This is a genomic window from Enterococcus sp. AMC1157, from assembly GCF_058216555.1.
The window spans coordinates 2,752,215-2,809,885 of the sequence record NZ_CM177099.1; the positions used below are offsets into that span (position 1 = coordinate 2,752,215).

General features: G+C 35.6%; 51 protein-coding genes, 1 pseudogene and 1 other annotated feature (2 of these 53 cut by a window edge). Of the genes and pseudogenes, 45 read left to right on the plus strand and 7 right to left on the minus strand.

Going from position 1 to position 57,671, the window contains the following annotated elements; translation table 11 throughout:
* From AC4BBX_RS13430 to AC4BBX_RS13465, 8 genes are all read left to right on the plus strand, one after another.
* A protein-coding gene (locus AC4BBX_RS13430; protein ID WP_490454315.1) for a transglutaminase-like domain-containing protein crosses the window boundary here: on the plus strand, nucleotides 1-1,252 show its 3' portion. Its footprint begins 167 nt before the window's first position; only the last 1,252 of its 1,419 coding nucleotides appear in the window; its start codon lies off the left edge, out of view; the stop codon is at nucleotides 1,250-1,252.
* A 581-nt stretch (nucleotides 1,253-1,833) separates the two neighbouring features.
* A complete protein-coding gene (locus AC4BBX_RS13435; protein WP_490454316.1) occupies nucleotides 1,834-3,063 on the plus strand; it encodes an MFS transporter in 1,230 nt (409 codons plus the stop codon).
* A 209-nt stretch (nucleotides 3,064-3,272) separates the two neighbouring features.
* A complete protein-coding gene (gene tuf, locus AC4BBX_RS13440) occupies nucleotides 3,273-4,460 on the plus strand; it encodes an elongation factor Tu (RefSeq protein ID WP_490454317.1) in 1,188 nt (395 codons plus the stop codon).
* A 206-nt stretch (nucleotides 4,461-4,666) separates the two neighbouring features.
* On the plus strand, nucleotides 4,667-5,083 hold the full coding sequence (locus tag AC4BBX_RS13445) for a YbaK/EbsC family protein (protein WP_490455820.1): 417 nt from the start codon (nucleotides 4,667-4,669) through the stop codon (nucleotides 5,081-5,083).
* Between the two features lie 452 nt (nucleotides 5,084-5,535).
* Nucleotides 5,536-6,597: an ABC transporter substrate-binding protein gene (locus AC4BBX_RS13450; RefSeq protein WP_490454318.1), complete on the plus strand. Its 1,062-nt coding sequence runs from the start codon at nucleotides 5,536-5,538 to the stop codon at nucleotides 6,595-6,597.
* A 47-nt stretch (nucleotides 6,598-6,644) separates the two neighbouring features.
* Complete coding sequence (locus tag AC4BBX_RS13455; RefSeq protein ID WP_490454319.1) at nucleotides 6,645-8,270, plus strand: ABC transporter permease; 1,626 nt, start codon at nucleotides 6,645-6,647, stop codon at nucleotides 8,268-8,270.
* The gene (locus tag AC4BBX_RS13460; protein ID WP_490454320.1) at nucleotides 8,267-9,322 is read left to right on the plus strand and encodes an ABC transporter ATP-binding protein; all 1,056 of its coding nucleotides are present in this window, start codon (nucleotides 8,267-8,269) and stop codon (nucleotides 9,320-9,322) included. The genes AC4BBX_RS13455 and AC4BBX_RS13460 overlap by 4 nt, the downstream gene beginning before the upstream one ends.
* Nucleotides 9,319-10,197: a metallophosphoesterase family protein gene (locus AC4BBX_RS13465; RefSeq protein ID WP_490454321.1), complete on the plus strand. Its 879-nt coding sequence runs from the start codon at nucleotides 9,319-9,321 to the stop codon at nucleotides 10,195-10,197. Before AC4BBX_RS13460 ends, AC4BBX_RS13465 begins: the two co-directional genes overlap by 4 nt.
* A gap of 68 nt (nucleotides 10,198-10,265) precedes the next feature.
* On the opposite strand, the gene AC4BBX_RS13470 is transcribed toward AC4BBX_RS13465, so the two are convergent.
* On the minus strand, nucleotides 10,266-10,655 hold the full coding sequence (locus AC4BBX_RS13470) for a DUF1622 domain-containing protein (protein ID WP_490454322.1): 390 nt from the start codon (nucleotides 10,653-10,655) through the stop codon (nucleotides 10,266-10,268).
* 260 nt (nucleotides 10,656-10,915) lie between these two features.
* On the opposite strand from AC4BBX_RS13470, the gene AC4BBX_RS13475 reads away from it, so the two are divergent.
* Nucleotides 10,916-11,671: a MerR family transcriptional regulator gene (locus tag AC4BBX_RS13475; RefSeq protein ID WP_490455821.1), complete on the plus strand. Its 756-nt coding sequence runs from the start codon at nucleotides 10,916-10,918 to the stop codon at nucleotides 11,669-11,671.
* 95 nt (nucleotides 11,672-11,766) lie between these two features.
* Here AC4BBX_RS13475 and ald read toward each other — a convergent pair whose 3' ends face one another.
* The 3 genes from ald to AC4BBX_RS13490 form a co-directional block, all read right to left on the minus strand.
* A complete protein-coding gene (ald, locus tag AC4BBX_RS13480) occupies nucleotides 11,767-12,879 on the minus strand; it encodes an alanine dehydrogenase (RefSeq protein WP_490454323.1) in 1,113 nt (370 codons plus the stop codon).
* Between the two features lie 92 nt (nucleotides 12,880-12,971).
* Nucleotides 12,972-13,688, minus strand: a complete 717-nt coding sequence (locus AC4BBX_RS13485) for a C39 family peptidase (protein ID WP_490454324.1) — start codon at nucleotides 13,686-13,688, stop codon at nucleotides 12,972-12,974.
* Nucleotides 13,689-13,801: 113 nt separating this feature from the next.
* Nucleotides 13,802-15,733, minus strand: coding sequence for an ABC-F family ATP-binding cassette domain-containing protein (locus tag AC4BBX_RS13490; RefSeq protein WP_490454325.1), 1,932 nt, complete (start codon nucleotides 15,731-15,733; stop codon nucleotides 13,802-13,804).
* 374 nt (nucleotides 15,734-16,107) lie between these two features.
* On the opposite strand from AC4BBX_RS13490, the gene AC4BBX_RS13495 reads away from it, so the two are divergent.
* The 5 genes from AC4BBX_RS13495 (at nucleotide 16,108) to AC4BBX_RS13515 (ending at nucleotide 19,041) form a co-directional block, all read left to right on the plus strand.
* Nucleotides 16,108-16,758 (plus strand): redox-sensing transcriptional repressor Rex, encoded by a 651-nt coding sequence (locus AC4BBX_RS13495; RefSeq protein WP_490454326.1) that lies wholly within the window; start codon nucleotides 16,108-16,110, stop codon nucleotides 16,756-16,758.
* A 399-nt stretch (nucleotides 16,759-17,157) separates the two neighbouring features.
* A complete protein-coding gene (locus tag AC4BBX_RS13500; RefSeq protein ID WP_490454327.1) occupies nucleotides 17,158-17,424 on the plus strand; it encodes an IreB family regulatory phosphoprotein in 267 nt (88 codons plus the stop codon).
* Nucleotides 17,424-17,855: a Holliday junction resolvase RuvX gene (gene ruvX, locus AC4BBX_RS13505; protein ID WP_490454328.1), complete on the plus strand. Its 432-nt coding sequence runs from the start codon at nucleotides 17,424-17,426 to the stop codon at nucleotides 17,853-17,855. Before AC4BBX_RS13500 ends, ruvX begins: the two co-directional genes overlap by 1 nt.
* Nucleotides 17,856-17,878: 23 nt before the next feature.
* Entirely contained in the window at nucleotides 17,879-18,193 is a 315-nt protein-coding gene (locus AC4BBX_RS13510) for a DUF1292 domain-containing protein (protein WP_490454329.1), read from the plus strand.
* A 188-nt stretch (nucleotides 18,194-18,381) separates the two neighbouring features.
* Nucleotides 18,382-19,041, plus strand: coding sequence for a hypothetical protein (locus AC4BBX_RS13515; RefSeq protein ID WP_490454330.1), 660 nt, complete (start codon nucleotides 18,382-18,384; stop codon nucleotides 19,039-19,041).
* Between the two features lie 129 nt (nucleotides 19,042-19,170).
* Here the strand turns inward: AC4BBX_RS13515 and AC4BBX_RS13520 are convergent, their stop codons facing one another.
* Complete coding sequence (locus AC4BBX_RS13520; RefSeq protein WP_490454331.1) at nucleotides 19,171-19,671, minus strand: hypothetical protein; 501 nt, start codon at nucleotides 19,669-19,671, stop codon at nucleotides 19,171-19,173.
* 1,259 nt (nucleotides 19,672-20,930) lie between these two features.
* On the opposite strand from AC4BBX_RS13520, the gene AC4BBX_RS13525 reads away from it, so the two are divergent.
* The 21 genes from AC4BBX_RS13525 (at nucleotide 20,931) to AC4BBX_RS13625 (ending at nucleotide 45,643) form a co-directional block, all read left to right on the plus strand.
* Nucleotides 20,931-21,374, plus strand: coding sequence for a GGDEF domain-containing protein (locus tag AC4BBX_RS13525; RefSeq protein ID WP_490454332.1), 444 nt, complete (start codon nucleotides 20,931-20,933; stop codon nucleotides 21,372-21,374).
* Between the two features lie 209 nt (nucleotides 21,375-21,583).
* Nucleotides 21,584-21,811: a binding site (T-box leader), on the plus strand.
* A gap of 108 nt (nucleotides 21,812-21,919) precedes the next feature.
* Nucleotides 21,920-22,789 (plus strand): MetQ/NlpA family ABC transporter substrate-binding protein, encoded by an 870-nt coding sequence (locus AC4BBX_RS13530; protein WP_490454333.1) that lies wholly within the window; start codon nucleotides 21,920-21,922, stop codon nucleotides 22,787-22,789.
* 276 nt (nucleotides 22,790-23,065) lie between these two features.
* Nucleotides 23,066-23,458: a DUF6157 family protein gene (locus AC4BBX_RS13535; RefSeq protein ID WP_490454334.1), complete on the plus strand. Its 393-nt coding sequence runs from the start codon at nucleotides 23,066-23,068 to the stop codon at nucleotides 23,456-23,458.
* Nucleotides 23,459-23,574: 116 nt separating this feature from the next.
* Nucleotides 23,575-24,231: a response regulator transcription factor gene (locus AC4BBX_RS13540; RefSeq protein ID WP_490454335.1), complete on the plus strand. Its 657-nt coding sequence runs from the start codon at nucleotides 23,575-23,577 to the stop codon at nucleotides 24,229-24,231.
* A 15-nt stretch (nucleotides 24,232-24,246) separates the two neighbouring features.
* Nucleotides 24,247-25,833, plus strand: coding sequence for a sensor histidine kinase (locus tag AC4BBX_RS13545; RefSeq protein ID WP_490454336.1), 1,587 nt, complete (start codon nucleotides 24,247-24,249; stop codon nucleotides 25,831-25,833).
* On the plus strand, nucleotides 25,820-26,668 hold the full coding sequence (locus AC4BBX_RS13550) for an ATP-binding cassette domain-containing protein (RefSeq protein ID WP_490454337.1): 849 nt from the start codon (nucleotides 25,820-25,822) through the stop codon (nucleotides 26,666-26,668). The genes AC4BBX_RS13545 and AC4BBX_RS13550 overlap by 14 nt, the downstream gene beginning before the upstream one ends.
* Nucleotide 26,669: 1 nt before the next feature.
* On the plus strand, nucleotides 26,670-27,422 hold the full coding sequence (locus AC4BBX_RS13555) for an ABC transporter permease (protein WP_490454338.1): 753 nt from the start codon (nucleotides 26,670-26,672) through the stop codon (nucleotides 27,420-27,422).
* Nucleotides 27,423-27,626: 204 nt separating this feature from the next.
* Nucleotides 27,627-29,117 carry a glycoside hydrolase family 32 protein gene (locus tag AC4BBX_RS13560; RefSeq protein ID WP_490454339.1) on the plus strand — a complete coding sequence of 497 codons (1,491 nt, stop codon included), beginning with the start codon at nucleotides 27,627-27,629 and terminating at the stop codon, nucleotides 29,115-29,117.
* Between the two features lie 512 nt (nucleotides 29,118-29,629).
* On the plus strand, nucleotides 29,630-30,598 hold the full coding sequence (locus AC4BBX_RS13565) for an ABC transporter permease (RefSeq protein ID WP_490454340.1): 969 nt from the start codon (nucleotides 29,630-29,632) through the stop codon (nucleotides 30,596-30,598).
* Between the two features lie 11 nt (nucleotides 30,599-30,609).
* Nucleotides 30,610-31,497 (plus strand): carbohydrate ABC transporter permease, encoded by an 888-nt coding sequence (locus AC4BBX_RS13570; protein WP_490454341.1) that lies wholly within the window; start codon nucleotides 30,610-30,612, stop codon nucleotides 31,495-31,497.
* 83 nt (nucleotides 31,498-31,580) lie between these two features.
* Nucleotides 31,581-33,191 (plus strand): ABC transporter substrate-binding protein, encoded by a 1,611-nt coding sequence (locus tag AC4BBX_RS13575; RefSeq protein WP_490455822.1) that lies wholly within the window; start codon nucleotides 31,581-31,583, stop codon nucleotides 33,189-33,191.
* Nucleotides 33,192-33,241: 50 nt separating this feature from the next.
* Nucleotides 33,242-34,675 (plus strand): glycoside hydrolase family 32 protein, encoded by a 1,434-nt coding sequence (locus AC4BBX_RS13580; RefSeq protein ID WP_490455823.1) that lies wholly within the window; start codon nucleotides 33,242-33,244, stop codon nucleotides 34,673-34,675.
* Between the two features lie 267 nt (nucleotides 34,676-34,942).
* On the plus strand, nucleotides 34,943-35,911 hold the full coding sequence (locus tag AC4BBX_RS13585; protein WP_490454342.1) for a LacI family DNA-binding transcriptional regulator: 969 nt from the start codon (nucleotides 34,943-34,945) through the stop codon (nucleotides 35,909-35,911).
* Nucleotides 35,912-36,029: 118 nt separating this feature from the next.
* Complete coding sequence (locus tag AC4BBX_RS13590; protein WP_490454343.1) at nucleotides 36,030-37,316, plus strand: family 43 glycosylhydrolase; 1,287 nt, start codon at nucleotides 36,030-36,032, stop codon at nucleotides 37,314-37,316.
* Between the two features lie 22 nt (nucleotides 37,317-37,338).
* Nucleotides 37,339-38,211 (plus strand): fructokinase ScrK, encoded by an 873-nt coding sequence (scrK, locus tag AC4BBX_RS13595; protein ID WP_490454344.1) that lies wholly within the window; start codon nucleotides 37,339-37,341, stop codon nucleotides 38,209-38,211.
* Nucleotides 38,212-38,665: 454 nt separating this feature from the next.
* On the plus strand, nucleotides 38,666-39,739 hold the full coding sequence (locus AC4BBX_RS13600) for an ABC transporter ATP-binding protein (protein WP_490454345.1): 1,074 nt from the start codon (nucleotides 38,666-38,668) through the stop codon (nucleotides 39,737-39,739).
* Complete coding sequence (locus AC4BBX_RS13605; RefSeq protein WP_490454346.1) at nucleotides 39,739-40,620, plus strand: carbohydrate ABC transporter permease; 882 nt, start codon at nucleotides 39,739-39,741, stop codon at nucleotides 40,618-40,620. The genes AC4BBX_RS13600 and AC4BBX_RS13605 overlap by 1 nt, the downstream gene beginning before the upstream one ends.
* 1 nt (nucleotide 40,621) lies before the next feature.
* Nucleotides 40,622-41,440: a carbohydrate ABC transporter permease gene (locus AC4BBX_RS13610; RefSeq protein ID WP_490454347.1), complete on the plus strand. Its 819-nt coding sequence runs from the start codon at nucleotides 40,622-40,624 to the stop codon at nucleotides 41,438-41,440.
* A complete protein-coding gene (locus AC4BBX_RS13615; RefSeq protein ID WP_490454348.1) occupies nucleotides 41,424-42,707 on the plus strand; it encodes an MBL fold metallo-hydrolase in 1,284 nt (427 codons plus the stop codon). The genes AC4BBX_RS13610 and AC4BBX_RS13615 overlap by 17 nt, the downstream gene beginning before the upstream one ends.
* Nucleotides 42,708-42,729: 22 nt before the next feature.
* Entirely contained in the window at nucleotides 42,730-44,010 is a 1,281-nt protein-coding gene (locus AC4BBX_RS13620) for an extracellular solute-binding protein (protein WP_490454349.1), read from the plus strand.
* 82 nt (nucleotides 44,011-44,092) lie between these two features.
* Nucleotides 44,093-45,643, plus strand: a complete 1,551-nt coding sequence (locus tag AC4BBX_RS13625) for a bifunctional metallophosphatase/5'-nucleotidase (RefSeq protein WP_490454350.1) — start codon at nucleotides 44,093-44,095, stop codon at nucleotides 45,641-45,643.
* 508 nt (nucleotides 45,644-46,151) lie between these two features.
* Here the strand turns inward: AC4BBX_RS13625 and AC4BBX_RS13630 are convergent.
* Nucleotides 46,152-47,252 (minus strand): NAD(P)/FAD-dependent oxidoreductase, encoded by a 1,101-nt coding sequence (locus AC4BBX_RS13630; protein WP_490454351.1) that lies wholly within the window; start codon nucleotides 47,250-47,252, stop codon nucleotides 46,152-46,154.
* A gap of 80 nt (nucleotides 47,253-47,332) precedes the next feature.
* Here AC4BBX_RS13630 and AC4BBX_RS13635 point away from each other — a divergent pair, with 80 nt between their 5' ends.
* The 9 genes and pseudogenes from AC4BBX_RS13635 (at nucleotide 47,333) to AC4BBX_RS13675 (ending at nucleotide 56,321) form a co-directional block, all read left to right on the plus strand.
* On the plus strand, nucleotides 47,333-48,691 hold the full coding sequence (locus AC4BBX_RS13635; protein WP_490454352.1) for a hypothetical protein: 1,359 nt from the start codon (nucleotides 47,333-47,335) through the stop codon (nucleotides 48,689-48,691).
* A 32-nt stretch (nucleotides 48,692-48,723) separates the two neighbouring features.
* Nucleotides 48,724-49,368 (plus strand): GntR family transcriptional regulator, encoded by a 645-nt coding sequence (locus AC4BBX_RS13640; protein ID WP_490454353.1) that lies wholly within the window; start codon nucleotides 48,724-48,726, stop codon nucleotides 49,366-49,368.
* A 147-nt stretch (nucleotides 49,369-49,515) separates the two neighbouring features.
* Entirely contained in the window at nucleotides 49,516-50,733 is a 1,218-nt protein-coding gene (locus AC4BBX_RS13645; protein WP_490454354.1) for a quaternary amine ABC transporter ATP-binding protein, read from the plus strand.
* Nucleotides 50,726-52,512 (plus strand): annotated as a pseudogene (locus tag AC4BBX_RS13650) (ABC transporter permease/substrate binding protein). The gene AC4BBX_RS13645 and the pseudogene AC4BBX_RS13650 overlap by 8 nt, the downstream one beginning before the upstream one ends.
* An 84-nt stretch (nucleotides 52,513-52,596) precedes the next feature.
* Complete coding sequence (locus AC4BBX_RS13655; protein ID WP_490454355.1) at nucleotides 52,597-53,484, plus strand: glycine betaine ABC transporter substrate-binding protein; 888 nt, start codon at nucleotides 52,597-52,599, stop codon at nucleotides 53,482-53,484.
* A 105-nt stretch (nucleotides 53,485-53,589) separates the two neighbouring features.
* Nucleotides 53,590-53,715: a hypothetical protein gene (locus AC4BBX_RS13660; protein ID WP_490454356.1), complete on the plus strand. Its 126-nt coding sequence runs from the start codon at nucleotides 53,590-53,592 to the stop codon at nucleotides 53,713-53,715.
* Between the two features lie 12 nt (nucleotides 53,716-53,727).
* A complete protein-coding gene (locus AC4BBX_RS13665) occupies nucleotides 53,728-54,471 on the plus strand; it encodes a glycine betaine ABC transporter substrate-binding protein (RefSeq protein ID WP_490455824.1) in 744 nt (247 codons plus the stop codon).
* 28 nt (nucleotides 54,472-54,499) lie between these two features.
* Entirely contained in the window at nucleotides 54,500-55,384 is an 885-nt protein-coding gene (locus AC4BBX_RS13670) for a glycine betaine ABC transporter substrate-binding protein (protein ID WP_455320689.1), read from the plus strand.
* A gap of 46 nt (nucleotides 55,385-55,430) precedes the next feature.
* Entirely contained in the window at nucleotides 55,431-56,321 is an 891-nt protein-coding gene (locus AC4BBX_RS13675; RefSeq protein WP_490454357.1) for a glycine betaine ABC transporter substrate-binding protein, read from the plus strand.
* A 27-nt stretch (nucleotides 56,322-56,348) separates the two neighbouring features.
* Here the strand turns inward: AC4BBX_RS13675 and rnhC are convergent, their stop codons facing one another.
* On the minus strand, nucleotides 56,349-57,272 hold the full coding sequence (gene rnhC, locus AC4BBX_RS13680; protein WP_490454358.1) for a ribonuclease HIII: 924 nt from the start codon (nucleotides 57,270-57,272) through the stop codon (nucleotides 56,349-56,351).
* Between the two features lie 175 nt (nucleotides 57,273-57,447).
* Between rnhC and AC4BBX_RS13685 the strand changes: the two genes are divergently transcribed.
* Nucleotides 57,448-57,671, plus strand: partial view of a cell division protein ZapA gene (locus tag AC4BBX_RS13685; protein WP_490454359.1) — the 5' portion only. 217 nt of this gene lie beyond the right edge of the window; the window shows 224 of its 441 coding nt (coding positions 1-224); it begins with the start codon at nucleotides 57,448-57,450; the stop codon falls past the right edge of the window.

Consider the following 57,671-nt stretch of genomic DNA (forward strand, 5'->3'; position numbering starts at 1 on the left):
AAAAATGATTCTTGAAGTGCTTGAAAATGCGCAACAGTATCCGTTTAATGAGGCAGAGGCGGCACAATTGATGAAAGAAGCTTTTGCTGATTTTGATCCACAGGAACTATTGGATATTGTTTCTTCAGCAGATGTTGAATGGATTTATCAACAGGGAGAAAGATGTTATCATCGTCGTTTTATCGAAAATCTTGTTAAAACTCGTCATGATTATTATGAACGTTATCTTTTTGAAGAAGGCAATACGATTGATAATGAACGCCAGACGGAGCTAGATGATAATATTATTGAAATGAAACAAGCGACAAAACGCAAAGCTCGTATTCGCTTAAAGCAATCAATTGCTCCTAAGGAGTCACTAACTAGTGAGGAGGGACCATTTTTAGTCCATTTACCTTTGCCACGAGATAATGGCTTTATCCAAAACTCACAGGTTCTTGATACGAAAGGAAATGTAGCGAAAATCGATGCAGAAGAAGTCATTCAACGAACAATTGCTTTTCAAACGGATGATGCAGAAGATTTATTTTTTGAAGTAACTCACGAATATGAAATTGAAGCGGTCTATCACGACTTATTTGCCTTAATGGAAGATAAAAACTTTCCAAAAGCTTTAAGCAAGGAAGAAAAAATGAAATGGCAAGCTGAACTACAAGAAAAAAGTCCCCATATCCTGTTTACGCCTTTTCTTGAAAGCCTGTTGTCTGAAATCATTTCTAGCGAGATGACTTTAGTAGAAAAAGCTTTTCACATTTATCAGTTTGTGACAACACAGATCAATTATTCATTTATGCGAGAGTATTGCACAATTCCAAACATCAGTGAATATTGTGCTGTGAATCAAAAAGGGGACTGTGGTGTTCAAGCTATCCTGTTTATTACGCTTTGCCGAATGTCTGGAATCCCTGCTAAATGGGAGTCAGGATTGTACATTTCGGAATATACCCAAGGGAATCATGATTGGGCAAAATTTAATCTACCACAAGTTGGCTGGCTATATGCAGATGTATCCTTTGGCGGCAGTGCTTACCGTGGCGGTAATGAAATACGCTGGAAATATTACTTTGGCAACTTAGACATTTTTAGAATGCCTGCTAATGATAATATTCAAATTCCTTTTACGATTGAAAAGAAACAGCTAAGAAATGATCCAATTGATAATCAACGAGGAGAATTTGAAACTGCTGAGCGTGGTTTTCGTGCCAATGAACTATTACTTAACATGACATTACTTGATTTTGAGATTTTGTAAACAGATAGCGATGAAAAAAAGTGATTAATCAGAACAAACGAAGAAAGTTTCTTGTCGTGTATCAGCCGCTGCAGAGATTCTTGAGAGAGAGTCAGAGTAGGCTGATACAACAAGGGGAATCATTCATAGTTATCTTTCTAATCCATTCGATACACTGTACAACGAAATCTGCTTTTGTCGACCGTGTGAAGCTTCCAAGCTCCAAGACTACAGGATTTGAGCGGTTCCGGGCTGACCTTAGCAAGCCTTTCTCGCAGTGAAGCGTCAAATCTGCCGTAAATATTAACCAACAAGGATTTTTTATTTTCATAGTCAATAAGTTATTGACAAACAACCAAAACTTCTCTAAACTAATAACAGTTTAAAATTCTTTAACCGTGTACTGTGATGCATGGAAGAATGTTATAGGTGTAAGAGTACCACACGGAAATCGGTGTGGGGATTTTTAGAGAAGTCTTACAATACATTCTTTTTTGCAATCAGCAGACATCGTACTTGCTGATTTTTTTTGTAGTCAAAATACGTAAGAGTTTTTACAAATTAATAAAGTGTGACGAGAGCACACATTAAGGAGAAAATAAATGAATAACTTAAGTACAAACGACAAGAAAGCACTATTTGCTTCAATTTTTGCCTCTGGATTGGATGACTTGAATGTCATGTTTCTATCATTTACACTAGGTTCGATTATTTCACACTTGGGCTTAACTGGTGTAGCAGGCGGTTGGATTTCAACAATCACCAACTTAGGAATGCTAGCAGGGGGCCTTGTATTTGGGGTATTAGCCGATCGTTACAATAAATTTAAAGTCTTTAAATTAACGATTCTTGTTTTCTCTATTGCAACTGGAATGATTTTCTTTACCGAAAGTATTGGTTATCTTTATTTAATGCGTTTCATTGCTGGAATTGGTGTTGGTGGACAATATGGAGTAGCCATTTCAATTATGGGTGGGATTGTACCAGCTAACAAATTAGGTCGCGTGAGTTCTTTAAATGGGATTATGGGACAAGTCGGTTCGATTGGTTCAGCCATGTTGGCTAGCTTAATTGCTCCGTATTTTGGTTGGAAAGGTTTGTTCTTGTTTGGACTATTACCAATCTTGTTTGTCATTTGGATGCATTTTGCAATTGATGAAGACAATATCACTGATCGTGGTGCTCATCAAACAACCAATGATAAAAAAGAAAGAGCAAGTATTTCAGAATTATTCGCAAATAAAAAATTAGCTCATCAAACAATCGCTTTAATGGTTATGACTACGGTTCAAATTGCTGGTTATTTTGGTTTGATGAACTGGTTACCAACAATGATGCAACGTTCACTAGATATCGAAGCAAGTTCAAATATCTGGATGGTTTCTACTATCTTAGGTATGTGCGTGGGGATGCTTGTATTTGGAAATATTCTTGATTATTTTGGTCCACGTTTGGCGTATGGTATTTTCTTAATTTGCTCAATGTTATCTGTTTACTTCTTTACTTATGTAAACTCTATGACAAGCTTATTAATTGGTGGAGCTATCATGGGATTCTTTGTAAATGGGATGTTTTCAGGGTATGGAGCTATTTGTACACGTTTGTATCCACATCATATTCGTACGATTGCGAATAATACTATTTTAAATGTTGGTCGTGCCGTGGGTGGTTTTTCATCAGTTGTTATTGGTTTCATTTTGGATAATTCTGGTGTATCACAAGTGATGATGTTTATTGCTAGTTTATATATCATTAGTTTCCTAGCAATGATTAGCATTCCAGCTTTACGTAAAAAAGACTATGCAGCAACAGGTTTACTGTCAGCTAAATAATTCAAAGAAAGATCAGATGCTTAAAGCAAACTGGTCTTTTTTTTATACTAATTTTGCATTACCAATTAATAGTGAGCATTCTTTTTGACTTTGACCAATTTTGACGTATAATTCTAATTAGTTGATACTTATTTTAAGTAAGTGTTGATGATTTCTTGAAAGAAGAAATCGAAATTTATTTCCACTATATGAAATAGGAGGTTTGTAAAATGGCAAAACAACATTATGAAAGAAGTAAACCACATGTTAACATTGGTACAATTGGACACGTAGATCATGGTAAAACCACATTAACAGCTGCAATCACAACGGTATTAGGAAAAAAAGGCCTAGCAAACCCGCAAGATTACGCTAACATTGATGCAGCGCCAGAAGAACGTGAACGTGGAATTACTATCAATACTGCCCATGTGGAGTACGAAACAGAAAAACGACATTATGCTCATATTGATGCTCCAGGACATGCGGATTACGTTAAAAATATGATTACAGGAGCGGCACAAATGGATGGGGCAATCCTAGTTGTTTCAGCAACAGATGGTCCAATGCCTCAAACACGGGAACATATTTTGTTATCTCGCCAAGTAGGTGTAAAACATTTGATTGTTTTCTTAAATAAAATTGACTTAGTTGATGATGAAGAATTAATTGATTTGGTTGAAATGGAAGTCAGAGAGCTATTGAGTGAATATGATTTTCCTGGTGAAGATATTCCAGTGATTAAAGGCTCAGCATTAAAAGCACTTAATGGAGATTCAGAAGCTGAACAAGCGATTGAATTATTGATGGATACTGTAGATGAAGCCATTCCAACTCCTGAAAGAGATACAGAAAAACCATTCTTATTACCAATTGAAGATGTCTTTTCTATTACAGGACGTGGAACAGTGGCTTCTGGTAGAATTGATCGTGGAGCGGTTCGTGTAGGTGAGGAAGTAGAAATCATCGGTATTAAAAACGAAACGAAAAAAGCGATTGTTACAGGAATTGAAATGTTCCGTAAAACTTTGGATTATGGAGAAGCAGGGGATAATGTAGGCTTGTTGTTACGAGGGATCACTCGGGACGAAATTGAACGTGGACAAGTTTTGGCAAAACCAGGTTCTATTACTCCTCATACTAAATTTAAAGCAGAAATTTATGTTTTAACTAAAGAAGAAGGCGGTCGTCACACCCCATTTTTCAACAATTACCGCCCTCAATTTTATTTCCGGACGACTGATATGACTGGAGAAATTCAACTATCAGAAGGCACTGAAATGGTCATGCCGGGTGATAATGTAACGATTGATGTTGAATTAATTCATCCAATTGCGGTGGAACAAGGAACAACTTTTTCAATCCGTGAAGGTGGAAGAACAGTTGGTTCTGGTATTGTAACAGCAATCGAAAAATAAAAATATGAAACGATTGAAAGTCAGATGAATGTTATCGACTGTCAATCGTTTTTTTTTAATTTAAAAAAGCGATTTGACATTTTTAGCAAGTCGTAGTTAAGTAGTAAATAAATATTTATTAGAAATTAAGTGTTCAAAAATGGAGGGATTAGATGTCATTAGCATCAGTAAAAAGTTATTTTTCCAAATTAGGATTAGAAAACTGAATTAAAATTTTGCATGAATCAAGTGCCACTGTTGAAGAAGCGGCGTCAGCCTTAAATTGTCTACCTGAAAACATTGCAAAAACCATGTCATTTTCTTTGGAAAATAAAAATATTTTGATTGTCATGGCAGGAGATACAAAAGTCGACAATAAAAAGTACAAAGCAATTTTCGGAAAGCGAGCGAAAATGATTCCTAGAGAGCTTGTGGAAGAATCTGTAGGGCATTTACCAGGAGGAGTCTGTCCTTTTGCGATTAAGGATGAGGTGGATGTCTATTTAGATGAATCCCTAAAAAGATTTAGCTTAGTTTACCCTGCGGCAGGGGACGATCATAGCGCAGTAGAATTGACACCGAATGAACTAGAGAAATACTCTTATGTAAAAGAATGGGTAGATGTGGGCAAAGGCTGGGAGTAGTAAGAATTCTGATTTTGATTTGAATGTGGAAGTCCATCAAAAACTCAGACCTAATTCCATTTAAAAATGGCAAAAATAGGTGAACTATTCGAAATTCATTTAGACAATATACATTTGAGTAATGAAGTATTTAAATTAACCCCAGAGTTTTTATCTTAAAAAATAAGTGATTGATTTATTAAAAAAGTTCTTCACGGTTAGCATTAGTAACTTATCTGCCTATTCTCAATTTTGAGGATAGGTTTTTTACGTTAAAAAGTACAATTTTTTCAAGGATGAATAGCTTTATATTGTAGTTTCTTTTTACCTCATCTCACTTGTCTTACTCAGTTTACACATTTATTACATAGATTAACCAAAATCTTACAGAAAGTTAACGGTCTATTGACGATGGCAGTATAGAATAAACACAGTTCCAAAAAATATTAAAATGTTCTAGGAGGACGTTTAAAGTGAAAAAAATTCATCGTTTTTTTGCATTTAGTTTATTACTAGGAGCATTAACTGCATGTGGTTCTAATCCAACGACATCAAATAATAGCTCTGTCAATGAGGATACATCCGAAGCACAAGAAACTGTCGTAGAAACAGATTCTGGCGCTTTCACCCTATATACTTCGCAACCAGAAGAAGATGTAGCTAAATTAGTAGCATCATTTAATGAAGAATATCCAGAGATTCAAGTAGATGTTTTTCGTTCAGGTACGGAAGAAGTTATCTCAAAAGTGTTAGCAGAAAAGCAATCTGGTAATATTCAAGCAGACGCTTTATTGGTTTCTGACAGTTTTACTTTTGAAGGTTTAGCTTCTGAAGATATTCTTCAAGCCTATGAGTCACCAGAGCTAGCTGAAATTCCTGATGACTATATTGATGATGAGAATCTTTATACAGGAACAAAATTAATTGTTACTGGGATTGCGGTTAATACTGATTTAGTAGATCCTTCATTAATTGCTAGCTTTGCAGATTTAACTAAAGAAGAGCTAAAAGATCAAGTGATTATTCCAAGTCCACTTTATTCTGGTGCAGCTTCTTTAAATCTTTCTATTCAACTACAACAAGACAATATTGGTTGGGAATTTTATGAAGGCTTAAAAGCCAACAATGTTTTCGTTGGACAAGGAAATGGAACTGTTAGAGATGGTTTATTAAATGGTGCTCAAGGCGCAGGTGTTTTAGTTGATTATATGGCAAATCGTGCAAAAAATGATGGTGCGCCACTTGAATTTATTTATCCTGAAGAAGGAGCTTTGTATGTAACTGAACCAATCGGAATTGTTAAAGATGCAAGCAATGCTTCACTTGCTGAAAAATTTGTTGACTTTGTTTTATCAGATAAAGGGCAACAAGTAGCTTCAGATATGGGTTACACGCCAGTTCGTCAAGGTATAACAGCACCAGAAGGTTTACGAGGCGTCGATGAAATTTCTCCAATTCCATTTGATGAAGCAAAAGTTCTAGAAACACGTGATGCAGATAAAGAAGCATTTGCTGAGTTATTTGGTCAAAACTAACAAGAAAGGTTTATGATGTCATGTCAAAAGGAATAAAGAGAATCCAAATGCTCCTCTTTCTTTTGATTGGTTTATTTGTCTTCATTTTGCCTTTACTAACTTTGTTCAAAATGGCGTTTGAAACTGAGGGCGGTTATAGCCTTCAGAATTTCAGCGCTGTTTTGCATTCTAACCGGGCAATTGCAGCCATTAAGAATACGTTAATTATTGCTATTTCTTCTACCTTAGTATCAGCAGTTGTCGGTGGAGTTTTAGCAGTTCTTGTCGCTTATACCAATATCAAAATGAAACGAGCGATTGAAACATTAGTCATTTTACCTTATGTAATTCCAGGTTATGTTGTTACTTTATCTTGGACTTCCTTGTTTTCCGGAAACGGACCAGTTAATCAATTTCTTATGGGATTATCCTTGCCAAGAATCAATATGTATTCCATGGGAGGAATTATTTTTGTCATGGGAATTAGTAATGCTGCATTAGTTTATTTAAACTTAGTAGATATTTTACGGAAAATTCCTCGTGAACAAGAATGGGCATCCTTAATTTCTGGTTATAGTCTAGGTGTTACTTTGAAAAATATTAACTTAAAAAGTTTGCTGTCACCGATTATTAGTGGGATCGTATTAGCTTTTTTAAGTTCGATTGATAATTTTGCGATTCCGATTACTTTAGGATCTTCTTCCGGGATTCATGTATTAAGTACGTTTATTTACGAAAAAGCAATCGGTTTTGGTCCAACGAGCTTTAATGAAGCGGCAGTATTAGCTCTTGTTTTAGCAGGTTTATCTATTTCAACCTTACTGATTCAAGCTTGGGTCTTACGTAGAGTAAAATCCCTAGATTCTGTGCCGGCGAATTTTGAGTCTCGTATTGAATGGTCCAGTGGGATAAGAAAAGTTGTTCAAACCATGGTAGTTGTTTTACTAGTTGCCGTGAATATTATTCCACTTATTTTTATGTTATTGTCGTCTTTACATTCGGGTTTTGTGCGTTCTATATTTGATATTTCCCATATGAGTTTAGATAATTATCAATTTATTTTAAATACACCGAGCATGTACAAAGGTTTCATTACTAGTTTTACAATCACTTTTTTAGCGATTTTTATTTGTATCTTGTTAGGTGTCTGGGTAATGTATTACAAAAATCGGATTAACAAACGAGGAACCGTATTGATTGAGTTAGGTGCTTCATTAACTTACTCAGTACCAGGGATTGTGCTAGCTTTAAGTATGATTTTTTACTGGAATCAAGTGCCAAATGTTTATGGTACCTTACGAATTCTATTAATTGCTTATGTTACTAGATACGCTACTTTGTTGATGCGTGGTAGTAATACAGCATTTCTAGCAGTAGATCAGGATTTAGAAGAAGCAGCTATGATTGCAGGATCAAGTGGTTTTGAAAAATGGCGTAAAATTTTGATTCCAATGATTAGACAACAGTTATTCGCGAGCTCCTTTTTAATGTTTGTCGGAGCCTTTACAGAATTGACGCTGTCTTCATTATTAGCTGCAGCAGGCTCCAAGACAATCGGACTAACAATTTTTAATTTGCAAACAAGCGGAGACAATAGCATTGCCCAAGCATATTCGGTGCTCGTTACTTTGTTTATTTTAGTTATTTTAAGCATTCGAGCAGTCATTGAAAAAAGAGGTGTTCAACAAAAATGAGTCAATTAAAAATAGATCAGCTTACCAAACAATATCAAACTACTACTGCTTTAGACAAGATTGACTTAGAGGTAAATCAAAATGAATTTATTGCGATATTAGGTCCCTCTGGTTGTGGAAAAACGACCCTTTTAAGAAGTGTCGCAGGATTTGTCGAACCTACTTCAGGAAAGATTGAGTTTGACCAACAAACTTTTTATCAAGAAAATCGCCAAATACCAGTCAATGAAAGGGAATTAGGTATGGTTTTTCAACAATTTGCCTTGTGGCCACATATGACGGTCTATGAGCATTTAATTTATCCTTTAAATAGTAGCAAACATAAAAAATTGCTTTCTAAAGAAGAAAAACAAGAACGAGTAACCGAAGCTTTAGAATTAGTCGAGTTGACTACTTTTAAAAATCGTTATCCTCATGAACTTTCTGGTGGACAAAAACAACGAGTAGCATTAGCCAGAGCGATGGTTGCTAGACCAAAACTATTACTAATGGATGAACCTTTAAGTGCTTTAGATGCGCATTTAAAAGAAACGATGATTAGAGAAATCAAGAAAATTCATCAAGCGACTGGTGCGACCATTTTATATGTCACTCATGATCAGAAAGAAGCTATGGCGTTAGCCGACCGAATTATTGTGATGAATCAAGGGAAGATTGAACAGTTTGATACGCCTTACAATTTATATCATTATCCAGCTAGTGAGTTTGTCGCAGAATTTGTTGGTAAAGCGCAATTGATTAATGGTACATGGGAAAAAGGTGAATTTTATCCCCTTCAAAGTAAAGGTAAGTTTTATTGGTCTGGGGATAAAATTCATTCAAACTTTGTCAAAGCGACTAGTTACCCAGTTCATCCTGAGGACTTTGTTTTGGTTTCAGAGAATGGTTTATTAGCAACAATTGTTGATCGTCAATTCTTAGGTCGAGAAATACAATACACAGTTACACTAACTAATGGTCAAGAAATTGTGGTCATTTCACAAAATTCTCAAGTAATGGATGTGGGAGGAGAAGTCCTGATTAATAAAAAAGGGCATCAAAAAGTAGGATGAAACTAACATTTAATCAAGAAGAACCCTTTCGTATTTTACAATTTACTGATTTACATTTACGAGAACTTCCTTTTGATGAGAAGGACTTACAAACCTTACAAATGATTGAATCACTGATCCACAAAGAACAGCCTGACTTAGTCATTTTTACAGGCGATATGGTGTGGGGCACGATTATTGAAAATCCTTTGGCAACTTTCGAAGAGTTTTTAAATTTTTGTAATTTGTTAGAGGTACCGATTGCACTTACCTATGGCAATCATGATACCAATCACGCCAGTGTTAATCGTGCGCTTTTTCGAATGAATGAACAAAAATTAGTCAATCAAGTCAACAAATCTCATCGAATTATTTTTAATCATCGCGAAAATTATGTCATCGAACTGTATGATAAAAAGGGTATGGAAATTCAACAAGTGTTATTTGTATTGGATTCGGGAGAATATCTAAACAATCAAATCAGTCGCTATGAATGGATGCTACCAGAACAAGTTGAATGGTTAAGAAAGACCATGCTATTCTATCGACAAGAATATCGGGTAAAACAATCTTTGGTTTTCCAACATATTCCTGTCCATGAGTATATGGATGCCTATCAATTCAATCATCCTGAAAATGGTGTGATAGAAGGGTTTCGTGTAGATAGTCCAGGATTGAATACCGGCTTATTTGCTACGTTATTATTAGATGAGTCAATCAAAGGATTGATTGTTGGACATAACCACAACAATAATTTTCAGACCAATTATTTAGGTTTGGAATTAATCTTTGGTCAAGTATCTGGTTATGGTGCTGATGCTAACATTCAGCGGGGAGCTAGACTGATTGAACTCAGTAAAAATACTTTTCAAAGCAAAATTATTTATGATGAATGATAAGACAAAATCCGAATGAACAAGAGCTGTGAGTATTACTCACATACTATTGTTCATTCGGATTTTTTTTATAAATCTTTTTTCTTTCTCAAAGCGCCGCCTTCGAGATACACTTTAATTTCTTCATGTAGGAAGTGAGAAATAACGGTTCGAATCACGACCAAGGAGGCTAATTTGACAATATCTTGGAAGGTGGGATTGATAATCGATTCAATAATATCTGCAGCAATCAGTACTTCTAGACTCAATAAGATGTAACTGCCTAAAAAACTTTTGATAATGTTGATTCTACTTGCAGTTTTGAGTCGGCTTCGATGTTTTGTTTCAGAACGCACGAAATCAATTGCCGATAACAAAACGCCCCAAATCAAGATTAAGATTGATAAGACATTTAACAAAACAACAACAATTTCAAAAATAGGTGCCAAATACAACATCAATTGCTGGGATAAGTGCATCGTTTTTCTCCTTTATCAATTCGTTATCCTAAGCATACAGAATTTTTAATCGATTGAAAAGCTCGAAATGATTATTCTGATAAGTTTTTTACGGCAACGATTAAATTTTAGTACGTAGCTACTTTATAAAAAATCATAGTTTATTAAATTATTTTCTTGACCTTTACGTTACGTCAAGGTTTATGATAAGTTTGTTGGTAAGTTAGTTTTTAAAAAAATTTACAAGAAATTTAGGATAATTGTAAGAACGAGAGGGAGTCATTATGGAATATACAGTCAAAAAATTTGCTCATTTATCGGGAGTTAGTGCACGAACTTTAAGATATTATGATGAAATTAATTTGTTAACACCTGCTCGTGTGAATTCTTCGGGTTATCGAATTTACGGTCAAAAAGAGGTAGATCGCTTACAACAGATTTTACTTTATCGTAAGTTAGATATGAAATTGGAAGAGATAAAAGAAATTCTAGATAATCCTGATTTTAACGTTGAAGGGGCATTAGCTGAGCATCAAGAGAAACTTTTATTAAGAAGAAAAGAAATTGATAACTTACTGACCACTGTTCAACAGACTCTGAAACATTATAAAGGAGAGATTCAAATGTCAGATAAAGAAAAATTTGAAGCATTAAAAATGGAAAAAATAGCTAAAAATGAAGCGCAGTATGGAGAAGAAATTCGGGAAAAATACGGAGAAAAAACGATTGAACAATCGAATCAAAAATTTCTCAATCTAACGGAAGAAAAATTGCAAGATATGGCAACTACCGAGTCAGTCTTGTTTGAAAAAATTGAAGAGTACCTAAAAGATGCCAACGTTGATTCTGATTTAGGTAAAGAAATTTTCGAGCTTCATAAAAAGTGGTTAAGCTTTACTTGGGGATTTTATTCAAGAGAAGCACACAAAGGTTTGGGTTTAATGTATGTAGGAGACGAGCGTTTTAAAGCTTATTATGACGAAAAATACCAAGGTACTGCCGAAGCATTAAATGACGTGATTCAATATTATGCGTAGTAATATAAGTGATTGTCTATAAAATACCTTAACAAAAGAGAGTTGTCCCTAGAATTAGGAATCGCTCTCTTTTATTTGGATATAGTTGTTATAGTTTAAAATAATTCTTTTAATTCTGTATGAGGCAGATCTAAATCAGTTGCTACAGCTGAATGAACCATATGTCCTTGATAAGTATTTACACCTCTGTATAAATCAGCTTCTATTTGTAAAACTTCTGCAAGTGGTGCAGAGGCTAGTTTTTTAGCAAAGGCCAAAGTTGCATTACTTAAAGCATGGGTAGCCGTTTGAGCAACGGCCCCAGGCATATTTGCCACAGCATAGTGAGTGACTCCTTCTTCTACATAGACAGGATCATCATGGGTTGTAGTTTTTGAACCGGTTTCAAAAATACCGCCTTGATCAATCGCAATATCGACAATCACTGAGTAATCAGGCATATTTTTAACCATCTCTCTAGTAACTAACGTAGGCGCTTTTCGTCCAGGAAGTAAAACTGCACCAATCACTAAGTCAGCTGTTTCTAATTGTTGGGCAATGTTAAATGAGTTAGACAACAGTGTTTGAATGTTGCCATTAAATTGAGCATCCAATTCTTTTAAACGATTAATATTTACATCTAGAATGGTTACATTTGCTCCAAGTCCATATGCGATATGTGCAGCATTGGTTCCAGCTACGCCACCACCTATAACGACGACATTTCCTTTACGAACACCAGGAACACCGGCTAACAAGATGCCTTTTCCGCCTTTAGGACTTTCTAAAAATTCTGCACCAATTTGTGAAGCCATTCTACCAGCAATTTCACTCATTGGAGCAAGTAGAGGTAACGTACCATTTGTAAGTTGCACATTTTCATAGGCAACGGTGTTAACTTTGTTTTTTAACAAAGCTTCTGCTACGGGTTTGTTTGCCGCTAAATGTAAGTAAGTAAATAGCAACAAGTTTTCTCGGAAATATTGATACTCTTCTTCTAAAGGTTCTTTGACTTTCATAACCATGTCAGCTGCCCAAACTTCTGCTGCTGAATCAACAACTGTTGCACCGACTGCAACATAATCTTCATCTGCAATCGCTGACCCAAAGCCAGCATTCGTTTCAACCATAACCTGATGACCATCTTGAACTAACTCGTATACTCCAGCGGGTGGTAGTGCGACACGATTTTCGTTGTTCTTGATTTCTTTTGGTATGCCGATTTTCATAAAAATCCCTCCATTTTTGGTATACATTAAGTATAAAGTAAAAATATCTTGATTACAAATTCACATGGAGTAGTACAAAAAAACTGCCAGCTTTAATAAGCGGCAGCCCAGTAATTTTGAATTTGATCTGTCAAATATGTTTTATCATAATATATTTTGTAATGGGATTTTTCTGGTGTATCTAAAGGATCTAACAGACGAAGATGACCGTCATTATCTAATGCGAGAACTGCAAAATGTTCTTTCTCAGAAAATGTCCCTGGTTTAAATGAAACAATAACGGGTTCACGACTTTCCAATGATTGTTTGGCTTTGTCAAAGTTATTACCAAAACTTGTTAAAGGATAACCAAATTCCTCTGTCATTTGTTTTAAATATTTCCATTGAAAATCGAAATTTCTGTTAAATAGTTCTCTATAAGAATAGGTATAAGGCTCAAGGTAATCATAATCGTAGTCATACCAGTCTTCCCAGAAACGACGATACATTTCAACAGCAGCAACTCCGCTGCCATATTCTTCCATAGTTAATCCATATGTATCATTTACAAAATCGTCCTTCCAACGTTCATCCGATTGGAGAAGTAAAGGTATGTTTATGCCGTCTGCTTCTAATTGTTCTGTTCCTCGATAAGCCAATTCTGTTTGCGGTCCTTCTTCGTAATTATGTTCTTCCTCAAAATAGTAGACATCTTCAAGATAAGTTGCATTAGATTGCTGATAATTATGAGTACTGATACCTATAAAACCAAGTATGATCAAAATAATTCCTAAAAAAATTGCTAATCCATTTCTTTGAGTGTAGCGCATGAAATTTCCCTCCTTATATCATAGTCATTTTTATCCTTACTTTAATTAAAACAAAAAAGTTAAAAAATACATCGGACTTTAGAATGAGATATTCGTTAAGCCCGATGTATCAATTAATTTAAATTTTCTAATTCTAAACTTAGCTGTTCCCATTGGTCCATCAAAGTTAGCTGTTCTGCTTGCGCAACTTCACTTTCTTGATTTAGCTCGTTTAGTTTCAAATGATCATTCAGCACTTCTGGTTGTGTCATTTCCAATTCCAGTGCTTCAATTTTTTGGTCTAACTCCGCTAATTGTTCTTCAATGGCTTCCACTTGACGTTGTAGGTTTCTAAGAACTCGTTGTTGTTCTTTGCTTTGCTGGAAGTTTTGTTTTCCTGTTGAAACAGTCACAACTTCTTCTTTTTCTTCTAACAAAGCGGCTAGTTCTTCTTCTTCCTGTTTTTTTTCAAGATAATAATCGTAATCACCTAAATATAGCTTGCTACCATCTTCTGAGAGTTCGATGACTTTATTTGCAATTCGATTGATGAAATAGCGGTCATGGGAAACAAAGAAAAGGGTCCCTTCATAATCGATGAGAGCATTTTCCAGCACTTCTTTGTTGTCAATATCCAAATGGTTGGTTGGTTCATCAAGAATTAGAAAGTTTTCTTGATTCATCGCTAATTTTGCTAAAGCAACACGGGCTTTTTCGCCACCACTTAATAAGGTAATGGTTTTTTCAACATCTTCACCAGAAAAAAGGAAGCCACCTAGAGTATTCCGGATTTCTACTTCTGGTGTAGTTGGATGTTCACTCCACAATTCTTGAAGGATTGTCTTATTCTGATGCAAGTTTGTTTGACCTTGATCGTAATAACCAACCGAAACATTTGTACCTAAACGAAGGTCCCCCTTGATAAAAGGAAGCTCTCCAATAATAGATTTCAGTAAAGTTGATTTTCCAATTCCGTTCGGTCCAACTAAGGCAATTGCGTCTTTTCTACGAATGTCTAAATCAATTGGTTGAGACAAAACTTCTTCTGTAGAATAACCAATGGCAGCTTCTTCAACTTGTAGAACAATATTTCCAGAAGGTTTAGCAATATCAAAGAGGAAGTGGGCCGATTTTTCATCGCCTTGGGGACGATCTAAGCGATCCATTTTCTCTAATTGTTTGCGACGACTTTGCGCACGTTTGGTAGTTGAAGCTCTTACCAGATTACGGGAGACAAAATCTTCTAGTTTGTTAATCTCTGTTTGTTGTTTTTCATATGCTTTCCAATCACTAGCTAATTGTTCTGCTTTTAAATCTAGATAACGACTGTAATTTCCTTTGTAATGTCGCATTTTTTGACGGCTGATTTCATAAATTTCAGTGACAACCTTATCTAAGAAATAACGGTCATGGGAAACAATTAATAAGGCCCCTGAGTAACTTTGTAAATACCCCTCTAACCAAGCCAAAGTTTCAATATCCAAGTGGTTTGTTGGTTCATCCAAAATTAAAATGTCTGGACTTTGCAATAGCATTTTCGCCAAAGCTAAACGTGTTTTTTGACCACCAGAAAGTGTGGCAATCGGTTGAGTATAAAAGGATTCATCGAATTTAAATCCATGTAAAACAGATCTGATTTCATTTTCATAACTGTAACCATTTTGTTCAGAAAAATCATGTTGTAGTCGATCGTATTCTTTTAAAATACTTTGATATTCTTTTGTTTGAGGATCACTTTCGCTTATTTGAACTTCTAATTGATGCATACGTTGCTCCATTTTTCGTACAATGGAAAAAGCATCAAGCATTTCTTCCCAAACAGTTGCATCAGAAACTAAGCCGGTATCTTGCGCAAGATAACCAAGCGTTGCGGTTTTGTTTTTTGCTATTTGACCGGCATCTGGAGTTTCAACACCAGCAATTATTTTTAGTAAAGTTGATTTGCCAGCACCGTTACGACCAACTAGTCCAATTCTAGCTCGAGTGCTGATATCTAAATGGATATTTTCAAAAAGAACCTCTGCACCAAAAAGACGGGCGATTTGGTTCGCTTGTAATAAAATCATATTTTCCTCACTTCTCATTTCATTAAAGACAAATTCATCATTAGTCTATCATATTTTAGGAGACTTAGCGAGATAACAAAAGCAAAGATTGTTAGAACATTGACAAGAAAATTTGTTTCATTTTAACTCTCAAAAAGTGTTGATTTTTCTCATTTAAATAAATAAGATTATCAAAAAAATATTTAGACAGGTTGTCCGTTGGTAGAAGGTTTCTGAATGGTAGTTTGAAGCTTTTTGAATAGTTTATTTCAGAGTTACTCAAGGGGAGTAATAAAAAATGAATTTTGTGAGCAATCAAATTGCTTTTTTCTGTTTATTTTTGATATGATACTCAATGTAATAGTGAAAATTTCACAAACGGAGGGTTAACAATAGTGAAAGAAAATCAAATTCCAAAGGCAACAGCAAAACGTTTGCCATTATATTATCGCTATTTGCGAATTTTAAATAACGCAGGAAAGAAAAAAGTTTCTTCAACAGAACTGAGTGAAGCAGTTCAAGTAGATAGCGCAACAATCCGCCGTGATTTCTCTTATTTTGGAGAATTAGGAAAACGTGGCTATGGCTATGATGTAGAAGATTTAATGCAATTTTTTGCAAAAACATTAAATGATGATCAAATGACCAATGTGGCTTTAGTCGGTGTTGGTAATTTGGGAAGTGCTTTATTGAAGTATAAATTCCATCAAAGCAACAGCATTCGTGTGAGTGCCGCATTTGATGTCAATCCAGATATTGTTGGTCGAATTGTTGATGGGATTCCTGTATATCCTATGACGGATATGAAAGAACAAATTGCTATTCAACAAATTGATATTGCTATTTTAACTGTACCTGCACAACGCTCACAAGATGTCGTAAATGATTTAGTAGCAGCAGGAATTAAAGGTATTTTGAATTTTACACCAGCTAGAATTACGGCACCAACTGACGTGTTAGTTCAAAATGTTGATTTGACGAATGAGTTACAAACGTTAATTTATTTCTTACATTCAGGATCAGAACCAGTAGAAACAGAAGAATAAAATTAGTTAACAATTAAAAATATCTGAACAATAGAGGTCAATTGATCTCTATTGTTCAGATATTTTATTTTGAGTTAACAATCGGCTAAAAATAGCCGATAGATTGATTATCAAAAAAATATTTCTAATGTTAAGAGTAAAAAACTTTCGAAAAAAAATAATTTTTGCGTAGTTAAGAATGGATATTAAAAACCAATCCTATTCATCTAGTTGAAAAGTCATTTTTTGAGTAAGAAATCAAATTTAAAGGAAAAAGGAATGAATTTTTCACAGAAAGCTCATAAAATTAGGATAAAGTAGTTATAATAAATAAAGTATTTGTTTGTAGTTTTGATGTATGTTTAGTACAATGTATAAGGAGAACATGCAAACTTATATGAAGAAAGAGGTGTCGTATTAATGGGTTTTACAGATGAAACAGTACGTTTTGACTTTGATGATAGTCGAAAGAAAGAAGTAAGCGAAACGTTAGCGATTGTCTATAGCGCATTAGAAGAAAAAGGGTACAATCCTATTAATCAAATTGTCGGTTATTTACTTTCTGGGGACCCTGCCTACATTCCTCGTTATCAAGACGCTCGTAATTTGATTCGTCGTCATGAACGCGATGAGATTTTAGAAGTATTAATCCGATTTTACTTGGAAAACCACGGAGTCGACTTGTAATGAGAATTATGGGATTGGACGTTGGTTCACGAACAGTAGGTATAGCTGTCAGTGACCCCATGGGTTGGACTGCTCAAGGTGTGGAAATTATCCGCATTAATGAGGATAAAGAAGAATTTGGATTTGATCGTTTAAAAGAACTCGTTGATCAATACGAAGTAGAAAAATTTGTTGTGGGCTTACCAAAAAATATGAATAATTCAATTGGTCCAAGAGCAGAGGCTTCGATGTCTTATGGTAAAAAAATAGAAGAATTGTATGATATCCCTGTGGTGTATCAAGATGAACGATTAACAACTGTACAAGCAGAGCGTATGCTTGTTGAACAAGCGAATACTTCTCGTGCAAAACGTAAAAAAGTTATCGATAAAGTAGCTGCAGTTATGATCCTACAAAATTATTTGGATGCATCAGGAAACAGTTTATTTTAATTAATCAGAAAAGAGGAAACAAAATGTCAGAACATACACATGACCACAACCACGATCATGATCACGAAGGACATGAACATATTACCCTAGTGGATGATCAAGGAAATGAAACACTTTATGAAATCTTATTAACAATCGACGGACAAGAAGAATTTGGCCGTAACTACGTATTGTTATATCCAACTGGAATTCCAGAAGATGAAGAAGTTGATCTACAAGCTTATGCATATGTAGAAAACGAAGATGGAACTGAAGGTAATTTAGAGCAAATCGAAACAGACAAAGAATGGGATATGATTGAAGAAGTTTTCAATACATTCATGTCTGAAGAAGAATAATCTTTGAAATATAACCGAGAAGCCTTAATTCATTAAGGTTTCTTTTTTTACTTTTGAATATCTTAATCAATAGAGACGATAAGTCTGCCTTCTTTTCATTTTTTTACTCTCTATGTTACGATTAATATGTAAGGGGATTCTTTTTGACCCTGCAAATATCAATGAGAGAATAGAAAGAAGGAGAGTTTATGAAAAAACTAGGTATTTTGATCGTGTCACTTATTGCATTAACGGCTTGTTCTCAAAACGAAAATCAATCAGAAGAATCGACATCAGATAGCAGCTTTTCCCACTCTTCGACAGTAACTTCTGAGACCAGTTCAGATTTGTCTACAACTGAAAGTGAAACTGCTTCAGAAGAATTTCCATTTGTTGTAGATTTGAATGATTTAGGTTTTTCTCTTGATTCTGATGGGCCACAACAGGATAGAACTGTTCAATTTATCAGTGAAGGAATGAATGTGCCACCAGCTATCGAATTACTTCAAACCGCTAACTCACCAGATTTAGTCTTGCATATTATGGGATATGAAGATGGAATGGAGGGTCCACTAGTGGAGGAAGCAAGTTTTACGGTTCAGGTGACTGAAATTCCAACAAAAGAAATCGCTATTTTTAGTGCAAATTCAATTAGTGACGAACCTAAACGAACAGTAGAAGTAAATACACAGTTAGATATTTTGCTAACTGAACAGACAGATTCGTCACGAGAACAAATATCACCAGATCAAATGTATCTTTTTTATAACGATCAGGGAACAATTTCTTTAATTACCAGAAACTTTGCTGGTAATGTTGGACCAGAAGATGCAGAGACAATGATGGAATATGTTCAAGGTGAACATTAAATATAGTTTGTGAAAAAAATCCTCTATGAAATCCGTTTTAAACATGGATTTCATAGGTGATTCTTATATTTTTTAAATAGCCAATCACTAAAAGTCTATCTTAAAGATAAAAGGGAAGTGATTCAAAAATTAGAGTTCATGAACATTGCCTAAACTTCCATCAATATCAATGTAATATTTTTTAATATCATAAGGATCACGATAAACATTGACTTGGTCATTTAAGTAAGGCGTCGGATCGTATCTTAGAATAGGACTTTTAAGAATATACGTTTCACCATTATTGTCAACATAAGAACAAGTTAGATATAACTTATGTTCATAATTAATTCGAATATTGGAATAGGCTACATTCAAATTATCACAAATAATCAAGTTACCTGTGTCCATTAAATATTGAGCACTTCTCTTTCTTCTAGAGTGATGGAGAAGAATGCCTAGACCAACAGAAATCAAGATTAGTCCTGGCAGTCCAAAAGAAAGAAGAAACACAAATTGAAATCCGCCGTCTTGTTCAATAATTGATCCAAAGGGAATAGCAAAAACCGAAAGCAATCCGAAAATACTTCCCATGCCCATTAACAGATAACCAACCCATGTAAAATTATAATAAATCGTCTTTTTCCTCATTCATACTCCTCCTAAACAATGATAGAATTCAAAAGAAAATAGTTAAAACGGGAATTTTCATATGATTTTCTAAGATACTTAATTATAACATGATAAAAATTAAGAAACACTGATGAACCCTTTTCTCAAAATATAGAGAATACTTTTTAAAAGTATTCAATTTTCAACTAATATAGATATATTAAGTGAAAATATCCTGAAAATAATGTTTTATCAGTTCATAATAAAATTAAATTAAAATTAGATTTTGGTAATTTGTTTTGTTGAACAAATTTAGTTGAATTTTAAAGAACCAATCGTTTACATAAATAACGTAAAAATAGCTATTGTTTTTTTTATTGTATAGTCAAATTTTGATACTAACGCAAGTCCGTTGAACATCCGAAAAAAAAAAATCCGAATGATTGGGTAACAATGACGCATTAGTGAATTTTAGTTTCATAATAAATGAAAATGACTAACTATCTATAGTAGTGGATGATTTTTTGAAGGCTGGACCTATTCAACAAAATAGGTTGCTGTAGACAGTATCAAGATGGATGATTATATACGTCAAAATGTTGAGCCCTACCACGGAGCAACTTCAAGGGTAATGGAGATAAAAAATGAATATTCAAAAATTGATGAAAATTGGTTGTCTAAACATTTTCGAGTGGCTATGTATTTGTCAATTTTTGCTTTTTTAGTCGAATCACTTTTAAGTTTTAATATTTTTAGAACCAATTTAATTACCACTTCAAACACACTCTTCTTTTTGAAATATTTAATTATCCCTTCAATTTTTAATTTTGTTCTATTGTTAGTGGGAATTTATAGAATGAGATATTCGAAAATAAGCCAGACGCAAAGGATCTATACGGTTTCCTTTATGTTAACGATATTTGTTTTGTTTTAACCACGGTTCATAATATCTGTACACCAATCTATGCCATTTATTTAATTCCTATTTTACTGACAACCGTTTATGCGTCCCCGAAATTGACAAAATCACTAGGGATAACAAGTGTAGTTTTATTCTTAATCTCAGAGTTTGTGATACATTGGGACCCAAATGCTCAAAATATCTTTACCAGTCCATTGAGACTCATTGGAATTATTTTGCTGTTTTCGTTATTACTGAGTTTTTCAATATTAAGTGTCATAGCAACTAACTATCTACAACAAAAATATAAAGCAAGTATTGATTTAGAAGTGGAAAGACACCATTTGGAGCAGCAATTGCGTTTTGATGAGCTGACAGAAATTTATAATCGACTGCATTGAACGTAGCTCTGAAAGCGGTGGAAGAGTCGGATAATCGGCATTACATTTTAGGGATAGTAGACATTGATAATTTCAAAAAAATCAATGATCGATTCGAACACTCTGTAGGAAATCGTATTTTAAAAAAATTTGCGATGACACTGAAAGAAAACGAAGACTCTTATATTACCTTTAGTTTTGGTGGGGATGAATTTTGTTTACTTTTCGAAAATGTCTCCATGCAAGTTGCTAGTGAAACTTGTAAAAAAATCCAAATTATTTTGAATCAGGTTAGTTTGGAAGAGGACAATGAAGTAAGATTACTGCTAGTTTTGGACTCTCTGAATACACAGCAACTGTTGGTGTTGCTGAATTATTTATTCGGACGGATTACGCACTATATAATGCCAAAAAAGCTCGAAATAAAGTTACGGCATTTGAAGAAATTGCCTAAGAAGTAACGAATCATTAGTAAACTTTACACAGGGAATAAATGTTGACTAGGGAATTAAATTTTCTAGGCAAATCTTATGTCTCAAGAGGTTCCTCTTTATAAGCATGTCTGTCTTTACTTTGTAAATGGCAAGGACTAGGAAATTGTTCCAGCAGAATATTTTATTTTCTTGTTGACAATTATTTGAAACTAAGGTAAATTATGAAACAACAACATATACATCCGTTGAAGAGAAGAGTAATTTTCGAAGACTTTCAAGAGAGGTTCTGTTTGGTGAAAAGAACTAAGGGATAGAAAATGAAGATGGTCTCAGAGGATAAATCATCGATAGGTAGATGATTTCGAAAGGTCCAATCGTTATCTTGGACACCATTTCTAATTGAGATGGCTTGAGGGAAGTTTTACTTCCGAAAAAAGGTGGTACCGCGATTATTCGTCCTTTTGTCAGCAAAGCTGATGAAAGGACTTTTTTTATGCTCAAAATTGGGAACACCCCGTTAGAACGGGATAAAAATAAATATAAAATAAGGGATATAAAAGGAGAGAAATTCAATGAAAAAAATCAGAAAAGTATTAGGTTTAGGATTCTTAGGCGCAGCATTATTAGGTTTAGTAGCTTGTTCTTCTGGAACTGACAATGGAACAGTTGCTTCTTCAGCTGCAGGTTCTTCTGCTAGTGAAGAAATAGAAAGAACGGTTTTAACAGTTGGTGCAAGTCCAACACCCCATTCAGAAATTTTAGAATATGTTAAAGATGATTTAGCTGCAGAAGGAATTGACTTAGATATCAAAATTTTTGATGACTATGTTTTACCAAATACGGCTTTAAACGATGGTGATTTGGATGCAAACTTCTTCCAACATCTACCTTATTTAGAAAACTTTAATGAAGAACATGGTTACGATTTAGTTTCTGTAGCAGGCATCCATTTTGAACCACTAGGTATTTATCCAGGGAAAGTGGACTCATTAGATGCAATTTCTGAAGGTGGAGAAATCTCTATCCCTAATGATGCAACGAATGGTGCTCGTGCATTATTATTACTAGAAGCAGCTGGAGTTATCACTTTAAAAGAAGGTGCTGACATTACTTCCACACCAAGCGATATTGTGGAAAATCCTAAAAATGTAAAAATTGTTGAATTAGATGCTTCACAAATTGCTCGTGCTGTTCAAGACGTAGATGTTGCGGTTATTAATGCCAACTATGCATTAGAAGCGGACTTTAACGTTGAAGAAGATGCGTTACAAAGTGAAGATAAAAACTCAGAAGCTGCCCAAACCTATGCAAACATTATTGCTGTAAATACTGGTCATGAAAATGATCCAGCCATTCAAGCATTAATTGATGCTTTGCAATCAGAAAAAGTAGCTACATTTATTAATGATACGTATCATGGAGCGGTAGTTCCTGTATTTTAATCCATCCAAAATAGGACTGTGACATAAGTAAAAACAAGCCGAAAATATCCGAACAAAATAGAATGAATTTCGTCCATTTGTGACGAAACTGCAATGAGGGCCTACTAGCCCGCAAGAGCAATTTTCTATCGTTCGGATATTTTACTGTTAAATTACTTATGTCGCAGTTTTTTTGCTGTAAAATAGGACTGAATTGTGTATATTATCAATTGGGATGAAATAATTTGATATACTAGTCTCATAGAAACAGGTCAGTAAAAATAGGGAGTGGTTTTGATGAAACAATATACAACCAATTATTTCGACACCTTTATTGAAGTTCCAGAAGATTGCCCCGTTTTAATTGGGGAAATTCCACCGGAAAGAAAAACGCCATCTGTTGCTAGAAAACAGTTTGATTTATTAAAACAACATCCATATCACTATGACTCAGACGAACTCATTCACCAATCTACAGCAGCTCATAAAGGACTGAGTCGAGAAGAATTTTTTGCGAAGCCACAAGCTTGCATGCGAGCGGCAAGTTTAGTTAAACATTATGGATGGGGCATTCATGCAAATAGTGAAGGAAAAATTGCCATGTATTCTTTGGATTCTAAAATGTATCATCAATTGAAAGATGATTCAAAGTTAACACATATAAAATCCATGCGTCGTAAAAAAGGATAATTTTTAACCATGTCTGTTTTGGTATGGTTTTTTTAATACTAAATCAGATTCATCTCATCTTCATATGAGCTTCATACAGATGTTGTTTAATAAAGAGGAACAAGGGAGGAAGACAAATGGTTCAACTATTATATCTTGAAGACGAAGCAGTAATTCGTGATGTGGTTTGTGAGTATCTACGATTAAAAGAATATCAAGTAGACGTAGCAGTGAATGGAAAAGAAGCAATGGAATTGATTGCAACTAAACAATATAACGTAGCTATTTTAGATATCATGGTTCCTTTTATTTCAGGTTTAGATGTTCTAAAAAAATTAACAGAAACACAACTTACTTGTGGGACCATCATGTTAACAGCGCTGGGGGATGAAAGTAACCAAGTAGAGGCATTTAATCGCATGGCAGATGATTATATTATCAAACCATTTTCACCCATTCTTCTTTTAAAAAGGATTGAAGCTGTATTACGAAGAATCCGTGCAGAAACGATTAAAGAAACCGGTTTGGATGTAAAAAAAGAGAACTTTCAGGTTTATTTTAATCAAGAATCTTTGTGTCTTACAGTGACCGAATTTTTGATTTTTGAAGCGCTATACGATCAACCTCAAAGAGTTTATACAAGAGAGCACTTATTAAAAATTATTGCTCCTGATGATTTTTTAGTTAGCGATCGAGTGATAGATGCTCATATCAAAAATCTTCGTAAAAAAATACCTTTAGATATTATTAAAACCGTTATTGGTGTGGGTTACTGTTATGAAAAGAACGAGTAAAAAGGAGAGGTGCAAATGTCTATAACAAAAAAGACCGCTCTTTATACAGCATTAACGACCATATTTATTGGTGTATTAATTATCAGCTATTTTATGTGGATGTTACCTGGTTTATATGCTCAGTATAAAACGGATCGTTATTTGGAAACGGTGGAAGAAGTCGAACGAAGATTTATTGAAGGAAAAACCTTCGCTGACGGTTATGAATTATCAGACAACTTTTTAGTGACCAGTCTTCGTATTCCTAAAGAAGGACATACACTCCTTGTCTCAACCCCGAATGTCACGATGGATATCGTTATTCAAGCGGAAGAAATAAAAAGTCTGTTTGATGAACTTCGAGAAGCCTTTAATCAATTTGATGCTGAAGATTCTACAACCGCTATATTTGAATCAATAGATTTTCGAGCAGTAAAAGAAGTATTAGCCGAAAGTTATCAACCGATTAGTCAGGATTTGATTGCTTTTGAAAATGTAGAAACTTATGGAATGACGGTGATTGAAGATACCGCCAGTCAAGATTTTTATCAAACAGCAGATGATATTTTAGTATTTGGTGGCAGTATTGAGCAACAGACCAATAGCTACGCAAACTATTCCGCAATCAAAGAAGTTGAGGGAGATATTTACTTAACTTTTGGTTCATCAATGACTCCTAAACTGACGGAATTAATGCCGATTGTTGCCCAAAGTATTCCGATGATTTTACTTGTATTAATTGTCGTTTCTTTAGTTATCGCTCAATGGTTTAGTCGAAGGTTAGCACATCCAGTTGAACTATTGGCTAAGCAAGCCAATGAACGAAAAGAAAGACAAGGACAAGTTTTCCATCAGCCAAGTAAAGGCGATGAATTTGAAATTTTACAAGATGCGTTAAATCAAATGCACACTGAACTAAATAAAAATCTTCAAACGTTACACAATCAAAATGAACAGTTGACGACAATCAATCAACGGCAACGTCTATTGTTAGCCAATGCTTCTCATCAATTAAAAACGCCTATCTCCGGAGCCTCCTTGTTGGTTGAAAGTATGATAGGTCGAATCGGCAAGTTTAAGGATTATGAGCGTTATCTACCCGAAGTAAATTCCGAAATAAGAAAAATGCAAAAAATTGTCCAACAACTAATGTTGATTTTAGATGAACCAACTAAAGAAGAAATAACTCGTCTTCAAATAGATCGATTCTTACCGAATGTTTTGGAAAATTATGAAAGAAGGATTCAGGAACGGGAATTGACGATTGAATTGGAAATGACATCTGTTCAAATAGAAACAGAAGAAAATTTGTTTGTCTCTATTGTTGACAATGTGATTCAAAATGCAGTCAAGTATACGCCAAAAGGGCAGAAGATATTCGTCAAACTAGTTCCAGAATCTTTGACAATCATCAGTAAAAATGCTCATGTCGCTGAAGAAATTATGCTTCATATTAAAGAACCTTTTGTTCGTGATACAAGGGAAGAAGAAGCAGGAACAGGTTTAGGATTGTATTTAGTCGATCGATTTGTTGAAAGTTTAAATATGTCTTGGCACATTAAAAATACCAATCAAGGTGTAGAAGTAAAAGTAGAATGGAGGAAGAATTATGTTGACAATTGAACGTTTAAAAGTAGAGTACCCTTCGTTAGTTGCTCTAGACATCACAGAACCAATTGAAATTTTACCAACGGATCGAATCGGTGTGATTGGATCAAATGGAGCAGGAAAAACAACCTTTATTAAAGCTTGTTTAGGCTTGACTAATTATCAAGGAAAAATTGTATCCTCAGTGAAACCAGAAGAAATGGCGGTACACATGCAATTTAATGAATATATCGATACGGTTAGTTGCAAAACAATTATGGAAGCTATTCTTGGAACGAATTATAAAATCGATAAAAAACTCCAAGAATTAGTTCAATTTTTTAGTTTTGAAGACAATCTCAAGAAAAAATTCAAAGATTTATCTGGGGGACAAAAACAACGCTTCACTTTGATTTTAGTTTTAATGCAGGACGCACCTATCACATTTTTTGACGAAGTGACCACTGGCTTGGATTTTGAAACCCGCAGAGCGTTAATTCAGAAAATCTTAAAATGGTATGAAAATAAGCAGTCCGCCATTTTGTTTGTCACCCATTATTATCAAGAGTTAGAGCTGTTAACGAACAAACTATTGATTCTTCATCAAGGTAAAGTAGTCGCTTTTGATTCTCATAAAGCTCTTTTTAAAAAATATTGTGGACACTCAGTGATTACGTTTGACGAAAATTCTCAGCTTGAATTAGCCGGTTATCGACAAATTCTTGCACCAGAAAAAACGATTGCCATCGCGTGTGAGAATCAGACGCAAGAACTAGAGCTTTCAAGCTATTTAATCAATCAAGGAATGAACTTTAGCCGTAGTAATCAAGATATTGAACTGATGACGTTAAATGCGATTGGGGGAATTTAAAATGCAAAGATATATTAAATATGAACTATTAAATTCATTTGGTAATTTTTTCTCTATTCTGTTTGGGATTATTTTTCCAATCTTAATGACCTTGCTGTTATACTTTATCTTTAATCAGCAAATCCCGGCGGAGGGAATGGAACAATTTTCAGTCCAGCTCTTTGTTACCAATCTATTGATTTCACCTTTAGCCATCATTTTTATCGGATTTGCATCATTATTTTCACAGGAAATTGAAAAAGAAATCACGGTAAGAATGTCTCTATTTGGTTATTCAGAAAAGAAACAAATGCTGGCAAAATTTGTGGCTCAAAGCATTATGACAGCCTTGTCTATGACCATCTATGCAGTCGTAGTTATACCAATTTTAAAAATTCCTGCTCCTAGTTTCTTTGGTCTAAGTATATTTTTTATCGGCATTATTCTTTTAAGTTTTAGCTTATTCTTGGCAGCTTATGGTCTCTCCTTATTGTTAAAAAAATTCAGTATCACCTTTGGCGTAGTGATGTCGGTTTACTTTTTAATTATGATTTTATCAGGGATGATGGGGATTCAAACGAATCAACTACCCAAACCGATTCAGGGTATTGCAAAGCTATTACCAACTACTCATATGATTCAGGATATTCCTAAACTTTGGGAAAAAAATCGCTACAACTTAATGCCGATGATCCAAGCAACTTTGTTTTTATTGGCATTAACAGTATTAATTTATTTCGCAGGAATTCATTCTAAAAAACGAACGCACAAATGAATAAGATGACAAACGTATCTCATTACAAAATAGGCAACTATTTTTGCTTGAGATACGTTTTTAGTTTATACGGTTGGTACGATCAATTTCATCATGACTAAAAAAGAATTAGTTTTTTGTTCAAATTGCCCTTAACAGTCTTAGAATGAAAATGCTATCATTTAATTAGTAGTAAGAGAAAATTTGAGAAAAGAGGGAAGGTAAATGACAAAAATTAGCTCACAATTAGCGGAAGCAAATCGCTTTGTTCAAGAATACAAAGACAGTATTCATCCGCAATATAGATATAATTATCATATGATGGCACCAATTGGCTGGATTAATGATCCGAATGGTTTCGTTTATTTCAAAGGAGAGTATCACATCTTTTATCAATATTATCCTTATGATAGTAAATGGGGACCGATGCATTGGGGGCATTCAAAATCAAAAGATTTAATCAATTGGGAAGAATTGCCAGTTGCATTGGCACCAGATCAAACTTATGACAAAGATGGTTGTTTCTCTGGAAGTGCCATTGAAAAAGATGGCAAGCTTTACTTGATGTATACAGGTCACGTTTATGATGAGGGAGTCGGAGTTACTTATCAAGCGCAGTGTATGGCAGTCTCAGAAGATGGAATTCATTTTACAAAAATGGAACAAAATCCAGTCATCGATCAAAGACAATTAGGCGAAAATGGTGACATACATGATTTTCGTGATCCTAAAGTTTTTCAACGTGAAGGTTGTTATTATAGTGTGCTTGCTACTAAAACTAAAGACGAGCGCGGAAAAATTTTGTTATTTGAGTCTAAAGATTTAATCGAGTGGTCCTTTACTTCTGTTCTATTAGAAGGTCAAAAAGGACAGGGTGTGATGTGGGAATGTCCAGACTTATTCCATCTAGATGGGAAAGATGTCTTGATTATGTCACCGATTCAGATTGAACCAAAGGCTTTTGAATTTTACAATACGAGTTCTACGGTAGCTTTTATTGGTGAGATGAATTGGGAAAATGGCGAATTTCAGGTAGAAAACTATCACGAAATTGATTTTGGTTTAGATTTTTATGCTCCTCAAACTTTGGAAGACGATCAAAATCGCCGTATTATGGTTGCATGGATGCAAATGTGGCATCGAACATTACCAACAGATGATCTAGGGCATAAATGGGTAGGTGCAATGACGTTACCTAGAGAGCTACACGTGAAAGAAAATCGCTTGGTCCAAAAACCAATCACAAGTATTTATGATTATTTGACGATCCAAGAGGAATGGTCAGAGATGACTTTGAATGACACAACTGAAACTAAAGAAGATATCATTCAAAATACAACTTATCTAAAAATGACAGCAACTTTTGAAGAAAAAAGTGCCTTAACTATTGAGTTTGCCAAAAAAGATCAAGCTCATCTACTATTTAATTATGATGCAAATACAGAAGAATTTACCTTAAGCCGTGAGTTTATAGGTTTGCCAATTACTGGTATTGAAAATGAAACGTTAGTGGAACGTAAAGTCCAGATACCATTGATTAACAAAAAATTAGAGATAGAAATTTTCCGAGACACAACATCAGTAGAAGTATTTATTAATGGCACTACCACAATAACAACTACTTTCTACGAAACAGAAGTGGGGAAAGATTTATCATTTACTAGTAAAGAGAATGTGAAACTTTCAAAAGTAAAAATCGGCACAATCAAAAATTAAAGCAATTGTTTCAATAAGACCAAGCATCTTTAAGTGATTAAACTTGAAGATGCTTGGTCTTTTGTTTTTTTAGAGTACTTCCAGTAGTTAGCAAGATTTTTTCTATACAATAAAAACTTAAATTAAGAGTTATCGAAGGAGAATAATCCTATGTTTTTGTTACTATTCATAGTATTTTTCTAATCTTTTCGCTACACTCCACAACAAAGTCTACCTTTGTCGATCTTGGGACCAACTGGAGATTGAAAGCTGTAAACCCGTAGACTTGGAGCGGTTCTTGGCTGACCTAAGCGTAGTGAAGCGTCAAGTTTACAGTGAATAATCCTGTGTATTTTCACAAACTTTAAATTTATTTTGAAATTCTGTTGACAGCCCTTACATGAAAATGTTATTATTTAGCCATGAAATAGAAACGTTTCCAAAACCAATATTTTTAATCTAATTAAGATTAGAAATTTTATTTTTAAACAAAAGTGGAAACGTTTCTAAAATAATGAAAGTGAGGAACTAAAATGGCTAAGGGAACGGGAACAGGGGGAGCTTTAGTGAATGATAAGCAGTCGTTAAAACAACAGCGAAGAAAAAATATTTTTCATAGAATTAAGCGTGATAAGTGGTTATATCTATTAATGCTTCCGGGGATATTGTTAACACTGGTCTTTAAATATTTTCCAATGTACGGAGCAATTATTGCATTTAAAAACTACAATCCATTACTAGGTATTTTGAAAAGTCCTTGGGTAGGATTTGAACATTTTAGAGAATTTATTTATTCACCTAATTTCTCGGTATTATTGTTCAATACATTAAAATTAAGTATTTTTGGATTATTTTTAGGATTTTTACCACCTATTTTGTTGGCATTGTCTTTAAACCAAATTTTAAATAAAAAAATCAAACAAAAAATTCAATTAATTTTATATGCACCGAACTTCATTTCAGTGGTAGTTATTGTAGGGATGTTATTTCTTTTCTTATCTGCAAATGGTCCAATTAATGGGATAGTAGAGAAATTCACTGGAAAATCAATTATGTTTATGTCAAATCCAAATTACTTCCGAACTATCTATATTTTATCAGGGATTTGGCAAGGAATGGGTTGGGCGTCGATTTTATACACGGCTACTCTGGCCGGCGTAAGTACAGATCTTTACGAGGCTGCTAATATCGATGGAGCAAATATTTTACAGAAAATCTTTTATATTGATTTACCAGCATTACGACCAGTAATGGTAATTAATTTTATCTTAGCAGCTGGAAATATTATGAACGTAGGTCACGAAAAAGCCTTCTTGATGCAGACATCAATGAATATTCCTGCTTCTGAAATTATTTCAACATATGTATATAAAATTGGTTTGCAATCAGGAAATTATGCATATTCAGCCGCTGTGGGATTGTTTAATATGGTAATCAACGTTGTCTTGTTATTAATGGTTAATTCAATAACCAAACGTTTAAATGATGGCCAAGGATTATAGGGGGAGAAGACATGAATTTAGAGTTATATTCAAAATTTGATAAGAGAATGTTGTGGGTGAACCGCATCATTGTTTTATTCCTAGTATTAATCACCATTGTTCCACTGGTTTATGTAGTGGTTGCCTCTTTTATGGATCCATCAACCTTAATTACGAAAGGAATCAGTTTTAATCCTGCCGATTGGACAATTGATGGGTATAAACGAGTGTTTTCAGACGACTCAATTATTCGAGGCTTTATCAACTCACTTGTTTATTCTTTTTCTTTCAGTTTTTTAACAGTATTCGTCACAATGATTACTGCTTATCCCTTATCTAGACCAAATTTGTATGGAAAAGGCGCTATTATGACTTTCTTCGTCATTACAATGTTTGTAGGTGGTGGTCTAATCCCAACTTACTTATTAATTCGTGATTTAGGAATGTTGGATACGATTTGGGCGATTATCTTACCAGGTTCATTAAATGTATGGAATATCATTATTGCGAGAACCTATTTTAGTGGCTTACCCCATGAATTATCAGAAGCAGCAACGATTGACGGAGCAAATGAGCTACAAATTTTATTCAAAATCATGCTGCCATTAGCGAAACCAATTATGTTTGTCTTGTTCTTGTACGCTTTTGTAGGTCAATGGAATGCTTACTTCGATGCAATGATTTATTTGAAATCACCTGAGTTACAACCTTTGCAACTAGTTTTACGTAATATTTTAATCCAAAATCAACCATCTCAAGACATGGTAGGAGCAAATACTGCAATGGCTGAAATGCGACAATTAGCAGAATTAATTAAATATTCAACGATTGTTATTTCCAGTTTACCATTGATCGTTATGTATCCATTCTTCCAGAAATACTTTGATAAAGGAGTATTGGTTGGTTCAATTAAAGGGTAGAAAGTCCAATGCATACCAAAGTCTTTCAATTAAAAATGTCGAAATAAAAATTTTAAATAATTTATTTAGAGGGAGAGAAAATGATGAAATCGAAAAAATGGCTTTTAGGTTTTGCTTTAACTAGTACTTTAGTTTTAAGTGCGTGTGGAAATGGAGGGGCTTCGAACACATCTAGTCCAGATTATGAACTAACAGATGTCGAGTTTCCTTTAGAAGAGAAGGTAACCTTAAAGATGCTTTCTCAAAGTGCACCTTTAGCACCAAATGATCCAAATGAAAAACTAATTTTCCAACGTTTAGAAGAAGGGACAAATGTTCATATTGAATGGACAAACTACAATTCGGATTTCCATGAGCGTCGAAATCTTGATATTGCTAGTGGTGAGTTACCAGATGCAATATTTAATGCAGGAGCAGGTGATTATGATCTTTTAGGTTGGGCTGAAAATGGCGTAGTTATTCCATTAGAAGATTTAATCGATGAACATATGCCTAATTTGAAAAAAATCTTTGATGAGTATCCTGAATATCGTCAATTATCAACAGCACCAGATGGCCATATTTATTCATTACCTTGGATTGAAGAATTGGGAGCTGGAAAAGAATCCATTCATACCGTAAATGATATGGCGTGGATTAACGTAGAATGGTTAGATAACTTGGGTCTGGATATGCCAGAAACAACCGATGAATTAATGACAGTGCTAGAAGCTTTCAAAACACAAGATCCTAATGGAAATGGTGAAGCAGATGAAATTCCATTTACTTTTATCAACGATGGTGGGAATGAAGATTTGAAATTCTTATTTGCTCCATTTGGTGAAGGGGATAACGATGACCATACAGTTGTAGATAATGACGGAAATGTTGTTTTCACAGCCGATAAAGAAGGGTATAAAGAAGCCATTAAATATTTCAGCGAAATGTGGGATAAAGGTTTAATTGATAATGAAGCCTTTGAACAAGATTGGAATACGTTTGTAGCTAAAGGAAAAGAACATCGCTATGGTGTGTATTTCACTTGGGATAAAGCCAATGTTTCAGGTATGAATGATAGCTATGATGTCTTGCCAGTACTTGCAGGACCTGACGGTAGAAAACATGTCACACGTACAAATGGTATGGGATTTTCTAGAGACCGTTTTGTAATTACAAGTGCAAACCAAAACTTAGAATTGACTGCAAAATGGGCGGATCAAATGTACGAACCATTACAGTCTGTACAAAACAACTGGGGAACTTACGGAGATGATAACAATCCAAACATTTTCGAATTTGATGGCACAATGTTAAAACATTTACCATTAGATGGAGAAGCACCAGGGGAGTTGCGCCAAAAAACAGAAGCTGCTGGGCCATTAGCGATTCTTGACACTTATTATGGAACAGTAACAACGATGCCAGATGATGCACAATGGCGTTTAGACTTAATGCATGAACATTATGTACCATATGTAAATAATGAAAATAACTTCCCTCGTGTCTTCTTTGAAAAAGCAGAGACAGACCGTTTGGCAAGAATTGAAACAGATATGTGGGATTATATTTACCGTAAACGTGCAGAATGGATTACGGGTGGAAATATTGATGCTGAATGGGATGATTATTTAGCTGAATTAGAACGTGTTGGTATTGACGAATGGTTACAAATTAAACAAGACGGTTACGATCGTTTTATTAAAGGGACGGATTAAGAGTGGACACTGCTAGTTTGAAATTAGATGAAGCAAATCGTTTTATTGAAATGAATAAAAGTAAAGTAAACGGGAAGTATCGACATCACTATCATGTGATGGCTCCCGTTGGGTGGATAAATGACCCAAATGGTTTTGTTTACTTCAAAGGAGAGTATCATATTTTTTATCAGTTTTATCCTTATGACAGTAAATGGGGACCTATGCATTGGGGTCATGCCAAATCAAAAGATTTGATCCATTGGGAAGAACTGCCAGTAGCTTTGGCACCAGATCAAGCTTATGACAAGGATGGTTGCTTTTCAGGAAGTGCCATTGAAAAAGATGGTAAATTATATTTAATGTACACAGGACATGTAGTTAAGTTTTTTAAAACTTACCAAACACAATGCATGGCAGTCTCAGAAGATGGAATTCATTTTACTAAAATTGAACAAAATCCAGTAATTGGTAAAGAGTTGCTTGGAGAACATGGAAATATTCATGATTTTAGAGATCCCAAAGTGTTTTCCCGAGAAGATAAATATTACAGTGTAGTGGCCTCTAAAAATGAAGAGGATCGCGGTAGAATTCTTTTGTTCGAGTCGAAGGATTTAATTGATTGGAAATTTAATTCGGTTTTATTAGAGGGCGATGAAACACAAGGTGTGATGTGGGAATGTCCAGACTTATTCCATTTAGATGGAAAAGACGTGCTAATCATGTCACCGATTAAAATTCCCAAAAAAGATTTGGAGTTTCATAATACTAGTTCAACTGTCGCTTTTATTGGTGAGATGAATTGGGAAACAGGGAAATTACAGGTCGAAAACTACCATGAAATTGATTTTGGACTAGACTTTTATGCCCCACAAACCTTAGAAGATGATCAGAATCGTCGAATTATGATTGCTTGGATGCAAATGTGGGATCGAACATTACCAACGGATGATTTGGATCATAAGTGGGCTGGCGCAATGTCACTACCACGGGAGTTACGGGTCAAAGAAAATCGTCTTGTTCAAAAACCAGTTTCAACTATTTATAGTCAATTAGAATATAAATATGGATTTGAAAATGTGGAAGTTCACCAAAAGCCAGTACAATTTCGACATGTTGTTAAAGACAATACGTATGTTCATTTAGTAGTAGATTTATCTAATGCAGAATCTTTAAGCATTCAATTTGCGAAGAATAAAAAAGAAGCGATTAATTTACACTATGATAGTCAATCGGAAATCTTTACAATGAGTAGAAAAGATTTTGGTTATTCGATTGTTGGTAGTGAAGCAGAGCAATTGGTTGAACGACAAGTAAAAATTCCTTTAGTGAATCAACAACTTGTATTAGAAATTTTTAGAGATACAAGCTCTATTGAAGTATTTTTAAACGCATTAGAAACTATGACGATGACTTTTTATGAAATCGAATCTGGAAAAGATATTGTATTTAGTAGTGAAGGTCAAGCAATAATCTCCTCAATGGAAATTGGTCGAGTAAAATAAATATTACATTTCACAACTGTTTATTCCATTCGCTAAACTATACAACGAAGTCTGCTTTTGTCGACGTGTGAAGCTTGAAAGGTCAAAGACTAAAGGCTTGAAGTGATTCCTGGCTGACCTAAGCAAGACTCTCTCGCAGTGAAGCGTCAAATTTGCTGTGAATAGTAATCTTCCTATTAACATTTGATTTTAGGTAGCTAGTATTTTCTCTTAAACTCCTTTATACTGGGGCTAATTAGTTTCTAAATAAAGGAGTGAGAATTGGCTATGAAAGCGACAATGAAAGAAGTTGCAAAACTTGCCGGTGTCGGGGTGGGAACGGTATCGAGAGTTCTAAATAATGGTTCAGTCAAAGAGAGCACAAGAAAAAAAGTAGAAGCTGCGATTAAAGAACTAAACTATCAGCCGGATTATTATGCACGAGGTTTGAAAACTAATCGAACTTATACGGTTGCCTTAATTTTGCCAAGTGTTTGGCATCCATTCTTTTCTCAATGGGCTTTTTTTGTGGAAAGTTATTTAGAAAATAATTCCTATAAGATGTTTTTATGTAATTCAAGTGGAGATAGTTTGAAAGAACAAGAGTATATTCAAATGGTTACCCAAAATAAAGTAGATGGAATTATTGGTATTACATATTCAGACATTGACGAATATGTCTCTAGCAATTTACCTTTTGTTAGTATTGATCGTTATTTTACGGAGGATGTCATTTATGTAACGGCGGATAATGCCGCTGGTGGGAGACTAGCTGTCAATGAATTAATTAAACGAGGAGCTAAGCATTTAGCATTCATTGGCGGTTATCAAGAGACTCCTAATGAGACTAAAAACCGTCGGAAATATTTTGAAATTGAGTGTACGTCTAAAAATGTTGAGTATGAAGTATTGGAAATGTTAGAGCCAATCACCGGTTTACATAAACGAATTGCTCAATTTTTATATGAAAATCCAGAAATTGATGGGATTTTTACCATCAATGACAATATGGCACAAGAAGTGTGTAAAATTTTGAAAATAATGGGTAAACGAATACCTGAAGATATTCAAGTTATTGGATTTGACGGACAACGTTCACGTGATGGAGAACCTTACTTGGTTTCAACCATCACTCAACCAGTAGAAGAAATGGCAAAAAAAGCAGTCGAATTACTTTTGGATGTTATTGAAGGAAACAAAGTAGAAAATCGAACTGTCCTTCCTGTTAGTTTTGGAGAAGGCTGGTCAACAAAGTAAAACATCTGAAATCTTTTTGGTTTCAGGTGTTTTTTTTTCGAAAGGAGAAACAATGCGTAAAAGATTATTAGTTTTTTTAGGCTTATTTATAGTTTTTGGAATAGGGGGATGTAAGAACGTGTCAACAGAGGTTATGGCAATATATCCAAGATCTACGAATAGTTTTGTTGGAGATCCAATGCCTTATTATAATGGGGAAGAGTTTATGATGTATTATTTGGAAGACTTGAGAGATGGTCAAATTGGCTTTCACCCCTTCAGCTTAATGACAACCAAAGATTTTTATCATTACGAGGATTTTGGTGAAGTCATTCCCTTTGTCAATGAAGAAGACAGTCCAGAAAGAGCTTTGGGAACCGGTTCAATTATTCAAGATGACAAGGGAATCTACCACGCTTTTTATACAGGACATAATGGAGAGAGAAATCCTAAAGAAGTGATTATGCATGCGACTAGCAAAGATGGAGTCAAATGGAAGAAAATTCCTGAAAATACATTTGAGGGAGACGAAAGTTATGAAAAGAATGATTTTCGCGATCCTTATGTTTTTTGGGAAGAAGAAAGTCAAGAATATTGGATGTTGATTACAACTAGACAAGATGGCAAAGGAATTATTGCTAAATATACCTCATTGGATTTAGAAACTTGGGAAAATCAGGGGATATTTTTTGAAAATGACTTAGGAAACGATTCTAACCTAGAATGTCCGTCATTAGTAGAGTATAATGGCAAGTGGTACTTGGCATTTTCAGATCAATGGGATCAACGAGTGGTTCATTATCGTTTGGCAGATCATCCTAGTGGTCCATTTAGGGAACCAGATAGTATCGATCATGTAGATGGAGCGGGTTTTTACGCCGGTCGTCTAGAAACAGACGGTGAAAATTTATATTTAGTTGGCTGGATTCCTACAAAAGAAAGTCATGATGATCGTTTTAACTATAATTGGGCAGGAAATTTAGCCGTTCATCAATTGGTTCCGACGGGGGATCATTTATTAGCAAAATTACCGGAAGCGGTAACTGAACAATTAGATTTCCAATCCTTTCCATCGGGTTCATATGCTACAGGAGAGGAAATTATTGTTGAGGGGAACCTGTTAAAAAGTGAAATTGAAGTAACTCCAGAGACACAAATAGCGATAGAAATTGGGACAGAAAATGTATTGTTATTAGATTTCGAGCAAGAAAAAATGAGTTATTACAATACTTTTTTAGATGATGTACCACGGAGAAATCCTCAATCTGAAATGACGTTAAATTCATCTTTAACAGAGCTAATGATTGTACAAGAAGAAGGTATGTTTGTGATCTATGATGGTTCCTTTGTTCTTTCAAATCGTATCTACAAAAGCTCGCAATCATTTACGCTAAAAGTATTAAACGGAACAATTAACTTTAAATAAAATTTTGAAAAGAGGTTGGCATATGTTATACGGATCTATTGAAGCAGGTGGAACAAAATTTGTTTGTGGAATTGGAAATGAGGAATTGGAAATTATTGCTCGAGAAAGTTTTCCTACGACAACACCTGAGGAGACCATGAGTTTGGTCATTGACTTTTTTAAAGGTTATCAAGAGGAATTAGTTGCTATTGGAGTGGGTTCATTTGGCCCAATAGATATTCATACAGATTCAGCAACTTATGGGTACATTACATCTACACCAAAATTAGCATGGCAAAATTATAATTTTGTTGGAACATTAAAAGAGGCTTTTGATATTCCAGTAGCATGGACAACAGATGTAAATGCTGCGGCATACGGCGAATATGTATTTGGAAACGGACAAGGTTTATCTAGTGTTGTCTATTATACAATTGGAACTGGTGTAGGTGGAGGCGCTCTTCAAGAGGGACGTTTTACTGAAGGTTTTAGCCATCCTGAAATGGGTCATACAATGGTTGTCCCTCATCCAGAAGATGATTTTAAAGGAAGTTGTCCATTCCATGGGAATTGTTTAGAAGGAATGGCAGCAGGTCCTGCTATTGAAAAGCGTAATGGTCGCAAAGGACAAGATATTCCAGAAGATGATCCATTCTGGGAAATCGAAGCCTACTATGTTGCACAATGTGCGTATAACACAACATTGATGCTTTCACCAGATGTGATTATTTTTGGTGGAGGAGTTATGAAACAAAGACATATGGTAGAAAAAGTTCATCAAGCATTCACTAAACTGTTAAATGGTTACGTGAAAACTCCAGATTTGGATAAATATATTGTTACCCCTGCTTTAGAAGATAATGCTGGAACTTTGGGTTGTCTAGCACTAGCTAAAAATGCAAAACTACACGCATAAAAAGAAAAGAATCATCGGAAACTTATTCGATGATTCTTTTTTTACTTATACAAACTCTATTACCACCAATTTTCAGTGAATCAATGTAAAGATATTCAAAAATAAAACTTAGAAATAACTGACAGAAAAAGAAACTTTTACGTTTTTGAAGTAAAGAATAGAATAGGAATGTATTTTTTTTGTTTTATAGAAAAACAGGAAATCAAGATGATAACATACAAAAAAATTTTAAATTGGCTAAATTTCACGCTAAAGATATCATTTTTATAAAAAATCAATCATGTGTAAAAATGAACATTCGGTTTTTGTGTAAATTAAAAGTAAATTTTATGTAAAATCCGATCGTTATATGAGAATTGTCTTATAAAATATCTAATTGAAATCTAAAAGTACGTGTTTGGAAAAAGTGTTAGAATAAAAGGTGCATGTTAATAAATTTTTTGGAGGGTTTCTCATGATTGAAGTTATCGACTTGAAAAAAGTGTTCGATAATGGTTTTGAAGCATTGAAATCTGTCAACTTTACGATTGAAAAAGGAGACTTGGTTTGTTTATTAGGTCCAAGTGGTTGTGGAAAGTCAACAATCTTAAATTTAATCGCAGGATTATTAAGTCCATCTGACGGAGATATTCAGTTTAGTGGTTCATCGGTAGTCAAAACCGAGCCTAAAGATCGTAACATTGGATTTGTTTTTCAGAACTACGCTTTGTATCCTCATATGACAGTTTTAGAAAATGTCATGTTTCCTTTAACAGTTGGGAAAAAGAAAGTTTCAAAAGCTGAGGCGAAAGCTGTTGCAGAAGAATATATGAAATTGACCAATATTGAAGAATTGGCCAATAAAAAGCCAGGTACTTTGTCTGGTGGACAACAACAACGTGTAGCGATTACTAGAGCACTTGTTCAGAAGCCGGAAGTGTTACTTTTAGATGAACCATTAAGTAACTTAGATGCTCGCTTGCGCTTGCGTATCCGTGAAGAAATCCGCCGTTTGGTCAAAGAAGTTGGCATTACAACTATTTTTGTTACTCATGACCAAGAAGAAGCTTTGTCGATTAGTGACAAAATTATTCTTTTAAATGAAGGAGTCATCCAACAAAATGATGATCCTCAAAACCTTTACTTAGAACCAAAAAATTTATTTGTGGCTAAATTCATTGGAAATCCAATCATCAATATTTTACCTGTTGAAATTAGAAATGGCATGATGATTCATGAGGGTTTTCAAACACCAATCAGTCATTTTACTGCTAGTCGCTTAAAAGAGCCATTAACAGATGGGCATTATTCTTTAGGTGTTCGACCAGAAGATGTATTAGTTACTGAAGAGATGGGTCTGTTTTCAATTGACGTTCGTGGGGTTGAATTGATTGGTAGAGAACGTATTTTAAACTTTGATTTAGATGACACACATATCAAGTCAATTGTCAGTATTGAAGAAGTTATTGAAGAAGGCGATCAAGTTTCTTTTGATCTGGCATATGGTAAGTCCTTTATTTTCAAAGAAAATGGAGAAAGAATTTACTAATGATGAAGAAAAAATACAATCCGGAAAACCAACCCAAAGCATGGTTATTCCTTTTGCCATCTTTAGGTCTAATTCTTTTATTTAATGTCTATCCATTATTTCGTTCTTTGTTTATGAGTTTTCAAAAAGGCTCACTAATCAATCAACAATACGCAGGGATAGAAAATTATCAACGGGTGCTATCCGATCCCGTTTTTCTGAGAGCCTTACGCAATACTGCATTATACGCATTTACTGTTGTACCAATCGCTTTAGTTATCGGTTTGGCAATTGCCTGGATTATTTTTGAAAAAGTGAAACACAAAAGCTTTTTTGAAACCATCTTCTTTATGCCTTATGTTACAAGTACAATTGCAATCGGGATTGTCTTCCGTTATTTCTTTAATGGTTCCTACGGTATCATTAATTTTATTTTGGGACTTTTCGGGATTCCAGCTGTTAATTGGCTAGACTCTATTCAAATGAGTATGCCGACCTTAATTATTTTTGGGATTTGGAATAGCTTGGCTTTTAATATTATCATTTTGTTAGCTGGACTAAGAAATATTGACAGTGAGCACTATAAGATTGCTAAGATGTTTGGTGCGGATAATTGGGAAATTTTCCGTAGAATTACTTTCCCGCAATTATTGCCAACGATTGCTTTTCTTTTGACGGTGAATTTAATTGGTGCCTTCAAAGTCTACAATGAAGTGTATGCATTATTTAGAGGAACCGCTGGAATTGCCAATAGTGCAACAACTGCCGTTTACTACATTTATGATAAATTCCATGTAGCAGGTCGTCCGGGCATTGCGATGGCAGCAACAGTTATTTTATTTATTATTATTTTAGTAGTGACTTTCTTACAAAATAAATTACTAAAGAAAGTGGGGGAATAAGATGAATCGAGTAGTAACGATTATATCCTACATTTTCTTGGCTTTACTGGCAGTCATTACCTTATTTCCATTTATTTATATGATTTTAGCAGGCTTAATGACCTATAGTGAAGTAACAAGTATTCCACCGACTATTTTGCCAGAGTCTTTCCAATGGCAAAACTACTCGGAAGTTTTTGCAAAAGCCCCTTTTATGCGTTATTTCTTAAATACGGTCTTTGTTTCCTCAATGACGACAATTGCGACCGTTATTACGGCTGTATTAGCCTCTTTTGCATTGACTAGTTTAGAATTTCGATACAAAAACCTAGTTGTTGCTTTGATGTTATCGTTATTGATGGTTCCTTATGAGTCTATTATCTTTACGAACTATCACACAATTGCACGAATGGGCTTGTTGAATACCTATAGTGCGCTAATTATTCCGTTTTTAACAAGTATCTTTTATATTTACTATTTAAATGGCTATTTGAGAAGTATTCCAAGTACTTTTTACAAAGCCGCTAAAATTGATGGAGCTTCCGATTTAGAGTATATTTGGCGTATTTTAGTACCAATGTCTCGACCGGCCTTAGTAACAGTGGGGATTTTAACCTTCATTTCTAGCTGGAACTCATTTTTATGGCCATTATTGGTTACGAATGAGAAAAAATTCCGTTTACTGAACAATGGTTTAGCTGCTTTTGCTACAGAGAGTGGAAGTGATATTCACTTACAACTTGCAGCAGCAACGTTGACTGTTATTCCAATTCTGATTATTTATTTAATTTTCAGAAAAGAAATTATTCAAGGGGTGGCTAAAAATGGGATTAAAGGATAAAACAACGATTACTTTCCATAGTGGAATTATGACAATTGGTGGCACAGTGATTGAAGTTGCTTATAAAGATGCCCATATCTTTTTTGATTTTGGAACAGAATTTCGTCCGGAGTTAGATGTGGATGATCAATTGTCTACCTTATTGGAACACCGATTAGTTCCAGAATTAAAAGGCTTGTACGATTCACGATTAGATTATGATTATCAAGGGGAAGATCATCGAGAGTATACAGAGACTGCTGTTTTCTTGTCTCATGTACATTTAGATCATTCCCGAATGATTAATTATTTAGATCCAAGTATTCCTCTTTACACTTTGAAGGAATCAAAAGCAATTCTAAATACCTTAAATCGAAAAGGGGACTTTTTAATTCCCTCTCCCTTTGAGAAAAGTGGTTTTACTAGAGAAATGGTTGGGCTTGAAGCACATAACATCATTCAAATTGGCGAACTGTCTATTGAAATTTTGCCAGTGGATCATGATGCTTACGGGGCATCAGCCTTGCTGATTCGAACACCCGATCAATTGATTACTTATACGGGAGACTTACGCTTGCATGGTCATAATGCAGAAGATACTTTAGCTTTTTGTGAACAAGCTAAGGATACCGATGTGTTAATGATGGAAGGGGTCAGCATTAGCTTTCCAGAACGTGAGGATACAGAAGAAAAAGTATTGAGTGAAGAGGATTTGATTCAACAATTCGTACAACTTGTTTTAGACAATCCTCATAGACAAATTACCTTCAATGGTTATCCTGCAAATGTAAAACGATTTGCTAAAATTATTGAGAAATCACCGAGAACGGTAGTCTTAGAAGCCAATATGGCAGCACTTTTACTGGAAATATTTGATTTAGCTGTTCCTTATTATTATCTTGATGGCGAAAGTCAGATTAACGAATTAGATTCTTCTTTAGAAATGAACTACCAAGAATTATTGAGTGATCAAACAACTTATTTGTGGCAAATCGTCGATCGATTTGAAAACTTGCAAAAAGGAAGTTTGTATATCCATAGTGATGCCCAACCTTTAGGAGATTTTGACCCTGAATATGCAATCTTTTTAGATTTACTTGCGCAAAGAGACATTGAATTTGTTCGTTTGTCTTGTACAGGGCACGCATTTCCAGATGATTTAACAAAAATCATCTCATTGATCCAACCAAAACTTTTGGTTCCAATCCATACCTTGCATCCAGAAAAACTGGAGAATCCGTACGGTGAAAGAATATTGCCAGAACGTGGCAGCAGCATTACTCTATAAAAAATAGTGGGGAGAGAAAAAAATGAAGTTCAAAAGCTTAGCAGCATGGACATTAGCAGCAACTGCAGCGTTAACGTTAGCAGCTTGTGGAAACAGCAACAATGAGGGAGAAACAGAAGCAGCAGATATCGTTACTGAATTACCAGAAGAAACTACGGTGACTTTCTGGCATGCGATGAACGGTGCGCAAGAAGAAGCATTGACTAAATTAACAGAAGATTTTATGGCAGAGAACCCGAATGTAAAAGTTGAACTGCAAAATCAATCTTCATACCCGGATTTACAAGCAAAAGTGAATTCAACTTTACCTTCTCCAAAAGATTTACCAACAATTACTCAAGCCTACCCTGGTTGGTTATGGAATGCAGCACAAGATAGTATGCTAGTTGACTTAGATCCTTACATTGATAATGATTCAATTGGTTGGGGCGATCAAGAAGCGATTCGTCAACCATTATTAGATGGTGCACGTATTAACGATGTTCAATACGGCATTCCATTTAACAAATCAACTGAAATGTTGTTCTACAATGTAGATATGTTTGAAGAGTACGATGTTGAAGTACCAACAAACATGGAAGAATTAGCAGCTGTCTCAAAAGAAATTTATGAGAAATCAAATGGTTCAGTTGTAGGAGCTGGTTTTGATTCATTAAACAACTACTATACAATTGGAATGAAAAATCAAGGTGTTGACTTTGATAGAGATTTACAATTTGACAGTGCTGAATCAAAAGAAGTGATTAACTATTATGCAGAAGGAATCAAAGAAGGTTACTTCCGTGTAGCTGGTTCAGATGCTTATTTATCTGGTCCATTTGCTAACGAACAAGTAGCAATGTTTATCGGTTCAATCGCAGGTGAAGGTTACACTGCTAAAGATACAGAAGGTAAATTTGCTTATGCGACAGCGGCTCGTCCAGATGCTATCAACTTACAACAAGGAACAGATGTATACATGTTTGACAGTGCAACTGCTGAGCAACGTACAGCTGCTTTCTTATACTTGAAATATCTATCTACTCCTGAATCGCAATTACATTGGGCAGTTTCAACTGGTTATATGCCAACATTAGATTCTGTTTTACACAGCGATGAATACAAAAATTCAGGTATGCAAGTCCCTCTAGCATTGGAAGATGCAACAAAAGAATTATTCGCAATTCCAGTTGTCGAAAATGCTGATCCAGCTTACAATGAAATCCGTTCAATTATGGAAAACATTTTAGCTAATTCAGATAAAGACGTCGATCAATTGATTGAAGAGTCTGTTCCTGTATTAGAAAACGCTTGGAATCAATAATAGCCAAAGGACCCGGGAAATGACAAACCGGGTCCTTTGTTTTACTATAAATGAAAGAACTTTTTAGATGGGACGAAATAATATGGAATTAAAAATTTTAGCAACGAGTGATATGCATGGCTACATTATGCCAACTAACTTTACTGAAAGAGGTTTGGATCTACCTTTTGGAACAGCTAGGGTTGCTACCAAATTAAAAGAACTTCACCGTGCAGCAAAGGGACCGATTGTACAAATTGAAAATGGCGATTTCATTCAAGGCTCGCCTTTAAGTTATTATGTTCGAAAAAATCCAGTCCATGGTGCCAAAGCCATTACCTCGATTATTAATGATTTACACTATGATGTCAGTGTTTTAGGAAATCATGAATTTAACTATGGAATTGATTATTTGGAAGAAGCTATTCAAAGCTACAATCATCCTGTATTAGCTGCTAATATTCTTAATTCAGAGGGCAAACCAGCCTTTGGTCAACCCTATACAATCATTGAAAAATCAGGTGTTAAAATCGCTATTTTAGGTGTGGTTACTCAGTACATTCCCAATTGGGAACAACCAGCAACGATTGAGGGACTGACTTTCGTTAGTATCATTGAAACAGTTAAAAAATATTTACCAGAGTTAAGAGCACAAGCGGATGTTGTGATTGTTTCTTACCATGGAGGTTTTGAAAAGGATTTGGTTTCTGGTGAACCGACCGAACGACTTACAGGCGAAAATGAAGGTTATGATTTATTACATCAAGTTTCTGGAATTGATGCTTTAGTAACTGGTCATCAGCACCGTCAAATCGCCACTAAAGTCAATGGTGTTCCTGTAATTCAACCTGGTTTTCAAGGGGCGTTCGTTGGAGAAATTATTTTAGAACTAGATGAGAACAATCATTACAAAGTAATAAATAGTGCAGCTACCCTTCATTCAGTTTCGGAAGAGCCCGTGGATCAAGAGATTTCAGATAAATTAGCAGATTTGAATGAAGAGGTTGAGACTTGGTTAGACCAACCGGTAGGAAAAGTTGATGGAGACATGCGAATTAGCAATCCTAATGCAGCTCGCTTAACAGAACATCCTTACATTGAATTTATCAACAAAGTTCAGATGGATGCTGGACAAGTTGATATTTCTGGCACAGCTTTATTCAATAATGATGGCAAAGGATTTAATCAAACCATTACGATGCGGGATGTCATCACAAATTATGTCTATCCGAATACTTTAGCTGTCTTGAAAGTGACTGGCGGGGAGTTAAAAGCAGCTTTAGAACAAACTGCGGAATATTTTGTACTTGATCAAGGAGAAATTATTTTTAATCCTAAGTTTGTTGAACCAAAACCGCAATATTATAATTATGATATGTATGAAGGAATTGACTATGTGATTGACTTAAAAGAACCAGTCGGACAAAGAATTACTACCTTTGATTATCATGGTGTACCGATTAAGCCAGAAGATGAGTTAGAAATTGTGACGAATCAATACCGAGCGGTTGGAGGAGGTAATTATGCGATGTTCAGTGCAGAACAAATTGTGCGTGAAATTCAAATCGACATGACAGAACTAATTGCTGAGTACCTACGCAAACATCCAACCATCGAAGCTACAGTGAATCACAACTTTAAAGTGATTGGTTAAAGATTAAATGAATTAAAAAATTGGAAGTCAAGCTATCCAAAAAAGTTACTCATTGCAGGAGAACGCTCTGAGCCTCTTTTTAAGAGTCTCAAAGCTTTCGGCGTTCAAACACCGTGTAAGAAGTAGAAATTCGCTACTTCAAACACGATGTAATTCATCCTCATCATTAGCCTGCGATGAGTACTTTTTCTCCCAGCTTGACTTCCAATTTTGCTAATGGTTTTTCTTAAGCCTATTGAAAATCTAAAATTATTTTCACTCAAAAGAAAATTTTGAATAAGCTGTAGGAACAAACGGAAAAAGTTTCCTTGTCGTGTCCCAAAGAGCTGAATGAATTACTCTGAATTAGTGCGGTTAGCACTTAATCAGAGATTGAACGTCAGCAGCCAAAGAGACTCTGTAAAGAGGCTCGTGGCGATCTGACACAATAAGGGAGCTTTTGGAGCTTTGTTCAGGAAGCTTATATCTTTATTTGCGAATAGAGAAAATAGAAGTTTTATTTAGAAATTTATTTCTTCTGTACATATTGCGTAATTGTTTTTTGATAATGTTCTGTATTCCAATCTGTTTGATTAAAATACTTTGCTAAAAGATAGCCAATATAAGGGCCGGTTGTTAGTCCGGACGAGCCTAAGCCGCTGGCAACGGCAATCGAAGAATCTTCTGCTAAAGGTCCAAAGAATGGCGCAAAATCTGAAGTATAAGCTCTTGTACCAACCAATTGATCGTCGACTTGGCGGAAGTTGTCTACTTCTTCTAAAAAAGGTTGGGCACCATTTACTAATTGAGCGACAGCTTCTGATGTAGGTGTAAGATCCCAGCCAGCTTCATTTTCATGAGTAGCTCCGATTAAAATTTTTCCATCTTCAAAAGGAATAAAATCGGCTTCACCATCCAACATGACTACTGGCCATTGTCCACTTGGGAAATCGGTTTGGTACACAAGTAGTTGTCCTTTTTGTGGACGGATATCAACTGAATAGCCAATTTTTTCTAACAAAGGTTTGATGGACGGTCCAGCTGTCACAGCTACTTGATCGACGTTCATTTGATGATTAGGACTGGTGACTAACCAAGCATTATCAATTTTTTCTAATTGTGCGGGTTCTTTAATCAAGTTGACGCCTTTATTCATAGCTAATTGTGTGAGATGTTTAAGATACTCTCGTCCATCTAAACGTCCGCCTCCAGAGATGAATAAGCTAGGAAGTGGCTTTAAAAGTGGATTTTTTTGTTGGGTTTCTTCTCCAGACAATAACTGGATTTCGCCAATTTCCGGTGCGGTTTCTTTTCGCTTTTCAGCTAGTTGTGCTAAGTCCTGTAACTGATGGGCTTCTCTTAAAATAATCGTGCCACAGACAGAATAAATTTCTTTGGTTAAACCCAAATCCTTCACTAGAGTGGGGAAGAAACTTGCACCGTCTTTGGCTAGTTGGTACCATTTTTTATTTCTTCGTTTAGAAAGCCAAGGGGAAATAATTCCGGCACTTGCACCGGTTGCTTGCCCGATACCTTCATCAAAGAGAGTAATTTCATATTGTGTTGTATCTAAATAATTTACTAAGGTTAATCCAATAATGCCTCCACCAATAATGGCAATTTTTTTCATGAATCTCATCCTTTCCTACCTAGTTTTAACACAAAAAGAGTATAATAGAAAGAGTTGTTATTATTTTTAAGGAGAAGACAATGCAAGATTATTTAGAACTATTTGCTGATTGGTATCCAGAATTCTTAGGTAATCATTTTTACCCTGTTCGTGTAGCAAAAACCTTTACTATAGAAGAACGAGAAGTATTGACTAACCAATTAAATCATAAACAGAAACAATTACTTGAAAAACATCGCAAATATCGAATTCGTTCCTTGTTTCTAAAAAATAGCTATATGCAGACGACACAATGGCGATTTTCTGAACTAAAGGTGAATCCATTTTATCCAGAGGCTTTCTCAGATGGCACCAAATTAAAATGTGATTGTGGTCGTCCTTTAAAGTATCAATTTATTTTACAATCGAATAAGAAAAAGAAAACTATCGCTTTGGGGATCAATCATTTTGCCGATCATTTAAATATTCCCATTGAAGTAGCTAGAGAAATTCAAAAGGGTGTCAATGAGATAGATATTGCACTTGATGAGCTTTTATGGCTTAAAAAGAATCAAGTTGTCTTTCCAGAATCGGTTTGGCAGCGATATTGTTATGCAATTTATCGAAATAATCAATTAGCTAAACCTATTCAACTAAATAAAAGACTGGCGCAACGTTTACTGGATTTTCGTGAAGCTCAAATGCCAGTATATATTTCAGATTATGAAGCAATGGAGACGGAAATTCGTCGAGTTAATCAACAAGCGCATGGAGATACGGCCAAATTTTTAGTCAATAAAGAGTTATTTGAAGAGTTTTATAAAGAACTTTTAGAAGACTTAAATGATGAACAACTTTTTATGGATAAAAAGTTTCTAACGAAAAATAGTCAGTATCTTATTATTTCAGAATCTAATAAAACCAAGATTCCTTTTTCATTTTACGAAGCATTACTTATAAAATTACAGACTTTAGAAAAAGACGATACTCTGCATTTGGAATTTGATTTTGCTACGTTTTGTCAAAGAGTAGGAAGAAATATCGATGAAAATTACTTAAAATTAGTAAAAAATCAGTTTCTTAAATATGATTTTCAACAACTATTTTTCTTGACGATTCCTAAAGTCATGCGAAATGGTTTGTTAAAAGCCATCAGAATTCAAAAAGAAACCAATGAAAAACACTATACGGAGAAAGTATCTCAACTTCCTGCAGTTTTCTTTCAAACCCTAGCATTGTTATTGAAAAGCCCAGATACAAGGGATGAACCTACCATTTTAACTCGGTATATTGAAAGCATGTTTGAACAGTCAAGCTCTCAATTATATATAGAAGATTTATTGAAGGCTACTGATAAATATCTAAAAGGAATAGACTTTGATGTTGCTTTTGAAAAGATTGAGCCGCAATTGAAGCTGCGTCTACAGGTTGTTTTAGAAAGAAAAAATATGATAGTATAAAAATATCTATTATTAGTATAGGAGGTGCAGTTATGGAAAAAAAAGTTAAACCAAGTCAGCGGGTTGCTTTACCTCGTTATCAACAAATTGCCGTGGAGATTGCGGAACGAATTGTTGAGAATCGGTATCAAGTTGGTGAAAAAATCCATGCACGCTCGACCTTAGCCAGTAATTATAATGTTTCTCCTGAGACAGCGCGAAAGGCCATTAATGTTTTAGTTGACTTAGAAATCATGGAGGTCCACCATGGGAGTGGTGCCTATGTGGCTTCTAGAGAAAAAGCACAACAATATGTAGAAAAATATAAAAACGTTCAAAGTATTCAAGAAATACGCCAAGAAATTTTAGAAGGTGTTCAACGACAGCAAGCAGAGTTAAATAATTTTTCTGAACTAATTGACGTTTTAGTTAGTCAAACCAGACAAGTTCGTGATTTCTCGCCCTTTATTCCTTATGAAATTAAGTTGACCGAAAAAGCACAACATTTGGAAAAAAGTGTGGTCGAATTAAATATTTGGCATGAGACTGGTGCAACGATTGTGGCTATTCAAACCCAAGAAGAATTGCTTCTTTCACCAGGCCCTTACGCTAAATTTAGTGTAGGAAATACAATCTATTTTTTAGGTAGCGAATTGAGTTTTCAACGAATGATGAATTTCTTTTATCCAACTGAATAGATTATAAAGGACACACAATTAAAATAATTGTGTGCTTTTTTTTGACAAAAGTGACCACACTATGATAAGTTAATATGGTCACTTTGTTGAAAATGTATGAAAATATTTCAGAAACAAAGAAAATAGGAAAAAGAGGAGTGTTTTTTTTTGAGTAAAGTTCGTGTAGAACATTTAACCAAAGTCTTTGGTAAAAGAAGCCAGCAAGCACTAGAGATGGTTAAAGAAAACAAAAGTAAAAACGAAATTGTCGAAAAAACAGGAGCGACAGTCGGCGTTTACGATGTAAGTTTTGAAGTGAATGCAGGAGAAATCTTCGTTATCATGGGATTATCTGGTAGTGGGAAATCTACATTAATCCGTCTATTGAATCGTTTGATTGAACCTTCATCAGGAGATATCTACATAGATGATGAGGATATCGCAAAAATGAGTAAAGAAGAACTACGAGAAGTACGTCGCCATAAAGTAAACATGGTTTTCCAAAACTTCGGATTGTTTCCGCAAAGAACAATTTTGGAAAATACTGAATATGGATTAGAAGTTCGTGGCGTACCAAAAGAAGAACGTCGTCAACGTGCGGAACAAGCATTAGATAATTCAGGTCTATTATCATTTAAAAATCAATATCCAAATCAATTATCTGGTGGGATGCAACAACGTGTTGGTCTTGCCCGTGCTTTGGCAAATGATCCAGAAATTTTATTAATGGATGAAGCTTTCTCAGCACTTGATCCACTGATTCGTCGTGAAATGCAAGATGAATTATTGGAATTGCAAGAACGAGTGAAGAAAACGATTATCTTCATTACCCATGATTTAAATGAGGCTCTACGCATTGGTGACCGAATCGCTTTGATGAAAGATGGTCAAATTATGCAAATTGGTACAGGAGAGGAAATCTTAACGAATCCAGCTAATGAATTTGTACGTGAATTCGTTGAAGATGTGGATCGCTCTAAGGTTCTAACTGCTCAAAATATTATGGTACCAGCAATTACAACTAATATCGAAATTGATGGTCCAAATGTAGCTTTACAAAGAATGCGTAAAGAAGAAGTGAGTATGTTATTGGCTATCGACCGCAAACGTCAATTAAAAGGTAGTTTAACTGCCGAATCAGCACAAGAAGCTCGTGCAAAAGGCTTAACTCTAAAAGAAGTGATTGATAAAAACGTTCAAAAAGTTCATAAAGATACGTTGATTTCAGATATCTTTAACTTAATTTACAATTCACCTGCCCCATTAGCCGTAATTGATGATGAAGATCGTTTGTTAGGTGTAGTCATCCGAGGAAGCGTAATTGGTGCTTTAACTGATACCGAGACAAAAGAAGAATCAGAGGAAGGAGTGACTGTGAATGCTTAATTTCTTACAAACTCCAATCCCTTTAGCTGAATGGGTTTCAGATGCAACAGATTGGCTAACAAGAACATTTTCAGGTTTATTTTCATTGTTACAAACAATAGGACGTGCTGCCATGAATGGTATGACAGATGGCTTACTATTTATCCCGCCGTTAGTGATGGTCGTTTTGGTCACAGTAGCAGCGTATTTTATTGGTGGTAAAAAATGGGGACTACCTGTCTTTACCTTTATCGGTTTGTTGTTTATTTATAATCAGAATTTATGGACAGCCTTGATGAATACACTGACACTAGTTATCGTTTCTAGTCTAGTCTCAGTAATCATTGGGATTCCATTAGGTATTTTGATGTCTAAAAGTGAAAAAGCGCAGAGTATTATTACGCCTGTTCTCGATTTCATGCAAACAATGCCAGGTTTCGTTTACTTGATTCCTGCGGTTGCTTTCTTTGGGATCGGAATGGTACCAGGTGTCTTTGCTTCCGTTATTTTTGCATTGCCACCAACTGTTCGTATGACGAATCTAGGTATTCGTCAAGTACCGACAGAATTAGTCGAAGCGTCTGATTCTTTTGGTGGTACAGGTAAACAAAAACTGTTCAAGCTAGAGTTACCATTAGCTAAAGGTACGATCTTTGCTGGGATCAACCAAACGATCATGCTGGCATTGTCAATGGTAGTTATCGCGTCTATGATCGGTGCACCCGGGCTTGGACAAGGTGTCTTGTCTGCGGTACAACGTTCACAAGTAGGGAACGGTTTTGTTAATGGACTGGCATTAGTTATCTTAGCGATCATCATGGATCGTTTTACACAAAATATCAATAAAAAGAAATAAGTTCAAGAAAAGCAAGAGACAGACCATGTAGTCTACATGGTTTTGTCTGGATTTTAAAACTAGACAATGGAAGGATGGTCACATCAATGAAAAAGAAAATTTTAGGTGCAGGTATCTTGGCACTAAGTTCTGTGATGCTTTTATCAGCATGCGGAAGCAGCAATGAATCAGGTTCAAGTGATTCAGTTGATTTGGTTTATGTAGAGTGGGATACGGAGGTTGCTTCAACATCTGTTGTTTCAGAAGTTCTACGTGACATGGGTTATGAAGTAAACATGACACCGCTAGATAATGCAGTTATGTGGGAAGCCGTTGCGAATGATGAAGCAGACGGCATGGTGGCTGCTTGGTTGCCAATGACCCACGAAGCACAATACGACCGATTTGCCGATCAAGTAGAGGACTTAGGTCCGAACTTGGATGGTGGAGCGAAGCTAGGTCTCGTTGTTCCTAGCTACATGGATGTAGATTCGATTGCTGATCTATCTGATCAAGCGGATCAAACGATCGTTGGTATTGACCCAGGTGCTGGTGTGGTTTCTGCTGCCGAAAATACAGTTGAAACCTATGACAACTTAGCTGACTGGAATGTGATGACTTCTTCTGGTGGCGCAATGACTGCACAATTAGGACAATCTCTTCAAAATGAAGATGAGATCATTATTACTGGTTGGTCTCCGCATTGGATGTTCTCACGCTACGACTTGAAATATCTGGAAGATCCTGAAGGAACAATGGGCGGAGAAGAAAGCATCCACACCATGGTCCGTCAAGGATTGGCTGAAGATAAGCCAGAAGTATACAGCTTGTTGGATAATTTCCAATGGGAAGTAGAAGATATTGAATCAGTGATGTTGGAGATCGAAGATGGTGTTGATCCAACACAAGCAGCAAGAAACTGGATCGAAGCAAACGAAGAGACAGTAAATAGCTGGAAAGAATAACAACAATTAAAAAGCTTGTAGGCGCATTGAGAAATCAGTCTGACTACAAGCTTTTCACTTAAAAAAAGGATGGGAGAATCGTTTATGAAATTAAAAACAATGGGAATGTTGACCTTAGGTGTGTCATTTGCTTTAGCAGGGTGTAGTGATCAAGGCGCTGACACGGAAAATCAAAGCGTCAGTGAGGCGGTTAATTACACCGTGACAGGAATTGAACCCGGAGCGGGTATCACAGAAGCTGCTCATAATACGATTAGCGAATACGATAACTTGGCTGGTTGGCAGCTGCAAGAAAGCTCGACAGCAGGAATGCTGGCAGAGCTGGAACAAGCAATCAATAATGAAGAACCAATCGTGATCACTGGTTGGACACCTCATTGGATCTTTGAAGAGTATGATTTAAAAATGTTAGAGGATCCAAAGAAAACACTGGGTGAAGCGGAAGAGATTCATACGATCGCCCGCGAAGGATTTCAAGAAGATCAGCCAAATGCTTATCAAATCATTGAGAATTTCCATTGGGATATTGACGACATGCAAGTAGTTGTTCGCGAAGCTGTCGATATTCCTTACGAAGAAGCTGCACAAAACTGGGTGGAAAGCAATGCAGATAAAGTAGCAGAGTGGATTGATGGAGCAGCAGATGGCAATGGTGAAACACTAGAGCTTGTCTCTACACCATGGGATACAGAACGAGCATCTGCACATGTTATCAAATTAGTACTTGAACAGCAAGGTTACGATGTCGTACTGACGGATGTTGAACCTGCCGTAATGTTCCAAGCAATTGCTTCTGGATCAGCCGACTTTAGTGTCGCTCCTTGGTTGCCATTGACTCATGGAGCTTTCCTTGAACAATATGGAGATGAGATCGATCAAGTGGGTATCAATCTTGAAGGTGCTCAAAATGCCTTTGTTGTCCCAGCATATGTCGATGTTGATTCAATCGAAGACTTAGAACCCAATCAATAAGTAAATAGCATAGGAAACTAAGAAGAAAATCCTGAAGAGCCTGCAGTAGTATTGAACCTCTCAGTATACTGCAGCCTCTTTTTATAAGAAGAGGAGTATAAGTTTATGAAATTAAAAACCTTAAGCATGCTGACTTTGGGTTTGTCCTTTGCTTTGGCGGCTTGTAGCAGCCAAGACACGGAAAATCAAAGCGTGAGTGAAGCGGTAGATTTTACGATCGTCGGAATTTAACCTGGCGCAGGCATCACACGTTCAGCAACGATTGCTCTTGAAGAGTATGAGAATCTGGCAGGCTGGGCGTTGCAGGAAAGCTCCACTACCGGAATGATCACTGAACTGGAGCAAGCGCTCAACAATGAAGAACCGATCATTGTCACTGGTTGGACGCCCCACTGGATATTTGAGGATTATGATCTAAAAATGTTGGAGGAACCGCTTGTTACTTTTGGCGGGGCACAGGAAGCACATACGATTACTAGACAAGGTTTCCAAGAAGATCATCCAGATGCCTACCAAATTTTGGATAACTTTTACTGGGAAATGGATGATATCCAGTCAGTGATGAGAGACGGCTTGGATATTCCTTTTGAAGAAGCGGCTCAAAATTGGATCGATGACAATCCAGACAAAGTAGCAGAATGGACAGACGGTGTACCAGAAGGAAACGGCGAAATGCTAAGTCTGGTTTCTAGCCCATGGGATTCAGAGCGAGCTTCGGCTCATTTGATCAAACGAGTACTGGAGCAGCACGGCTTTGAAGTGGAGCTGACGGACGTCGATCCAGCAGTGATGTTTCAGGCGCTGGCTTCCAGTCAAACTGATTTCACGGTGGCCCCATGGTTACCAGTGACTCAAGGTGCTTTGTATGAAGAATACAAGGATCAAATCGAGGATCTGGGTGTGAATTTGGAAGGTCCACAAAATGGCTTGGTCGTACCAGCCTATGTCGATATCGATTCAGTGGAAGAATTAGAACCAAGAGAATAAAAATAAAAAGGGATGTTGTAGAAAAAATATGAAAGCAAAAACAGTTGGAATGTATGCACTAGGCTTGTCGTTTATTTTAGCAGGCTGCAGTCAAGGAGAAGAAACAGCGAATCAAAGTATTGAAGAAGCTGTAGATTATACCTTCACCGGCATCGAGCCGGGATCAGGAGTTACTGAGGCAGGTCACAAGGTCATCGCAGATTATGAGAATCTAGCTGGATGGGATATGACAGAAAGCTCGATGGCAGGTATGTTGGTTGAATTGGAGCAAGCAATCAATAATGAGGAACCAATTATTGTGACTGGTTTTTCACCTCATTGGATTTTTGAAGAGTTTGACCTGAAATTTCTTGAGGATCCATTGAACTCACTTGGCGAGGCCGAAGAAATGAGATCGATCACCCGAGAAGGATTCGCAGATGACTTTCCAGGAGCCAATCAAATTATTGATAATTTTTACTGGGAAATGGAAGATATTCAGGCAGTCATGAGTGAAGCATTGGATATTCCATTTGAAGATGCAGCCCAAAATTGGGTGGACGCCAATCCAGACAAAGTAGCCGAATGGACGGAAGGCACACAAGAAGGCAATGGCGAAATGATTGAGTTGGTTGCTTTGCCGTGGGATTCTGAACGTGCACCATCCCATGTTATGAAAATCGTCTTGGAAGATCAGGGCTATGAAGTCAATCTTGTGGATGTCGAACCAGCGATCATGTTTCAGGCAATCGCTGCTGGCCAGTCAGATGCCAGCGTTTCACCTTGGTTACCGATTACTCATGCTGGCTTCTACGAGGCACACCATGAAGACATTGTTGACTTAGGAGCTAATTTAAATGATGTTCGTGTAGGAATCGTTGTTCCAAGCTACATGGATATCGATTCAATTGAAGATCTAGCACCAAGAGAATAATTTGTAAATAACTTTATTTACCCAAAACAGGAGAGGACGATTCAATATGTTAGTAAAATCGAAAAAAGCAAAAATTGGTTTATTGGCTTTAGGAACAGTGACTTTGACAGCTTGTGGTACAAGTGATCAGGAAACACAAAGCCTTGAGGAACAGGTTGACTATACGGTCATAGCGACCGAACCAGGAGCAGGTCTGACAACTCTTTCGCATCAAACGATCGAAGAGTATGACAATTTAAACGGTTGGTTTCTGCAGGAAAGTTCAACGGCCGGGATGCTGGCTGAACTGGAGCAAGCAATCAATAATGAAGAGCCAGTCATTGTTACTGCTTGGACACCTCATTGGATTTTTGACGAGTATGATCTGAAAATATTAGAAGATCCAAAACAAACATTAGGGGGATCAGAAGAGATCCGAACGATTGCTCGTCTTGGTTTTGAAAGTGAGCTACCTAGTGCCTATCAAATTTTAGATAATTTTTACTGGGAAGTAGAAGACATGCAAGCTGTCATGAAAGAGGCACAGGATATTCCTTTTGAAGAAGCGGCAGATAATTGGATTCAGGAAAACAGTGGGACTGTTGACGAATGGACAGCTGGAGTCGATCAAGGTAACGGAGAGATGATCGAACTTGTCTCTACACCATGGGACACAGAGCGTGCCTCATCCTTTGTAGTCAAGCAAGTCTTAGAAGATCACGGCTTTGAAGTGACGCTCACAGATGTCGAACCGGCAGTGATGTTCCAATCGATTGCTTCAGGTTCTTCCGATGTCAGTGTGGCCCCTTGGTTACCAAGCACACATCAAGCTTTCTATGAAAATTATGAAGGTCAATTTGTTGATATGGGACCGAACTTAGAGGGAACCTTAAATGGCTTTGTTGTTCCTGCCTATGTAGAGATCGATTCAATCGAAGACCTACAACCAAAAAATTAAATTGAAAAAGCAGTGAAATGTGTTATTTCACTGCTTTTTTGCTATTTTTTTCGCTTTTTCAGTATTGGCAAAATGTAGTTTTGCATAGTTGCCTAATAGTTGAACGCCACCTCGTTGAAGAATTTTGGCAGCTACTTGATCGGATTTTGCACCTGCACCAGAAGGAAGAGTTATTCCAACTTCTTGAGAAGCTTTTTCAAGTTCTTCTAAAAATTGTGCTCGACAAAGAATGGAAGCAGCAGCCACTGCTAAATGATACTGTTCTGCTTTGGTAATAAAATAAAGATTATCAGTGACTTGTTGTTTTTCGGAACGTAAATGTTTTCGATAGTTAGCTTCAGGGGTAAACTGATCAATCAAAATTCCCTCGGGCGTTTTTGGCGCAATATCTTTTAATAATAAAGCAATCGCTTGATTGTGCAGAGCAACTTTCATTCGTACAGCATTGTATTGCGGTTGAATTTGATTGTATTTCTCAGGTGTGACTGTCAACAATCGGTAATCAACCACTTCTTTAATTTGAGGTGCTAATTGACGAATTTGTGGGTCAGTCAACATTTTTGAATCTTTAACACCTAATTTTTTTAAGGTTGGTAGGACGCTTGATTCGCCATAAACAGCACAAACAATTAAAGGTCCAAAGTAACTACCATTGCCAACCTCATCACTTCCAATAATGCTTTTCTCGGCAAAATTTGCAGGCAAAGTTCCTGATTTTTGACTAGTTTGTTTAGAACTATTATTTACTCCGGTTTGCCATTTACTGGCTTCACTTTCAGCTTGAGCACCTTGGAACATAACTTTTCCAGAGGTATAAGCCGTGATGGTTAATCCGTCTTTTTTTGCAACAAAAGAAGTGTAAGGAACCTTTTTGTTTAAAAAATATTTTTGATAATGTGATGCTAATTTTTGTATTTCATTGGGGGTCATTTTAATGACACTTGTACTCATAATTTCAGCCTCCTCCCCCATGATTTTAACACAGAAGAAAAGTCTTTGAAATCTGAAGAATCTCTGGTGGAAAAAGATTCTTGTTTCTTTTATAATATTAGGAAACGTCTAAAGAAAAAAATTCTAGTAAGTGCTATAATAGGAGAGTACTTCTAAAAATAGGGAGCTGAAACAAGTGACAAAGCAAAAGAACCGTTTTAAGGCTGTCATTGATAATCAAACGTATATTATTATCGGACCAGAAACTACTGAACATATGAATATGGTTACAAAGCTTGTAAATGAACAATTAAATGAATTAAAAGAATTAGCGTCACAAACGAATTCTGAACAAGCAGCTATTTTATTGGCATTTAATGCTATTTCAGATCAAGTAAAAAAACAAGAACAATTACTTTC

What these genes read in the sequence shown, in the direction of transcription:
- AC4BBX_RS13435 (WP_490454316.1), top strand. Translation starts at nt 1,834, where the DNA reads ATGAATAACTTAAGTACAAACGACAAGAAAGCACTATTTGCTTCAATT.
- tuf (WP_490454317.1), top strand. Translation starts at nt 3,273, where the DNA reads ATGGCAAAACAACATTATGAAAGAAGTAAACCACATGTTAACATTGGT.
- AC4BBX_RS13455 (WP_490454319.1), top strand. Translation starts at nt 6,645, where the DNA reads ATGCTCCTCTTTCTTTTGATTGGTTTATTTGTCTTCATTTTGCCTTTA.
- AC4BBX_RS13460 (WP_490454320.1), top strand. Translation starts at nt 8,267, where the DNA reads ATGAGTCAATTAAAAATAGATCAGCTTACCAAACAATATCAAACTACT.
- AC4BBX_RS13465 (WP_490454321.1), top strand. Translation starts at nt 9,319, where the DNA reads ATGAAACTAACATTTAATCAAGAAGAACCCTTTCGTATTTTACAATTT.
- AC4BBX_RS13470 (WP_490454322.1), bottom strand. Translation starts at nt 10,655, where the DNA reads ATGCACTTATCCCAGCAATTGATGTTGTATTTGGCACCTATTTTTGAA.
- ald (WP_490454323.1), bottom strand. Translation starts at nt 12,879, where the DNA reads ATGAAAATCGGCATACCAAAAGAAATCAAGAACAACGAAAATCGTGTC.
- AC4BBX_RS13485 (WP_490454324.1), bottom strand. Translation starts at nt 13,688, where the DNA reads ATGCGCTACACTCAAAGAAATGGATTAGCAATTTTTTTAGGAATTATT.
- AC4BBX_RS13490 (WP_490454325.1), bottom strand. Translation starts at nt 15,733, where the DNA reads ATGATTTTATTACAAGCGAACCAAATCGCCCGTCTTTTTGGTGCAGAG.
- AC4BBX_RS13500 (WP_490454327.1), top strand. Translation starts at nt 17,158, where the DNA reads ATGGGTTTTACAGATGAAACAGTACGTTTTGACTTTGATGATAGTCGA.
- ruvX (WP_490454328.1), top strand. Translation starts at nt 17,424, where the DNA reads ATGAGAATTATGGGATTGGACGTTGGTTCACGAACAGTAGGTATAGCT.
- AC4BBX_RS13510 (WP_490454329.1), top strand. Translation starts at nt 17,879, where the DNA reads ATGTCAGAACATACACATGACCACAACCACGATCATGATCACGAAGGA.
- AC4BBX_RS13515 (WP_490454330.1), top strand. Translation starts at nt 18,382, where the DNA reads ATGAAAAAACTAGGTATTTTGATCGTGTCACTTATTGCATTAACGGCT.
- AC4BBX_RS13520 (WP_490454331.1), bottom strand. Translation starts at nt 19,671, where the DNA reads ATGAGGAAAAAGACGATTTATTATAATTTTACATGGGTTGGTTATCTG.
- AC4BBX_RS13530 (WP_490454333.1), top strand. Translation starts at nt 21,920, where the DNA reads ATGAAAAAAATCAGAAAAGTATTAGGTTTAGGATTCTTAGGCGCAGCA.
- AC4BBX_RS13535 (WP_490454334.1), top strand. Translation starts at nt 23,066, where the DNA reads ATGAAACAATATACAACCAATTATTTCGACACCTTTATTGAAGTTCCA.
- AC4BBX_RS13540 (WP_490454335.1), top strand. Translation starts at nt 23,575, where the DNA reads ATGGTTCAACTATTATATCTTGAAGACGAAGCAGTAATTCGTGATGTG.
- AC4BBX_RS13545 (WP_490454336.1), top strand. Translation starts at nt 24,247, where the DNA reads ATGTCTATAACAAAAAAGACCGCTCTTTATACAGCATTAACGACCATA.
- AC4BBX_RS13550 (WP_490454337.1), top strand. Translation starts at nt 25,820, where the DNA reads ATGTTGACAATTGAACGTTTAAAAGTAGAGTACCCTTCGTTAGTTGCT.
- AC4BBX_RS13555 (WP_490454338.1), top strand. Translation starts at nt 26,670, where the DNA reads ATGCAAAGATATATTAAATATGAACTATTAAATTCATTTGGTAATTTT.
- AC4BBX_RS13560 (WP_490454339.1), top strand. Translation starts at nt 27,627, where the DNA reads ATGACAAAAATTAGCTCACAATTAGCGGAAGCAAATCGCTTTGTTCAA.
- AC4BBX_RS13565 (WP_490454340.1), top strand. Translation starts at nt 29,630, where the DNA reads ATGGCTAAGGGAACGGGAACAGGGGGAGCTTTAGTGAATGATAAGCAG.
- AC4BBX_RS13570 (WP_490454341.1), top strand. Translation starts at nt 30,610, where the DNA reads ATGAATTTAGAGTTATATTCAAAATTTGATAAGAGAATGTTGTGGGTG.
- AC4BBX_RS13575 (WP_490455822.1), top strand. Translation starts at nt 31,581, where the DNA reads ATGAAATCGAAAAAATGGCTTTTAGGTTTTGCTTTAACTAGTACTTTA.
- AC4BBX_RS13580 (WP_490455823.1), top strand. Translation starts at nt 33,242, where the DNA reads ATGAATAAAAGTAAAGTAAACGGGAAGTATCGACATCACTATCATGTG.
- AC4BBX_RS13585 (WP_490454342.1), top strand. Translation starts at nt 34,943, where the DNA reads ATGAAAGCGACAATGAAAGAAGTTGCAAAACTTGCCGGTGTCGGGGTG.
- scrK (WP_490454344.1), top strand. Translation starts at nt 37,339, where the DNA reads ATGTTATACGGATCTATTGAAGCAGGTGGAACAAAATTTGTTTGTGGA.
- AC4BBX_RS13600 (WP_490454345.1), top strand. Translation starts at nt 38,666, where the DNA reads ATGATTGAAGTTATCGACTTGAAAAAAGTGTTCGATAATGGTTTTGAA.
- AC4BBX_RS13605 (WP_490454346.1), top strand. Translation starts at nt 39,739, where the DNA reads ATGATGAAGAAAAAATACAATCCGGAAAACCAACCCAAAGCATGGTTA.
- AC4BBX_RS13610 (WP_490454347.1), top strand. Translation starts at nt 40,622, where the DNA reads ATGAATCGAGTAGTAACGATTATATCCTACATTTTCTTGGCTTTACTG.
- AC4BBX_RS13615 (WP_490454348.1), top strand. Translation starts at nt 41,424, where the DNA reads ATGGGATTAAAGGATAAAACAACGATTACTTTCCATAGTGGAATTATG.
- AC4BBX_RS13620 (WP_490454349.1), top strand. Translation starts at nt 42,730, where the DNA reads ATGAAGTTCAAAAGCTTAGCAGCATGGACATTAGCAGCAACTGCAGCG.
- AC4BBX_RS13625 (WP_490454350.1), top strand. Translation starts at nt 44,093, where the DNA reads ATGGAATTAAAAATTTTAGCAACGAGTGATATGCATGGCTACATTATG.
- AC4BBX_RS13630 (WP_490454351.1), bottom strand. Translation starts at nt 47,252, where the DNA reads ATGAAAAAAATTGCCATTATTGGTGGAGGCATTATTGGATTAACCTTA.
- AC4BBX_RS13635 (WP_490454352.1), top strand. Translation starts at nt 47,333, where the DNA reads ATGCAAGATTATTTAGAACTATTTGCTGATTGGTATCCAGAATTCTTA.
- AC4BBX_RS13640 (WP_490454353.1), top strand. Translation starts at nt 48,724, where the DNA reads ATGGAAAAAAAAGTTAAACCAAGTCAGCGGGTTGCTTTACCTCGTTAT.
- AC4BBX_RS13655 (WP_490454355.1), top strand. Translation starts at nt 52,597, where the DNA reads ATGAAATTAAAAACAATGGGAATGTTGACCTTAGGTGTGTCATTTGCT.
- AC4BBX_RS13660 (WP_490454356.1), top strand. Translation starts at nt 53,590, where the DNA reads ATGAAATTAAAAACCTTAAGCATGCTGACTTTGGGTTTGTCCTTTGCT.
- AC4BBX_RS13670 (WP_455320689.1), top strand. Translation starts at nt 54,500, where the DNA reads ATGAAAGCAAAAACAGTTGGAATGTATGCACTAGGCTTGTCGTTTATT.
- AC4BBX_RS13675 (WP_490454357.1), top strand. Translation starts at nt 55,431, where the DNA reads ATGTTAGTAAAATCGAAAAAAGCAAAAATTGGTTTATTGGCTTTAGGA.
- rnhC (WP_490454358.1), bottom strand. Translation starts at nt 57,272, where the DNA reads ATGAGTACAAGTGTCATTAAAATGACCCCCAATGAAATACAAAAATTA.